Origin of the sequence: Pseudomonas sp. 8BK (genome assembly GCF_902506475.1) — a bacterium.
Taxonomy (GTDB): Bacteria; Pseudomonadota; Gammaproteobacteria; order Pseudomonadales; family Pseudomonadaceae; genus Aquipseudomonas; species Aquipseudomonas anguilliseptica.
The window spans coordinates 3081539-3139209 of record NZ_LR733252.1 but is presented as its reverse complement, the minus strand read 5'-3'; the positions used below and the strand labels follow the sequence as shown (position 1 = coordinate 3139209).

The 57671-nt window shown below is 59.7% G+C and carries 45 protein-coding genes and 3 tRNA genes (2 of these 48 running past the window's edge); 43 read left to right on the top strand and 5 right to left on the bottom strand.

Annotated features, from left to right (window positions below; translation table 11 throughout):
* Nucleotides 1-789, bottom strand: the 5' portion of a protein-coding gene (locus ACIN8IBEIGE_RS14650; RefSeq protein WP_160015302.1) for a LysR family transcriptional regulator. The gene continues 105 nt to the left of window position 1, outside the view; the window shows 789 of its 894 coding nt (coding positions 1-789); its start codon is at nt 787-789; the stop codon falls past the left edge of the window.
* Between the two features lie 327 nt (nt 790-1116).
* On the opposite strand from ACIN8IBEIGE_RS14650, the gene leuC reads away from it, so the two are divergent.
* The 16 genes from leuC (at nt 1117) to ACIN8IBEIGE_RS14570 (ending at nt 23565) form a co-directional block, all read left to right on the top strand.
* On the top strand, nt 1117-2544 hold the full coding sequence (leuC, locus tag ACIN8IBEIGE_RS14645) for a 3-isopropylmalate dehydratase large subunit (protein ID WP_160015301.1): 1428 nt from the start codon (nt 1117-1119) through the stop codon (nt 2542-2544).
* Between the two features lie 10 nt (nt 2545-2554).
* Nucleotides 2555-3202: a 3-isopropylmalate dehydratase small subunit gene (leuD, locus tag ACIN8IBEIGE_RS14640; protein WP_160015300.1), complete on the top strand. Its 648-nt coding sequence runs from the start codon at nt 2555-2557 to the stop codon at nt 3200-3202.
* Between the two features lie 51 nt (nt 3203-3253).
* Entirely contained in the window at nt 3254-4336 is a 1083-nt protein-coding gene (leuB, locus tag ACIN8IBEIGE_RS14635; RefSeq protein WP_160015299.1) for a 3-isopropylmalate dehydrogenase, read from the top strand.
* 198 nt (nt 4337-4534) lie between these two features.
* Nucleotides 4535-5647, top strand: a complete 1113-nt coding sequence (gene asd / locus ACIN8IBEIGE_RS14630; RefSeq protein WP_160015298.1) for an aspartate-semialdehyde dehydrogenase — start codon at nt 4535-4537, stop codon at nt 5645-5647.
* A gap of 144 nt (nt 5648-5791) precedes the next feature.
* Nucleotides 5792-6802, top strand: a complete 1011-nt coding sequence (locus ACIN8IBEIGE_RS14625) for an aspartate-semialdehyde dehydrogenase (protein WP_160015297.1) — start codon at nt 5792-5794, stop codon at nt 6800-6802.
* A gap of 153 nt (nt 6803-6955) precedes the next feature.
* On the top strand, nt 6956-9784 hold the full coding sequence (locus ACIN8IBEIGE_RS14620; protein ID WP_160015296.1) for a FimV/HubP family polar landmark protein: 2829 nt from the start codon (nt 6956-6958) through the stop codon (nt 9782-9784).
* 3 nt (nt 9785-9787) lie between these two features.
* Nucleotides 9788-10654 (top strand): tRNA pseudouridine(38-40) synthase TruA, encoded by an 867-nt coding sequence (truA, locus tag ACIN8IBEIGE_RS14615; RefSeq protein WP_160015295.1) that lies wholly within the window; start codon nt 9788-9790, stop codon nt 10652-10654.
* Between the two features lie 51 nt (nt 10655-10705).
* Nucleotides 10706-11326 (top strand): phosphoribosylanthranilate isomerase, encoded by a 621-nt coding sequence (locus ACIN8IBEIGE_RS14610; protein ID WP_160015294.1) that lies wholly within the window; start codon nt 10706-10708, stop codon nt 11324-11326.
* Between the two features lie 213 nt (nt 11327-11539).
* Nucleotides 11540-12424, top strand: a complete 885-nt coding sequence (gene accD, locus ACIN8IBEIGE_RS14605; RefSeq protein ID WP_090384408.1) for an acetyl-CoA carboxylase, carboxyltransferase subunit beta — start codon at nt 11540-11542, stop codon at nt 12422-12424.
* Entirely contained in the window at nt 12421-13728 is a 1308-nt protein-coding gene (folC, locus tag ACIN8IBEIGE_RS14600) for a bifunctional tetrahydrofolate synthase/dihydrofolate synthase (protein ID WP_160015293.1), read from the top strand. The genes accD and folC overlap by 4 nt, the downstream gene beginning before the upstream one ends.
* The gene (locus ACIN8IBEIGE_RS14595; RefSeq protein WP_160015292.1) at nt 13712-14311 is read left to right on the top strand and encodes an SPOR domain-containing protein; all 600 of its coding nucleotides are present in this window, start codon (nt 13712-13714) and stop codon (nt 14309-14311) included. Before folC ends, ACIN8IBEIGE_RS14595 begins: the two co-directional genes overlap by 17 nt.
* Before the next feature lie 148 nt (nt 14312-14459).
* On the top strand, nt 14460-15014 hold the full coding sequence (locus tag ACIN8IBEIGE_RS14590; RefSeq protein WP_090384421.1) for a CvpA family protein: 555 nt from the start codon (nt 14460-14462) through the stop codon (nt 15012-15014).
* Between the two features lie 45 nt (nt 15015-15059).
* Complete coding sequence (gene purF, locus ACIN8IBEIGE_RS14585) at nt 15060-16568, top strand: amidophosphoribosyltransferase (RefSeq protein ID WP_090384428.1); 1509 nt, start codon at nt 15060-15062, stop codon at nt 16566-16568.
* A gap of 45 nt (nt 16569-16613) precedes the next feature.
* Complete coding sequence (locus ACIN8IBEIGE_RS14580) at nt 16614-17825, top strand: O-succinylhomoserine sulfhydrylase (RefSeq protein WP_160015291.1); 1212 nt, start codon at nt 16614-16616, stop codon at nt 17823-17825.
* Between the two features lie 231 nt (nt 17826-18056).
* Nucleotides 18057-20684 (top strand): LuxR C-terminal-related transcriptional regulator, encoded by a 2628-nt coding sequence (locus ACIN8IBEIGE_RS14575; protein ID WP_160015290.1) that lies wholly within the window; start codon nt 18057-18059, stop codon nt 20682-20684.
* Nucleotides 20685-20820: 136 nt separating this feature from the next.
* Nucleotides 20821-23565 (top strand): peroxidase family protein, encoded by a 2745-nt coding sequence (locus tag ACIN8IBEIGE_RS14570; RefSeq protein WP_160015289.1) that lies wholly within the window; start codon nt 20821-20823, stop codon nt 23563-23565.
* A gap of 81 nt (nt 23566-23646) precedes the next feature.
* Here ACIN8IBEIGE_RS14570 and gspD read toward each other — a convergent pair whose 3' ends face one another.
* Together gspD and ACIN8IBEIGE_RS14560 are read right to left on the bottom strand one after the other, a co-directional pair.
* Nucleotides 23647-25602, bottom strand: coding sequence for a type II secretion system secretin GspD (gene gspD / locus ACIN8IBEIGE_RS14565; RefSeq protein WP_090384448.1), 1956 nt, complete (start codon nt 25600-25602; stop codon nt 23647-23649).
* 4 nt (nt 25603-25606) lie between these two features.
* Complete coding sequence (locus ACIN8IBEIGE_RS14560) at nt 25607-26251, bottom strand: type II secretion system protein N (protein ID WP_256665177.1); 645 nt, start codon at nt 26249-26251, stop codon at nt 25607-25609.
* Nucleotides 26252-26501: 250 nt separating this feature from the next.
* Here ACIN8IBEIGE_RS14560 and gspE point away from each other — a divergent pair, with 250 nt between their 5' ends.
* The 12 genes from gspE (at nt 26502) to ACIN8IBEIGE_RS14500 (ending at nt 34362) form a co-directional block, all read left to right on the top strand.
* Nucleotides 26502-27989, top strand: a complete 1488-nt coding sequence (gene gspE, locus ACIN8IBEIGE_RS14555; protein WP_160015288.1) for a type II secretion system ATPase GspE — start codon at nt 26502-26504, stop codon at nt 27987-27989.
* Nucleotides 27989-29206 carry a GspF family T2SS innner membrane protein variant XcpS gene (xcpS, locus tag ACIN8IBEIGE_RS14550; RefSeq protein WP_160015287.1) on the top strand — a complete coding sequence of 406 codons (1218 nt, stop codon included), beginning with the start codon at nt 27989-27991 and terminating at the stop codon, nt 29204-29206. Before gspE ends, xcpS begins: the two co-directional genes overlap by 1 nt.
* A gap of 4 nt (nt 29207-29210) precedes the next feature.
* Nucleotides 29211-29636, top strand: coding sequence for a type II secretion system major pseudopilin GspG (gene gspG / locus ACIN8IBEIGE_RS14545; protein ID WP_090384467.1), 426 nt, complete (start codon nt 29211-29213; stop codon nt 29634-29636).
* 5 nt (nt 29637-29641) lie between these two features.
* The gene (gene gspH / locus ACIN8IBEIGE_RS14540) at nt 29642-30184 is read left to right on the top strand and encodes a type II secretion system minor pseudopilin GspH (protein WP_160015286.1); all 543 of its coding nucleotides are present in this window, start codon (nt 29642-29644) and stop codon (nt 30182-30184) included.
* Entirely contained in the window at nt 30181-30570 is a 390-nt protein-coding gene (gspI, locus tag ACIN8IBEIGE_RS14535) for a type II secretion system minor pseudopilin GspI (protein WP_160015285.1), read from the top strand. Before gspH ends, gspI begins: the two co-directional genes overlap by 4 nt.
* A complete protein-coding gene (gspJ, locus tag ACIN8IBEIGE_RS14530) occupies nt 30567-31262 on the top strand; it encodes a type II secretion system minor pseudopilin GspJ (protein WP_160015284.1) in 696 nt (231 codons plus the stop codon). The genes gspI and gspJ overlap by 4 nt, the downstream gene beginning before the upstream one ends.
* On the top strand, nt 31259-32224 hold the full coding sequence (gene gspK, locus ACIN8IBEIGE_RS14525; RefSeq protein ID WP_160015283.1) for a type II secretion system minor pseudopilin GspK: 966 nt from the start codon (nt 31259-31261) through the stop codon (nt 32222-32224). Before gspJ ends, gspK begins: the two co-directional genes overlap by 4 nt.
* Nucleotides 32221-33357 (top strand): type II secretion system protein GspL, encoded by a 1137-nt coding sequence (gene gspL / locus ACIN8IBEIGE_RS14520; RefSeq protein ID WP_160015282.1) that lies wholly within the window; start codon nt 32221-32223, stop codon nt 33355-33357. The genes gspK and gspL overlap by 4 nt, the downstream gene beginning before the upstream one ends.
* On the top strand, nt 33354-33875 hold the full coding sequence (locus tag ACIN8IBEIGE_RS14515; RefSeq protein WP_160015281.1) for a type II secretion system protein M: 522 nt from the start codon (nt 33354-33356) through the stop codon (nt 33873-33875). The genes gspL and ACIN8IBEIGE_RS14515 overlap by 4 nt, the downstream gene beginning before the upstream one ends.
* 125 nt (nt 33876-34000) lie before the next feature.
* Nucleotides 34001-34076, top strand: a tRNA-Val gene (locus ACIN8IBEIGE_RS14510).
* 33 nt (nt 34077-34109) lie between these two features.
* Nucleotides 34110-34186, top strand: a tRNA-Asp gene (locus ACIN8IBEIGE_RS14505).
* A gap of 99 nt (nt 34187-34285) precedes the next feature.
* Nucleotides 34286-34362, top strand: a tRNA-Asp gene (locus ACIN8IBEIGE_RS14500).
* Nucleotides 34363-34649: 287 nt separating this feature from the next.
* Here the strand turns inward: ACIN8IBEIGE_RS14500 and ACIN8IBEIGE_RS14495 are convergent.
* Nucleotides 34650-35690, bottom strand: a complete 1041-nt coding sequence (locus tag ACIN8IBEIGE_RS14495) for an AraC family transcriptional regulator (protein ID WP_372239989.1) — start codon at nt 35688-35690, stop codon at nt 34650-34652.
* A gap of 231 nt (nt 35691-35921) precedes the next feature.
* On the opposite strand from ACIN8IBEIGE_RS14495, the gene ACIN8IBEIGE_RS14490 reads away from it, so the two are divergent.
* From ACIN8IBEIGE_RS14490 to ACIN8IBEIGE_RS14470, 5 genes are all read left to right on the top strand, one after another.
* Nucleotides 35922-37955 carry an NADPH-dependent 2,4-dienoyl-CoA reductase gene (locus ACIN8IBEIGE_RS14490; RefSeq protein WP_160015280.1) on the top strand — a complete coding sequence of 678 codons (2034 nt, stop codon included), beginning with the start codon at nt 35922-35924 and terminating at the stop codon, nt 37953-37955.
* A gap of 65 nt (nt 37956-38020) precedes the next feature.
* Nucleotides 38021-38452: a nuclear transport factor 2 family protein gene (locus tag ACIN8IBEIGE_RS14485; RefSeq protein ID WP_372239988.1), complete on the top strand. Its 432-nt coding sequence runs from the start codon at nt 38021-38023 to the stop codon at nt 38450-38452.
* A gap of 262 nt (nt 38453-38714) precedes the next feature.
* Nucleotides 38715-40085 (top strand): chromosome partitioning protein ParA, encoded by a 1371-nt coding sequence (locus tag ACIN8IBEIGE_RS14480; protein ID WP_160015279.1) that lies wholly within the window; start codon nt 38715-38717, stop codon nt 40083-40085.
* A gap of 2 nt (nt 40086-40087) precedes the next feature.
* Nucleotides 40088-41023: a 1-aminocyclopropane-1-carboxylate deaminase/D-cysteine desulfhydrase gene (locus tag ACIN8IBEIGE_RS14475; protein WP_160015278.1), complete on the top strand. Its 936-nt coding sequence runs from the start codon at nt 40088-40090 to the stop codon at nt 41021-41023.
* Nucleotides 41024-41064: 41 nt separating this feature from the next.
* A complete protein-coding gene (locus ACIN8IBEIGE_RS14470; protein WP_160015277.1) occupies nt 41065-42174 on the top strand; it encodes a cyclic nucleotide-binding domain-containing protein in 1110 nt (369 codons plus the stop codon).
* Between the two features lies 1 nt (nt 42175).
* Here ACIN8IBEIGE_RS14470 and ACIN8IBEIGE_RS14465 read toward each other — a convergent pair whose 3' ends face one another.
* Entirely contained in the window at nt 42176-43123 is a 948-nt protein-coding gene (locus ACIN8IBEIGE_RS14465; RefSeq protein ID WP_160015276.1) for a DUF1853 family protein, read from the bottom strand.
* A 184-nt stretch (nt 43124-43307) separates the two neighbouring features.
* Between ACIN8IBEIGE_RS14465 and ACIN8IBEIGE_RS14460 the strand changes: the two genes are divergently transcribed.
* The 10 genes from ACIN8IBEIGE_RS14460 to ACIN8IBEIGE_RS14415 form a co-directional block, all read left to right on the top strand.
* On the top strand, nt 43308-44195 hold the full coding sequence (locus tag ACIN8IBEIGE_RS14460) for an NAD(+) kinase (protein ID WP_090252309.1): 888 nt from the start codon (nt 43308-43310) through the stop codon (nt 44193-44195).
* Complete coding sequence (locus ACIN8IBEIGE_RS14455) at nt 44195-45169, top strand: metallophosphoesterase (RefSeq protein ID WP_160015275.1); 975 nt, start codon at nt 44195-44197, stop codon at nt 45167-45169. Before ACIN8IBEIGE_RS14460 ends, ACIN8IBEIGE_RS14455 begins: the two co-directional genes overlap by 1 nt.
* Entirely contained in the window at nt 45166-46035 is an 870-nt protein-coding gene (locus tag ACIN8IBEIGE_RS14450) for a rhomboid family intramembrane serine protease (protein WP_160015274.1), read from the top strand. The genes ACIN8IBEIGE_RS14455 and ACIN8IBEIGE_RS14450 overlap by 4 nt, the downstream gene beginning before the upstream one ends.
* A gap of 45 nt (nt 46036-46080) precedes the next feature.
* Nucleotides 46081-46344, top strand: a complete 264-nt coding sequence (locus ACIN8IBEIGE_RS14445) for a YeaC family protein (protein WP_090384516.1) — start codon at nt 46081-46083, stop codon at nt 46342-46344.
* Entirely contained in the window at nt 46344-47180 is an 837-nt protein-coding gene (locus ACIN8IBEIGE_RS14440) for a DUF2797 domain-containing protein (RefSeq protein ID WP_160015273.1), read from the top strand. The genes ACIN8IBEIGE_RS14445 and ACIN8IBEIGE_RS14440 overlap by 1 nt, the downstream gene beginning before the upstream one ends.
* A 54-nt stretch (nt 47181-47234) precedes the next feature.
* Entirely contained in the window at nt 47235-49895 is a 2661-nt protein-coding gene (gene pepN, locus ACIN8IBEIGE_RS14435; RefSeq protein ID WP_160015272.1) for an aminopeptidase N, read from the top strand.
* Between the two features lie 638 nt (nt 49896-50533).
* On the top strand, nt 50534-52615 hold the full coding sequence (locus ACIN8IBEIGE_RS14430; protein WP_160015271.1) for a DUF1302 domain-containing protein: 2082 nt from the start codon (nt 50534-50536) through the stop codon (nt 52613-52615).
* Between the two features lie 66 nt (nt 52616-52681).
* Nucleotides 52682-54052, top strand: coding sequence for a DUF1329 domain-containing protein (locus ACIN8IBEIGE_RS14425; protein ID WP_090384529.1), 1371 nt, complete (start codon nt 52682-52684; stop codon nt 54050-54052).
* A 195-nt stretch (nt 54053-54247) separates the two neighbouring features.
* Nucleotides 54248-55336 (top strand): YCF48-related protein, encoded by a 1089-nt coding sequence (locus ACIN8IBEIGE_RS14420; RefSeq protein ID WP_178124360.1) that lies wholly within the window; start codon nt 54248-54250, stop codon nt 55334-55336.
* A 15-nt stretch (nt 55337-55351) separates the two neighbouring features.
* Nucleotides 55352-57671, top strand: the 5' portion of a protein-coding gene (locus ACIN8IBEIGE_RS14415; RefSeq protein ID WP_160015270.1) for an RND family transporter. The gene runs 35 nt beyond the window's last position; only the first 2320 of its 2355 coding nucleotides appear in the window; its start codon is at nt 55352-55354; its stop codon lies off the right edge, out of view.

The following is a 57671-nucleotide window of genomic DNA, read 5'->3' as shown; positions in this document are numbered from 1 at the left end:
CTGACGGGTCAGCTGGATGCCCGGCAATGGCAGGCGCGCGACCTGCTCGTCGAGCATGGTGCGCGGCAGCACACTCCAGGCTAGGCCGATGGAGACCATCATCTTGATGGTCTCCAGATAGTTGGTGCTCATGGCGATATTCGGTGTCAGCCCCTGGGCTTCGAACAGGCGCCGCACAATATGGTGGGTGAAGGTGTTGCCGCCTGGAAAGACCGCCGGGTGATGTGCCACATCGGCAAGGCTGATGACCTGGCTGCGTGCCAGCGGATGCTCGGGAGCGGCGACGAAATCCAGCGGGTCGTCCCACACGGCCACGGCATGCACTGGCTCGCGGGTTTCCGGGGCCAGGGTGATCACCGCCAGTTCAGCGCGGCCATGCAGCACTTCTTCATAGGCCACTTCGGAGTCGAGAAACTGGATATCCAGCGCCACTTGCGGGTGCGCCCGGGTAAAGGCGCGCAGCAGCGGTGGCAGGCGGTGCAGGCCAATGTGGTGACTGGTGGCCAGGGTCAGGCGACCGCTGATCTCGCCATTCAGGTTGGTCAGTGCGCGGCGCGTATCATCGAGCACATTGAGTATCTGGTAGGCCCGCGGCAGCAGGGCGCGGCCGGCCTCGGTCAGGCTGACCTCGCGGCCCAGGCGGTCGAACAGGCGCACATTGAGCTGCTGCTCCAGGCTGGCGATGCGTTTGCTCACTGCTGGTTGGGTCAGGTGCAGGCGTTCAGCCGCCTCGGAGAAGCTGCCCAACTCGGCGATAGCAATAAAGGCATTGAGGGTGGCGAGATCCATAGGCTGCTCCTGGCGATGGGCGACGTTCAGTGTGCGCAACTTAAACGCACATGTATTCCGAATAGGAATGCTTTGAATGAAAAATATGAATTTGAGTAATTTAATGCAAGCCCATAGGATTGCCCCATAAGCCAAAGGGCTATTTGCCCAGGCATAGAAAAGGGCACCTCTAAAAACGTAGGCGAGGTAGCCAGCGCAAGGCAAAAACAGGCGAAGAAGCGGAGTTTACGTGTTGTAAATGAGCATTCTGGGCCTGTTTTTAACGCCGCGATGGCAACGCAGGTAGTTTTTAGAGGTGCCCGAAAGACGTTGATGAGGAAACAGCTGATGGCCGGCAAAACGCTGTACGACAAGCTCTGGGACATGCACGAAGTGAAGCGCCGCGACGATGGTTCGTCGCTGATCTACATCGACCGGCATATCCTCCACGAAGTGACCTCGCCGCAGGCCTTTGAGGGCTTGCGTCTAGCCAGCCGCAAACCGTGGCGCATCGACGCCAACATCGCCACTCCGGATCACAACGTGCCGACCACCAAAGCCGAGCGTCAGGGCGGCCTGGAAGCCATCGCCGATGAAGTGTCACGGATTCAGGTGCAAACCCTGGATGAGAACTGCGATGACTTCGGCATCCTCGAATTCAAGATGAACGACATCCGTCAGGGAATTGTTCACGTGGTTGGACCAGAGCAGGGCGCGACCTTGCCGGGTATGACCGTGGTCTGCGGCGACTCGCACACTTCGACCCACGGCGCATTCGGCGCGCTGGCCCATGGCATCGGCACTTCTGAGGTCGAGCATGTGCTCGCCACCCAGTGCCTGGTGGCCAAGAAGATGAAGAATATGCAGGTGCTGGTCGAAGGCAAGCTGCCGTTCGGCGTGACTGCTAAAGACATCGTACTGGCCGTGATCGGCAAGATCGGCACCGCTGGCGGCAACGGCCATGCACTGGAATTCGCTGGCAGCGCGATTCGCGATCTGTCCCTGGAAGGGCGCATGACGATCTGCAACATGTCCATCGAAGCCGGTGCCCGCGTAGGTCTGGTGGCGGTGGATGAGAAAACCATCGCCTACGTCGAAGGTCGCCCGTTCGCGCCCAAGGGCAGTGATTGGGATAAGGCTGTGGAGCAGTGGCAGGACCTGGTGTCCGATGCCGATGCAGTGTTCGACACAGTGGTCGAACTGAAAGCTGAAGACATCAAGCCGCAAGTCAGCTGGGGTACTTCCCCTGAAATGGTTCTGGCCGTGGATCAGAACGTACCGGACCCGGCCGCCGAAAACGACCCGGTGAAGAAGGATTCGATCATCCGTGCCCTGAAATACATGGGTTTGCAGGCCAATCAGGCAATCACCGATATCCAACTGGACCGCGTGTTTATTGGCTCCTGCACCAACTCGCGCATTGAAGACCTGCGCGCTGCTGCTGAGGTCGCCAAGGGCCGCAAGGTTGCCAGCACCATTAAGCAGGCAATGGTGGTGCCTGGTTCCGGTCTGGTCAAAGCCCAGGCGGAACAGGAAGGTTTGCACCACATCTTTATCGAGGCCGGCTTTGAGTGGCGCGAGCCAGGCTGCTCCATGTGCCTGGCGATGAACCCGGACAAGCTGGGCAGTGGCGAGCATTGCGCCTCCACCTCCAACCGCAATTTCGAAGGCCGTCAGGGCGCGGGTGGCCGTACCCACCTGGTCAGCCCGGCGATGGCTGCTGCTGCTGCGGTAACCGGTCGCTTTGTTGATGTGCGCGAATTGATCCAGGCCTAAGGAGCTGACGATGAAAGCCTTTACCCAACACACCGGCCTGGTTGCACCGCTCGATCGCGCCAACGTCGACACCGACCAGATCATTCCCAAGCAGTTCCTGAAGTCGATCAAACGCACCGGCTTCGGCCCGAACCTGTTCGATGAGTGGCGCTATCACGATGTCGGTCAGCCGAATCAGGACAACTCCAAACGCCCGGTTAACCAGGAATTCGTGCTGAACCTCCCGCGTTACCAAGGTGCCAGCGTGCTGCTGGCGCGGGAGAACTTCGGTTGTGGCTCTAGCCGCGAACACGCGCCTTGGGCGCTGGAAGAGTACGGCTTCCGTACCATCATCGCGCCGAGCTTTGCCGATATCTTCTTCAACAACAGCTTCAAGAACGGCCTGCTGCCGATCATCCTCAAGGAAGACGAGGTCGATGCGCTGTTCCAGCAGGCGGAAGCCACTGTCGGTTATCAGCTGACCGTCGACTTGGCCGCGCAAACCGTGACCCGTCCTGACGGCGTGCAGTACAGCTTCGAGGTTGATGCCTTCCGTAAGCATTGCCTGCTCAACGGTCTGGACGATATCGGCCTGACCCTGCAGGACAGTGAGGCGATCAAGGCCTTTGAAGCCACTTATCAGCAGCGCAGCCCCTGGCTGTTCGGCGCCATCAAGTAATCAGTGGGCGAGCGCATCCGCCGCTCGCCGATTTAATGAGTTGAGAAAAGTATGTCCAAACAGATTCTGATTCTCCCCGGTGACGGTATCGGCCCGGAAATCATGGCCGAGGCGGTCAAGGTGCTTGCCCTTGCCAACGACAAGTACAACCTGGGTTTCGAACTGAGTTTCGATGACCTCGGTGGTGCGGCCATCGACCGTTACGGCGTGCCGCTGGCTGATGAAACCCTGGCGCGCGCTAAAGCCGCTGACGCCATTCTGCTTGGCGCAGTGGGCGGCCCGAAATGGGACACCATCGACCCGGCGATCCGCCCGGAGCGTGGCCTGCTGAAAATCCGCTCGCAGCTGGGTCTGTTCGGCAACCTGCGTCCGGCGATTCTCTACCCGCAACTGGCTGATGCCTCCAGCCTCAAGCGCGAAATCGTTGCCGGCCTGGACATCCTTATCGTGCGTGAGCTGACCGGTGGCATCTATTTCGGCCAACCGCGCGAGAGCAAGGTGCTGGAAAACGGCGAGCGCATGGCCTACGACACCCTGCCGTACAGCGAGAGCGAAATCCGCCGTATCGCCCGCGTCGGCTTCGACATGGCGCGCGTGCGTGGCAAGAAGCTCTGCTCGGTGGACAAGGCTAACGTGCTGGCCTCCAGCCAGCTGTGGCGCGCGGTGGTCGAGGAAGTAGCCAAGGATTATCCGGACGTCGAACTCAGCCACATGTACGTCGACAACGCCGCCATGCAACTGGTACGTGCGCCGAAGCAGTTCGACGTGATGGTGACCGACAACATGTTTGGCGACATCCTCTCGGATGAAGCCTCGATGCTCACTGGTTCCATCGGCATGCTGCCGTCTGCATCCCTGGATGCCAACAACAAGGGCATGTACGAGCCGTGTCACGGCAGCGCGCCGGATATTGCCGGGCAGGGCATTGCCAACCCGTTGGCGACCATCCTCTCGGTATCGATGATGCTGCGTTACAGCTTCAATCAGACGGCAGCAGCCGATGCCATTGAACTGGCGGTCAGCAAGGTGCTGGATCAGGGCCTGCGTACCGGTGACATCTACAGCGCGGGTACGATCAAGGTCGGCACTGCGGCAATGGGTGATGCGGTAGTCGAAGCGCTGCGTAGTCTGTAACAGGCCGTTGAAAAACGTTGGCGAGGCAGCCAGCGCAAGGCAAAAACAGGCGAGAAAGCGGAGTTTACGAGCTGTAAATGAGCATTTTGAGCCTGTTTTTAACGCAGCGATGGCAACGTAGGTAGTTTTTCAACAGCCTGGTAATCTTCCTGGCCCGCCGGATGTCTCCGGCGGTCAGCTTATATAGGTGTAGTGGTTATGAAACGTGTAGGTCTGATCGGTTGGCGCGGCATGGTCGGTTCCGTGCTGATGCAACGCATGCTGGAAGAGCAGGATTTCGACTTGATCGAGCCGGTGTTCTTCACTACCTCCAATGTCGGCGGCCAAGGCCCGGCGATTGGGAAGGAAACGGCGCCTTTGAAGGACGCCTACAGCATTGACGAGCTGAAAAGCCTGGACGTGATTTTGACCTGCCAAGGTGGCGACTACACCAACGAAGTCTTCCCCAAGCTGCGCGAAGCCGGTTGGCAGGGCTACTGGATCGATGCCGCTTCGTCGCTGCGCATGGATGACAGCTCGGTCATCGTGCTCGACCCGGTCAACCGTAAGGTGATCGACCAGCAGCTGGATGCCGGCACCAAGAACTATATCGGCGGCAACTGCACTGTCAGCCTGATGCTGATGGCTCTGGGCGGTCTGTACGAGGCTGGCCTGGTCGAGTGGATGAGCGCCATGACTTACCAGGCGGCGTCCGGTGCTGGCGCGCAGAACATGCGCGAGCTGATCAAGCAGATGGGCGCGATCAATGCGTCTGTCGCTGACGAACTGGCCGACCCGGCCAGCGCCATCCTCGACATCGATCGCAAGGTCGCCGAGGCCATGCGCGGCGAGTCCTTCCCGGTCGACAACTTCGGTGTGCCGCTGGCCGGCAGCCTGATCCCCTACATCGACAAGGAACTGCCGAACGGCCAGAGCCGTGAAGAATGGAAAGGCCAGGCGGAAACCAACAAGATTCTCGGCCGTTTCAAGAACCCGATCCCGGTCGACGGTCTTTGCGTGCGCATCGGCGCCATGCGTTGCCACAGCCAGGCGCTGACCATCAAGCTGAACAAGGATGTGCCGCTGTCGGACATCGAGGGGCTGATCAGCCAGCACAACCCTTGGGTGAAACTGGTGCCAAACCAGCGTGAAGCGAGCATCCGCGAACTCGGCCCGACCGCTGTGACCGGCACGTTGAGTGTACCGGTCGGTCGTCTGCGCAAGCTCAACATGGGTTCGCAGTACCTTGGCGCGTTCACTGTCGGTGACCAGCTGCTGTGGGGCGCGGCAGAGCCGCTGCGCCGCATGCTGCGCATCCTGCTGGAGCGTTGATCGCGCTGCGCTGATACGCAAGCAAGCTGTCTAAAAGGGGCGGGTTGCTGGGTGTTCGAGTCAAATCGAGCGCCGAGCAGTCCGCTCCTTTGCATTTGGCGGGTGCGGCTATACAGTGCTGGGCTTATTTATCCGAGCCTTGCCATGAACCGTACTTTTGATATTGCCGTAATCGGCGCCACCGGCAGTGTTGGCGAAGCCCTGGTGCAGCTGTTGGAGGAGCGCGAGTTCCCGGTGGCCAATCTGCACCTGGTCGCCAGTGGTGAGTCGGCCGGGCGTTCCTTGTCCTACAAGGGCAAGAACCTGCGCGTACGTGACCTGGAAACCTTCGACTTTGCCAGTGTGCGGCTGGTGTTCTTCGCTGCTGGCAGCAAGGTAACACGCAAATATGCCGCGCAAGCTGCTGCGGCTGGCTGCGCAGTGATTGATCTGGCCAGCGGTTTGTCGGCCGCGCAGGCGCCACGGGTGATTCCTGAGGTCAATCCTGAAGCATTGGCGAGTCTGGCTGCCCCCTATGTGTTGACCAGCCCAAGTGCTCCGGGTATTGCGTTGGCCGCGGTGCTGGCGGCTTTGCCTGAGCAAGTCCGTATTCAGCGGGTGACTGTGACGGCTTGTCTGGCAGTTTCCAGTCGCGGGCGTGAAGGGGTTGCAGAGTTGGCGCGACAGACTGCCGAACTGCTCAATGGTCGGGCGTTCGAGCCGCAGTTGTTTGATCGGCAAATGGCGTTCAATCTGCTAGCGCAGGTCGAGCAGACCGATAGCGCTGGGCATGCTGGGCTGGAGCGCCAGGTTGCTGACGAGCTCAAGGCGTTGCTGGGTTTGCCGGAGTTGCAGGTTGCAGTGACCTGCATCCAGGTACCGGTGTTTTTTGGTGACAGCCTAAGCGTTTCACTGCAAGCCGAGTCGGCCGTCGACCTAAAGCAGGTATACGCCGCTCTGGACGCCGCAGTAGCTCTGGAATTGGTGGAGTTGGATGATTACCCGACTGCGGTCGGCGATGCAGTCGGCCAGGATGTAGTCTATGTTGGCCGAGTCCGCGCCGGTTTGGCTGATCCAGCTGAACTCAATTTGTGGATTACGTCTGATAACGTGAGAAAAGGCGCGGCGCTAAATGCTGTGCAATTAGCCGAGTTGTTGATAAAACACTATCTGTAAAAGATACTTACCTAGAAATTTGAAGAATCTTTCGAGCTTGGCAATACTGGCTGAGTTGATTGCTGAATGGGGTTGCGTCTTCGGGCGGGGCAGGCGGCAATTTTCAAGATCCTCTCGCTGGTCGAGAAAAAAGATAAAACAAGGGATAACGCTATGGTTCGGGTTCGCAAACTGGTGCTGGCAATCGCAGCTGCTTCGGCGCTGTCATCCGGTATGGCGCACGCGCTGGGGCTGGGTGAGGTGACCCTGCAATCGGCGCTCAATCAGCCGCTGGTGGCTGAGATTGAGTTGCTGGAAGTGCGTGACCTGGCTTCCAACGAAGTAATACCGACCCTGGCATCCCCGGAAGCGTTCAATAAAGCCGGCGTTGATCGTCAGTTCTTCCTGACTGACCTGAAGTTCACCCCGGTACTTAAACCCAATGGCAAGAGCGTCATTCGGGTTACCTCCAACAAGCCAATGCGTGAGCCGTACCTGAACTTCCTGGTTGAGGTGCTCTGGCCGAATGGCCGTTTGCTGCGTGAATACACCCTGCTGCTTGATCCGCCGCTGTACACCCCGCAGAGCGTTATTCCTGCCACCGCGCAGATGCCTGTAGCAACACCGGCACCAGCGCCCCGCACACAGACTCCAGCACCTGCGCCGCGCTCAGCAACTGCTGCGGTTCAACCGGTCGCTCCAGCGGCTCCGGCAGCACCTGCCGCCCCAGCAGCCAAGCCGCTGGAAGGCAACGAATACAAAACCACTGCCAACGACACCCTCTGGGAAATTGCCCAGCGTGCGCGTGCCGGTGGTAGCGTGCATCAGGCCATGTTGGCGATCCAGGACTTGAACCCGGATGCCTTTATCGGCGGTAACATCAACCGCCTGAAAAGTGGCCAGGTACTGCGCCTGCCTGATGAGCAGCAGGTCAAGAGCCGTGCTCAGGGTGAAGCCCTTGCTCAGGTTGCCGAGCAGAACGCCGCTTGGCGTGAAGGGCGCAGTGTTGCTGCCAGCGCCCGTCAGCTGGATGCCACTAAACGCACTAGCGCCGCCGCGACTCCAGCCAAAGTTGAAACTGGCGATAGCCTGAAACTGGTTGCTGCTGACAGCGGTAAAGCCACTGCCGGCAGCGACAAGGGCGCCGCCGACAGCAAAGCGTTGACTGACAAATTGGCCGTGACCCAGGAAAGCCTGGACTCCAGCCGTCGTGAAAACGATGAATTGAAAGGTCGTATGACGGACCTGCAAAGCCAGCTCGATAAGCTGCAGCGTCTGATCCAGTTGAAAGATGACCAGATGGCCAAGCTGCAGGCTGATCTCGCTGCGCAAGGTCAGGTGCCTGCTGTGGTACCTGTGGCCCCAGAAACTCCTGTAGCTGAAACCCCTGTTGCACCAGTTGAACCCGCTCCTGAAGCTGCGCCACAAGATCCAGCGGCTGCAACGCCCGTAGTGCCCGCTGCAACCGGCGAGACAGATTTTAATTACAGCGAAGAACCCGCTGCTCAGCCAGAGACCGCAGCGCCTGTTGCGGTAGAGCCAGCTCCGATTGCTGCTCCCGAGCCAGCTCCGGTCACGCCCGCTGCCCCTGTTGCCGAAGCGCCTGTAGTTGCCGAGCCGCAGGCTGAAAGCAGTGCTATTGATGATCTGTTGGCCAATCCGATGTTGCTGGGTGCTGCAGGCGGCGGTGCACTGCTGATATTGCTGGTTGCGCTGATGATGCTGTCGCGCCGCAATGCGCTGAAAGAAGCCGAACTGCAGGAAAGCCTGGCCGCTGATGAGGGGGCGTCCGATCTGGGGGCTGGTCTGGACCTGCCGGATGACAGCTTTGCTGGCATGGCTGATGATCTGGATAGTCAGCAAGCTGATCTGCCTGGCGAAGAGCGCGTGACTGCGCAAACCGGCGATGCACTGGGTGAGGCGGATATCTACATCGCCTATGGCCGCTTCCCTCAGGCTGCTGAATTGCTGCAAGGCGCCATCAATGATGAGCCGCAGCGTAGTGATCTGCGTCTGAAATTGATGGAGGTCTACGCGGAGATGGGTGACCGTAATGGTTTCGCCCGTCAGGACAGCGAGCTGCGTGAGATTGGTGGCAGTGCTGCCGAGCTTGATCAGATCAAGGCCCGCTACCCGGCCATGGCCGTTGCTGCCGGCGCTGGCTTTGCCGCCGCAGCGGCTGCTGAGGAAAATCTAGACGGCTTCAGTCTGGATGATCTGGCCCTGGACGAGCCTAGCCCGAAAGCCGCCACTGGCGATCAGGACGATGCATTCGATCTAAGTCTGGATGATCTTGAGTCTGAACTGGATCGTGACCTGCAGACTGCCGGTAATACTGCCTCGCTGGATGATCTGGATAGCTTGTCACTGGATGACGATATGGACTTCAGTTCGCCAGTTGAGCAAGCCGACAGCAAGGATGACGACCTGGGTTTTGATCTGAGCCTGCCTGAAAGCAGCGACAGCGGTCTTGATCTGAGCGGCGATCTGGCTGACTTTAGTCTGGATCTGGATACTCCGGCCAAGCCTGCAGCAGCTGCCGAAGATGACTTCCTGCTGAGTCTGGATGATGAGCCAAGTGCAGCGCCGGTTGTGGCAGAGCCAGGTTTTGATCTGCCGGATGAGCAGGTGAGCGGTGATTTCGATCTGTCGGCTGATTTCGATCTGTCACTAAATGATGAAGCGCCTGTGCAGCCATCAAGCGACAGCTTTGCTGCTCAACTGGATGACGTCAGCGCTGAGCTGGATTTGCTGTCTGATGACCTGGATCAACCAGCTGGTCTGGATGAGCCGGCCGGTGCCGCCCCGTCCAGCCTGGATAATGACGATGACTTCGACTTCCTCTCGGGTACCGACGAGACGGCAACCAAGCTCGATCTGGCGCGTGCCTACATCGACATGGGTGATACCGAAGGTGCTCGCGATATCCTCGATGAAGTCATCACCGAAGGTAACGAAGGTCAGCAAAATGAAGCGCGTGAGCTGATCGCTAAATTGGTCTGATACATGTCTGATGGTCTTACTACAACGGCAGCCGATTCGGCTGCCGTTGGCGTTTTCAAGATAGCCCTGGGTGTCGAGTACAAAGGTTCGCGCTATCGCGGCTTTCAGCGCCAGCGCGCCGGTGTGCCTTCAATTCAGGAGTCGCTGGAAAAGGCCCTGGCGAAAGTCGCCGGCGGTGTTCCCGTAACGCTAAGCTGTGCTGGGCGTACCGATGCGCTGGTGCATGCCAGTGCCCAGGTGGTGCATTTCAATACGCCGGTCGAGCGCTCCATGCATGCCTGGGTCATGGGCGCGAATATGAATTTGCCCGGTGATATCAGCGTGACCTGGGCCAAGTCGATGCCGGCGCACTTTGATGCGCGTTTTTGCGCCCAGGCGCGGCGTTACCGTTATGTGATCTATAACGACCAGATTCGTCCGGCGCATATGGCCGAAGAAGTCACCTGGAACCATCGGCCGCTGGATATCGAGCGCATGCGCCAAGCCGCGCAGTGTTTTATCGGTACCCATGATTTCAGCGCTTTCCGTGCGCGCCAGTGCCAGGCCAAGTCGCCGATCAAGACGGTGCATCACCTGGAGTTACTGCAACACGGGCGTTTTATCGTGCTGGATATTCGCGCCAATGCCTTTCTGCATCATATGGTGCGCAATATCGCCGGGGTGCTGATGACTATTGGTGCGGGCGAGCGGTCGGTTGAGTGGGCGCAGGAAGTGCTGGAGACCCGCGTGCGGCGTACCGGTGGAGTGACTGCGCACCCCTATGGTTTGTATTTGGTGCAGGTTGATTACCCTGAGGAGTTCGATTTGCCCAAACGCTATTTAGGGCCGCACTTTCTTTCCGGCTTGCCGGATGTGGCGGCTGACGCCTAAAAGGCTATTTGCTAGCATCCGGCTTTCATTGAATTTATCGAGGTCATCCTGTTGTCAGCCGTTCGCAGCAAGATTTGTGGCATTACCCGCATAGAGGACGCATTGTCGGCTGTTGAGGCGGGGGCTGATGCAATTGGCCTGGTGTTCTATGCCAAGAGCCCGCGCGCGGTCACGCTGCAGCAAGCGCGCTCGATCATTGCTGCTTTGCCGCCTTTTGTGACCACGGTGGGCCTGTTTGTTGATGCCAGTCGTTGTGAGTTGGGTGAGATTCTCGATGCAGTGCCGCTGGATTTACTGCAGTTCCATGGCGACGAGAGTCCGGAAGATTGTGATGGCTACCATCGCCCCTATATCAAGGCGTTGCGGGTCAAATCGGGCGATGACATTGCTGCGCAGGTGGCGCTGTTCAAGAATGCCAGCGGCGTGTTGCTGGATACCTATGTGCCAGGCATTCCGGGTGGTACGGGCGAAGCATTCGATTGGTCGTTGGTGCCTCAAGGCTTGAGCAAGCCGATTATTCTGGCGGGCGGCCTGACGGCTGAGAATGTTGCGCAGGCCATCGCTCAGGTGCGTCCCTATGCCGTGGATGTCAGTGGCGGCGTGGAAAAGGCCAAAGGCATCAAGGATGCCGAGAAGATTCGCGCTTTTATGCAGGCGGTAAAGACTGCTTGAGGTGTGCAGGGTTGATGTGACGACGCTGCCGGCTTGGCCGTCCATACCCCTGTTGCAGGTTAGATAAACGCTGCAGGCGGGCGTTTGAGGCGGCGGGTGCGTACTGCGTAGCTGTACCGGCCCCTGAAACGGCTGTACCCATGAATTTTCCCGGTTAGGCCTGGTCGCATTTGGCGCAGCCCGTCCGGTTAACAGCTTTGGAGAGTCAAGAGCATGAGCAACTGGTTGGTAGACAAACTGATCCCATCGATCATGCGTTCCGAGGTCAAGAAGAGTTCGGTGCCCGAAGGGCTGTGGCATAAGTGCCCGTCCTGCGATTCGGTGCTGTACAAGCCCGAGCTGGAAAAGACCTTGGATGTTTGCCCCAAGTGCAATCACCACATGCGTATCGATGCCCGCGCGCGCCTGGATATCTTCTTAGATGCTGAAGGACGTGAAGAGCTGGGCGCCGACCTTGAACCGGTTGATCGCCTGAAGTTTCGCGACAGCAAGAAGTACAAGGATCGCCTTGCCGGCGCGCAAAAGCAGACCGGCGAGAAAGACGCCCTGGTGTCGATTCGCGGCACCCTGGAAGGCATGCCGATTGTGACCTGCGCGTTCGAGTTCTCCTTTATGGGTGGTTCGATGGGCGCCATCGTTGGTGAGCGCTTTGTCCGTGCCGCGAATGCCGCTCTGGAGCAGCGTTGCCCGCTGGTGTGCTTCTCCGCGTCCGGTGGTGCACGCATGCAGGAAGCGCTGATCTCGCTGATGCAGATGGCCAAGACGTCGGCCGTGTTGGCGCGCCTGCGTGAGGAAGGTATTCCATTTATTTCCGTGCTGACTGACCCGGTGTACGGCGGCGTGTCGGCCAGTCTGGCCATGCTCGGTGATGTGATTGTTGCTGAGCCCCGCGCTCTGATTGGCTTTGCCGGCCCGCGCGTGATCGAGCAGACCGTGCGCGAGAAACTGCCGGAAGGCTTCCAGCGCAGCGAATTCCTGCTGGAACACGGCGCCATCGATATGATCATTCACCGCGCTGAACTGCGTCCGCGCCTGGCGCGTCTGCTCGCTCAGCTGATGGGGCTGCCGTCGCCTGTAGCCTTGCCGGCGACTGCATGACCGAGCGCTCCCTTGCCGATTGGCTGAGCTATCTGGAGCAGCTGCATCCCAGCGCCATTGATATGGGGTTGGAGCGTTCGCGGATCGTGCTGCAGCGCCTTGGCCTGGCCAAGCTGGCGCCGCGGGTGATTACCGTCACCGGAACCAATGGCAAGGGTTCGACCTGTGCATTTATTGCCTCGCTGCTGCAGGCGCAGGGTCTCAAGGTCGGGGTCTACAGCTCACCGCACCTGTTGCGTTACAACGAGCGCGTGCAGATCGCTGGCGTTGAAGCCACTGATGCCATGCTCTGTGAGGCTTTCGCCGTGGTCGAGGCCGCGCGTGGAGACACCTCACTGACCTATTTTGAGATGGGCACTCTGGCCGCTTTCTGGTTATTCCAGCAAGCTGGGCTGGATGCTCTGGTGCTCGAAGTTGGCCTCGGTGGTCGGCTGGATGCAGTGAATCTGCTGGATGCCGATATCGCGCTGGTCACCAGTATTGGCATTGATCACGCCGACTGGCTGGGGGATACCCGTGAGTCGGTCGCTTTCGAGAAAGCTGGTATCTTCCGTGCCGGCAAACCCGCTCTGTGTGGCGATCTTGAGCCGCCACAGCCTCTGCTCGATCAAGTGGCGCTGCTTGACGCTCCATTCTTCCTGCGTGGCCGTGACTATGACCTGAGCATTAAGGCGCAGGATTGGTCCTGGTATGGGCTTAATCATCAAGGCGAAGTACTGACGCTGGCGCATTTGCCGCTGCTCGATCTGCCCATGGAAAACGCTGCCCTGGCTCTGCAGGCATACGCAGTGATGCAGCTGCCCTGGCAGCCCGAGCTGATCAGCCAGGCTTTGCAGCAGACCCGGGTGACCGGGAGGCTGGATCGCAGAATGCTCAATTGGCAGGGTAAGTCACTCACGCTGCTGCTCGATGTTGGGCATAATCCCCATGCTGCCGAGTATCTCGCTCAGCGTTTGGCCAACCGTTCGCGATCAGGTAAGCGTCTGGCTGTATTTGGTTTGCTGGCTGATAAGGACCTGCCCGGTGTGGTGGCGCCTTTGCTTAGCGAAGTGGACAGTTGGGCGGTGGCGGCTTTGCCGACCAGCCGCACGCGGGCAGCCAGCGAGCTGCAGGCGCATCTGCAAAACGCTGGGGCGCAAGTCGTCGCTTATGCCAGCGTGCAGGCCGCGCTTGAGGCTCAGTGTGAGCAGGCTTCGGATGGGGATGAAGTGCTGCTGTTTGGATCTTTCTACTGCGTGGCCGAGGCCCTGGATTGGCTGGCCCGCCAAGCCAATGGGGGCGTGCAGGATGGCTTTGCTGGATAAGGGATTGAAGCAGCGCATGGTCGGTGCGTTGGTATTGCTGGCGCTGGCGGTAATTTTCCTGCCGATGCTGCTGTCGCGTGAAGATGAATCGCAGCGGGTTCAGGTTGATGCGCCGGCAATGCCGGTGGCTCCCGAGATCCCAGACGTCGAATTGCAGCCGGTAGCAGTGCCTGAGCCGCAGCTTTTGCCTGATGAGCCGATTGGTAGCGAGGTCGCGCAAGGCCTGGAGCCAAAAGAACCTGCTGTAAATGAGCAGCCGGCCGCACCAACAACACCGGCTGCAGCACCTGAGCCTGTGGCAAAACCACCTCAGCCTGCGCCGAGTAAGCTGGATGCCAATAGCCTGCCGATTAGCTGGTCAGTGCAGCTGGCGAGCCTGTCGAGTAGCGATGGCGCGCAGAAATTGCAGAAAACCCTGCGCAGCCAGGGCTATAACGCCTATATCCGTACTGTTGACGGCATGAACCGGGTGTTTGTCGGGCCGCTGATCGAGCGTGCCGAGGCGGATCGCCTGCGTGATCAGCTCAATCGTCAGCACAAACTCAATGGTTTTGTGGTGCGGTTTCAGCCCGAAGCTGGCTGAGCAAGCGGCTTGGCGTGCTTCGCCAAGCCGAATTGTTTGGCCCGCCACTAGGCTGGCCGGGCATTTCAGCGGTTGGCGAATCCTTTGCTTACGCCCCACGCAGGTGCTCTGCTAAAATGCAGCGCCTTTCTCGTCGGTAACCTGCATCGTGGCATTCACCTGGGTCGATTGGGCGATTATCGCCGTTGTCGCCGTTTCAAGTCTGATCAGTCTGAGCCGAGGCTTCGTCAAGGAAGCCCTGTCATTGCTTACCTGGATCATTGCCGGCGTGGTCGCCTGGATGTTCGGCGGCGCACTGTCGCAGCACCTGGTGGATTTTATCGAGACGCCTTCGGCGCGCGTGATTGCAGGTTGCGCGATTCTATTTGTGGTCACCCTGTTGGTCGGTGCCCTGGTCAACTACCTGATTGGTGAACTGATCCGGGTGACTGGGCTGTCAGGGACTGATCGTTTTCTCGGCATGGTCTTCGGCGCGGCGCGCGGAGGCCTGCTGGTTGTGGTGCTGGTCGGTCTGATCAGCCTGGCTCCGGTGCAACAAGACAGCTGGTGGCAGGAGTCAGCACTTCTGCCGCATTTTCTGATGGTTGCTGATTGGTCAAAAAACCTGATTCTGGGGTTGTCCAGTGAGTGGCTGGCCAGCGGCGTTACTGCGCCGGTGGAGTTACCGTTCAAAGAGGCACTGCAGCAGCCTAAACTGCCGTAAGTGCATTGCGAATCATCGTGTTTCATTGAGTAGGGGTTGCGTCACATGTGCGGCATTGTCGGTATCGTCGGTAAATCGAACGTCAATCAGGCGCTGTATGACGGGCTGACCGTCCTCCAGCACCGCGGCCAGGATGCTGCCGGTATTGTCACCAGCCATGATGGCCGCCTGTTCCTGCGCAAGGACAACGGCCTGGTGCGTGATGTGTTCCAACAGCGGCACATGCAGCGCCTGGTCGGCCATATGGGCATCGGCCACGTGCGCTACCCGACTGCGGGCAGCTCCAGCTCGGCCGAAGCGCAGCCGTTCTACGTCAACTCGCCGTATGGCATCACCCTGGCGCACAACGGCAACTTGACCAACGTCGAGCAGCTGGCCAAGGAGATCTACGAGTCCGACCTTCGCCACGTCAACACCAACTCCGATTCGGAAGTGCTGCTCAACGTATTCGCTCACGAGCTGGCCCAGCGCGGCAAGCTGCAGCCCACCGAAGAAGATGTGTTCGCTGCCGTCACTGACGTGCACGAGCGCTGCCTGGGTGGTTACGCGGTAGTCGCGATGATCACCGGTTACGGCATCGTCGGTTTCCGCGACCCTAACGGTATCCGCCCGATCGTCTTCGGTCAGCGTCATACCGACGAAGGCGTGGAATACATGATCGCCTCGGAAAGCGTGTCGCTCGACGTGCTCGGCTTTACCCTGATCCGTGACCTCGCGCCGGGCGAAGCGGTGTACATCACCGAGGAAGGCAAGCTGTTTACCCGTCAGTGTGCGGCCAACCCGAAATACGCACCCTGCATCTTCGAACACGTCTATCTGGCGCGTCCTGACTCGATCATGGACGGCATTTCGGTGTACAAGGCGCGTCTGCGCATGGGTGAGAAACTCGCCGACAAGATCCTCCGCGAGCGTCCGCAGCATGACATCGATGTGGTTATCCCGATTCCCGATACCAGCCGCACCGCGGCACTGGAACTGGCCAACCATCTGGGCGTGAAGTTCCGTGAAGGCTTCGTCAAGAACCGTTATATCGGCCGTACCTTCATCATGCCGGGCCAGGCGGCGCGCAAGAAATCCGTGCGGCAGAAGCTCAACGCCATCGAACTGGAGTTCCGTGGCAAGAACGTGATGCTGGTGGACGACTCCATCGTGCGTGGTACCACCTGCAAGCAGATTATCCAGATGGCCCGCGAAGCCGGGGCGAAGAACGTGTACTTCTGCTCGGCAGCGCCAGCGGTGCGTTACCCGAACGTCTACGGCATCGATATGCCCAGCGCCCATGAGCTGATCGCCCACGGCCGCACCACCGAGGAAGTCTGCGAGCTGATCGGCGCCGACTGGCTGATCTATCAGGATCTGCCGGATCTGATCGAAGCGGTCAGTGGCAGCAAGAAGATCAAGATCGACAACTTCGACTGCGCGGTTTTTGACGGTAAGTACGTGACCGGCGATGTCGACGAGGCTTACCTGGATAAGATCGAGCAGGCGCGCAACGATGCCTCCAAGGTCAAGTCCCAGGCGGTCAGCGCGATTATCGACCTGTACAACAACTAGGTTGCAGTTCGGCCTGCTGCGGCGGGCTGGTTGAGGGGATTGGCAATGACGATTGAATGGCAAGCCGGGCGTCTGGACAGTGATCTCGACGGCGTCGGCTTCGACACCCTGGCGGTGCGCGCCGGTCAGCACCGCTCGCCGGAAGCTGAGCACAGCGAGGCGATCTACCCTACCTCCAGTTATGTGTTCCGCACTGCGGCCGATGCGGCTGCGCGCTTTGCCGGCGAAGTGCCGGGCAATGTCTATTCGCGCTACACCAATCCGACCGTGCGGGCCTTCGAGGAGCGCATCGCCGCTCTTGAAAGTGCCGAGCAGGCGGTCGCGACGTCCTCTGGCATGTCGGCGATTCTGGCCATTGTCATGAGCTTGTGCAGCGCCGGCGATCATGTGCTGGTGTCGCGCAGCGTATTCGGTTCGACCATCAGCCTGTTCGAGAAGTACCTCAAACGCTTTGGCGTGCAGGTCGACTATGTGCCGCTGGCAGATCTCGACGGCTGGGCTGCGGCATTCAAGCCCAACACCAAACTGCTGTTTGTCGAATCGCCGTCCAATCCGTTGGCCGAGCTGGTGGATATTGCCGCCTTAGCGGACATCGCCCACAGCAAAGGCGCGCTACTGGCGGTGGATAACTGCTTCTGCACCCCGGCGTTGCAACAGCCGCTCAGGCTCGGTGCAGATGTGGTGATGCATTCGGCAACCAAATACATCGACGGCCAGGGCCGCAGCATGGGCGGTGTAGTTGCAGGCTCGGCCAAGCTGATGACCGAAGTGGTGGGCTTTCTACGTACCGCCGGGCCAACACTCAGCCCATTCAACGCCTGGATCTTCCTCAAAGGCCTGGAAACTCTGCGCATCCGCATGCAGGCGCATTGCGCCAGCGCGCTGCAATTGGCGCAGTGGCTGCAGCAACAGCCCGGTATCGAGCATGTGTACTACGCCGGTTTGCCCAGCCACCCGCAGCATGAGTTGGCCAAACGTCAGCAGAGTGCTTTCGGTGCCGTGGTCAGTTTTGAGGTCAAGGGCGGCAAAGAGGCGGCCTGGCGTTTTATCGATGCCACGCGGGTGATCTCGATCACCACCAATCTCGGCGACACCAAGACCACCATCGCCCATCCGGCAACCACCTCCCACGGTCGTCTGAGCCCCGCCGAGCGTGCTAACGCCGGTATTCGTGACAACCTGATTCGCGTTGCGGTGGGCCTGGAAGATCTGGCTGATCTGCAAGCCGATCTGGCTCGAGGTCTGGCGGCGCTCTAAGTCGCTCTGCATACCTGGCGGGCTTTCCCGGCCCGCCAGGGTGCTTTATTTCTCCCCAGGCGCATTCCCTGCCTCGCCAAATTTTCTGGCGCGTATAGCTGTGGGCAAACCTTTGGCTAGCGACGGGTAAAACATGACGCACTTCAAAGTCTGAAGGTGTGCAGGCGCTAGCATCCACCGCCAAGCGCGGCGTCTGACCGTGCGCCGAATAATAAGAACAGGGTCTGCCTGATGGACCGACTTCAGCCGTGTGTATTGCCTGCCAATGGAGTGCTGCGCCAGAGCCTGCTGGAGCTGCTGGCGCGCAGTGAGCGCTTTGCCCTGACTTTGCTGCTGGCTCCGGCTGGCTCGGGAAAGTCGACGCTGTTGCAACACTGGCGCGGCTGTTGCCCAGCGAGGATGGTGCATTACCCACTGCAAGCGCGGGACAACGACCCGCTGTGTTTTTTCCGCCGCCTGGCTGACAGCATCCGCGCTCAGGTCGGAGATTTCGATACGTCCTGGTTCAACCCCCTGGCGGTGGCTTCGAGCCTGTCGCCGCAGCTATTGGGCGAGCTGCTCGCTGATGCCTTGGCGCGGGTCAACGGGCCACTGTTTATCGTGCTGGATGATTTTCAGTGGATCGAGTCGCGCAGCATTCTTGAGGTGATGGCGGCGCTACTTGATAAGCTGCCTGCCCATGTCCACCTGATCATCGCCAGCCGTAATCACCCAGGCTTTGCCCTGAGTCAGCTGAAGCTGGAAAACCGCCTGCAGTGCATTGATCAGCACGACCTGCGTCTGTCGGTCGAGCAGGTGCAGCAGCTCAATAGCCACCTGGGCGGTCAGGCGCTGAGTCAGGAGTATGTCGACAGCCTGCTGGGCATGACCGAAGGCTGGGTGGCGGGGGTGAAGATTGCCCTGCTGGCCTATGCGCGCTTCGGCACTCAGGCGCTGCAGCGCTTTAACGGCAGCCAGCCAGAAATCGTCGACTACTTTGGCCATGTGGTGCTGCGCCAGTTACCGCCGAACCTGCGTGAATTTCTGCTGTGCAGCGGTCTGTTCGAGCGCTTTGACGGTGCACTTTGCGATCATGTGATGCAGCGCAGTGGCTCGGCGTTGCTGCTGGAGGAATTGGCTGAGCGTCAGCTGTTCCTGCTGCCGGTGGAAAATCAACCAGGCTGGTTCCGTTTTCATGCCCTGTTGCAGGACTTTCTCTGTCGCCGCCTGCAAGTCGAAGAATATGCGCGCCTGGATCAGCTGCACAGTCGCGCCGCCGACTATTACCTGAGCCTGGGCGAGTATGAGCAGGCGTTGCAGCATGCCCGGTACTGTAGTGATCAGCACATCTTCCTTGGCCTGCTGGAGCATTGCTGCGCGTCATGGGTACGCAGTGGGCAGTTTGGCGACATTCTGCGTTGGTTGGAGCCGCTTCCAGAGACGCAGCTGCTGGCGCAACCCAAGTTGCTCGGCTGGCTGATCGCCGCGCTGTCGCTGTCGCGGCGTTTTCATCAGGCGCATTACCATCTGGAATTACTCGATGGTCTGCAGGAGCACGCGCCGGGTGCGAATCTGGAGCCGGCCACGCGGCAGTTCCTCGCCCTGTTGCTGGGCTTGTTCGAGCAGGACAAGGACTTTGAGCCGCCGCCGGCCTGGCGTGACCTGCTGGGTGCGGGGCAGGACCTGGAAATTCGCGCCTGCACCCTGGCGGTGATTGCCTATCAGCACTTGTTGGCGGCGCGTCTGCAGGATGCGATTCGCTTCGCCAGCGAGTCCAAGCAGTTGCTCGCGCAATGTGGGCACAGCTTTCTGGAAAGTTACACCGATCTGATTATCGCGCTGTGCCACCGCAATGCCGGACGCGCCACCCATGCGCGCAAGCAGGTGTGTCTGGACTACCAGAGCGCCGATTCTGTGTCTCCGGCCTGGGTCAATCGCGCCACGGCCATGGTGGTGGTGCTGTATGAGCAGAATCAGCTGGTTGAGGCGCAGCAGCTGTGTGACGAGCTGATGGCGATGGTCAATTCATCTTCGGCCACCGAGGCGATTGCCACGGTCTACATCACCTTGTCGCGGTTGCTGCATCGCCAGCAGCAGACGGCGCGTGCCAGCCGCTTGCTCGATCAGCTGTCGTGCATTCTGCAGTTGGGCAACTACGCGCGGTTTGTCAGCCAGGTGGCCCAGGAAAGCATGCGCCAGGCGTACCTGAGCGGTAAGAGTGCCTGCATGGATGCCGTAGCTCAGCGCTACGATTTGCTTGGACGGTTGCAGGCCGGGGAGTGGGAGCGCGTGCGCGCCTATGACGAAAGTTGGGAGCGCCAGGGTTTGGCGTGCGTGTACTGGTTGCAGGCACGCGGTGCACAGGCGCAGGCCGAGCGGATTCTCAAGGTGCTGGCGGCCTCGTTGCGGCAAAGCGAGATGCGTGCGCGGCTGTTGATCGTCGAAGCCAACCGCCTGGTGCTGGCGGCGTTCAGTCAGAGCAAAAACCAGCAGCTGGCGGCACTGGGCGGTCTGGTCGAGACCTATGGCATCGTCAATATCAACCGCTCGGTATTCGATGAAGCGCCAGGTTTTGCTGCAGGTGTGCTGGACCTGGCACAGTCCGGCTTGTTGGTGGTGCCGGAAAAATACCGTGAGCACTACGCAGAGTTTCTCCAGGGTACTCAGGTTGCGCCGCCGCTTGATGCGCTGGCCGGCGGCCTGCTGACCGGGCGTGAGGTGGAAGTATTCGAGTACCTGCTTAGCGGCCTGTCGAACACCCAGATCAGCGACAAGACCGGTATTGCCTTGTCCACCACCAAGTGGCACCTGAAAAACATCTACTCCAAGCTCAACGTCTCCAGCCGCACCGAGGCGATTCTCGCCGTCCGGCCGCGCTAGGCCTCTCTACCAACTGATTAGCCTTAGCCCCTCCGCAGGAAGGGGGCGCGACGCCATACCCGTCGATAGGCTTGATCCTGCGCTGCTATGTCAGTAGCCGCCTTGTCCCTACAACAATAAAACGGGAGCAATAGCCATGTCGGTATGGGTCACTTGGCCAGCTTTGACCAAGCTGGGAACGTTGGGCGTAGTCTCCGGACTACTGGTGCTGGCGGTCGAGCGCCAGGCATTGTTCGAGAACAACCTCTTCGATGTCGAAAACTACACGGGCTATAACGCCGATATCACCTGCGATGCGCGCAGCCTGGCGGCCCGTACCGAGGACGGCACCTGCAACATTCTCAGCAACCCGGCCGAGGGTTCGGTGTATCGGCGCTTTGGCCGTAACGTCAATCCGGCGCTGACCCAGGGTGAAACCACCACCTTGCTCAGCCCCAACCCGCGTGAAGTGAGTAACAGCCTGATGGCGCGTGAGGAGTTCAAACCGGCGCCGAGCCTGAACTTTATCGCCGCGGCCTGGATTCAATTTATGGTGCACGATTGGTTCGACCACGGCCCGAATGCCGACGCTGACCCGATCCAGTTTCCCTTGCCGCCGGGCGATGTGCTGGGCAGTGGCAGCATGTCGGTCAAACGCACTCAGCCCGACCCAAGTCGCAGCGGTGCCGATGCCGGCAAGCCGCAAACCTATCGCAACCACAACACCCACTGGTGGGACGGCTCGCAGCTATATGGCAGCAGCAAGGAAACCAACGACAAGGTGCGCGCGTTTGTTGACGGTAAGCTCAAGGTCAATGCCGACGGCACCCTGCCTACCGAATTGCTCAGCGGTAAACCGGTAACCGGGTTCAACGAAAACTGGTGGCTTGGCCTGAGCATGCTGCATCAGTTGTTCACCCTCGAACACAACGCCATCGCCAGCAAACTCAAGCAGAAGTACCCGGCGCAGAGCGACCAGTGGCTGTATGACCGCGCGCGGCTGATCAACTCGGCGTTGATGGCCAAGATCCACACCGTAGAATGGACCCCGGCGGTGATTGCCAACCCAATCACCGAACGCGCCATGTACTCCAACTGGTGGGGGCTGCTCGGTCAGGGCGGCCCGCGTGACGACTTCCAGGCCGAAGTGCGTATGCTGCAGGCGGACCTGGCGCGCTCCGACTCCTTCGTCAAACGCATCCTCGGTTTCGACCCGAATGTGGCGCCAGGTGTCGGCAACAGCGCCATCGACCACGCCCTGACCGGCATCGTCGGTTCCACCGCGCCGAACAACTACGGCGTGCCGTTCACTCTCACCGAAGAGTTTGTCGCGGTGTACCGCATGCACCCGTTGATGCGCGACAACGTGCAGGTGTATGACATTGGCTCGAATCAGGTCTCACGCACCATCGCGCTGCAGAACACCCGTGATCGCGATGCCGAGAACCTGCTCAACGACGAGCGCCCGGAACGCCTGTGGTACTCCTTCGGCATCACCAACCCAGGTTCGCTGACGCTGAATAACTACCCCAACTTCCTGCGTAACTTGTCGATGCCGCTGGTGGGCGATATCGACCTGGCCGCCATCGATGTGTTGCGCGACCGCGAACGTGGCGTGCCGCGCTACAACGAGTTCCGCCGGCAGATCGGCCTCAACCCGATCAGCAAGTTCGAGGACCTGACCAAGGACGCTGCGACCCTCGCGGAGCTCAAGCGCCTGTACAACAACGACATTGAGAAGATCGACACCCTGGTCGGCCAGTTGGCGGAAACCGTGCGTCCCGAGGGCTTTGCCTTCGGTGAAACGGCGTTCCAGATCTTTATCATGAACGCTTCACGGCGCCTGATGGCCGACCGCTTCTACACCAAGGACTACCGTCCAGAGGTGTACACCCCGGAAGGGATCGACTGGGTCGAGCACACCACCATGGTCGATGTGCTGCGTCGGCATAATCCGCAGCTGCAAACCAGTCTGGCTGGCGTGGAAAACGCCTTCAAACCCTGGGGTCTGAATATTCCGGCGGACTACGAAAGCTGGCCTGGCGCCAACAAGCAGGAAAACCTCTGGGTCAACGGCGCGCTGCGTACCCAGTACGCGGTAGACCAGCTGCCGGCGTTGCAGCGCGTCAACATCGGCGGGTTGATTGGCTCGATTCTGTGGAACAAGGTGAAGGTTCGCAGCGACGTGGCGCCAGCCGGTTATGAGAAGCCGATCCACCCCCATGGTGCAATGGCCAAGGTCAAGTTCGTCGCAGTGCCCAATAACCCCTACAGCGGGCTGTTCCAGGGTTCTGACAACGGTCTGCTGCGGCTGTCGGTCACCGGTGATCCAGCGGATCGCGGCTTTGCGCCGGGGCTGGCGTGGAAGGCCTTTGTCGATGGTAAACCGTCGGAAAACGTTTCCGCGCTGTATACCCTGAGCGGGCAGGGCGGTAACCATAACTTCTTCGCCAATGAGCTGTCGCAGTACGTGGTGCCGGAAGCCAATGACACCCTGGGCACCACCATTCTGTTTTCGGCGGTGAGCCTGAAGCCGACGCTGCTGCTGCTCAATGATATGGCAGAAGTCACCCAGGCCGGCGCTACTGTGGCCAAACCCAAGGCGCCGACGCAGATCTACTTTGTGCCGCGCCCTGAACTGCGCAACCGCTTCGCCAGCACTGCGCATGATTTCCGTGCGGACCTGCTGACCCTGAATGCCGGCACCAAGGTCTATGACGTGTACGCCACCTCGATGGAGATCAAAACCTCGATAATTCCGTCGATCAGTCGCAACTACGCCGCGCAACGGCGTAACAGTGCGGTGAAGATTGGTGAGATGGAACTGACCTCGGCCTTTATCGCCTCGGCGTTCGGCGATAACGGGGTGTTCTTCAAGCACCAGCGTAACGAAGACAAATAAGCGTTAGTCGCGCTAAACCAAAAGGCCTCGGTAGATACCGAGGCCTTTTTATTTCTGTGCTGCCCTGTGTGCGGCGAGAGGTTACTCGCGCAGATCGATAGCCTCAGGCTCGCCCAGGTCGAACAGCTGTACCGGGTCGCGCGGCAGGATGCCGGGACGGTAGTTCTCGCGGATATCGCCAAGCACACGGATATCGCTGTATTTCTTCCCGGACAACGCCGCCATACCGGCCGCGTCGCGGATTACGGTCGGGCGCAGGAACACCATCAGGTTGCGTTTGACTCTGGTTTCCTTGGTCGAGCGGAACAGGCCACCGATCAGGGGGATGTCACCCAGCAGCGGCACCTTGGAGTCGGCCTGGGTCACATCATCCTGAATCAGCCCGCCGAGCACGATGACCTGGCCGTTTTCGGCGAGGATGGTGCTCTTGATCGAGCGCTTGTTGGTGATCAGGTCGACGGCATTCACGCCCTGGCTGGTGGGGGCGATGGAGGAAATTTCCTGCTCGATTTCCAGGCGTAGGCTGGCGCCATCGTTGATGTGCGGAGTGACTTTCAGGGTCACGCCGATGTCCTGGCGCTCGATGGTGGTGAAGGGGTTATCGGCCCCCGAGGAGCTGGTGGTGAAGGAGCCGGTTTGGAAGGGCACGTTCTGCCCGACCAGGATTTCAGCCTTCTGGTGATCCAGGGTCAGCAGGCTCGGTGTGGACAGCAGATTGCTCTTGCTGTTGGCCGACAGTGCGGTAATCAGCACACCAAAACTGTCAGTGCCCAGGCCGATGATTGCGCCGTCCGGCAGGTTGGCCAGGGTGTTGTTGTCGCTGCCGCTGTCGTTGCCGCTGTCCTGAATGGCTTGCAAGACCCGTCCTACTGACAGCCCGGTGCCGCTGAAGTTGGTACCGCCCAGGCCGCCGGTGCTGCCACGGCCATCCACGGCCCACTGCACGCCGAGAGCGTCGGTGATGTCGCCGGACACTTCAACAATCGCCGCCTCGACCATCACCTGAGCGCGCGGTACATCCAGCTGGCGCACGATGTCTTCCAGAGTCGCCACCACGTCAGGTTCGGCCAGCAGCACCAGGGCGTTGAGGCTTTCATCCGCGCGGATCAGGACGGTCTGTGGCTTGCCAGTGGTTTCGCCGCCGGCTTCCGGTTTGAGCTTTTCGGAAATTTCCCCGAGGGTTTCCGCCAGGCTCTTGGCATCGCCATGGCGCAGGCGGATCACTCGGGTATTGGCCGAGCGGCTGGTGGGGGTGTCCAGCGATTTTGCCAGGGCCACCAGTTTGGCCCGTGCTGCCGATGGGCCGAGCAGGATCAGGCGGTTGGTGCGGCCGTCGGCAATCACCTGCGTGCCAGACGCGCCTTTGGCTTGGCCGCGATCTACGGCATTGCGCAGTACTTCGGCGGTGTCCATGACCCAGGCATGCTGCAGGTTGAGCACGCTGTAGTCGTTTTGGCCTTTCTGGTCGAGCTGACGTAGCAGGTCTTCGATACGTTCAATATTGGCCGTACGGTCGCTGATGATGATTGCGTTGGCGCTGCTGATCGCCGCCAGGTGGCCGTACTGCGGCACCAGCGGGCGGATCAGCGGAATCAGCTCGGTGGCTGAGCCGTGCTGCACCTGGATCAGGCGGGTTTCCAGACGGTCTGGCGCGTTGCGCCCGGCATCCGCATCGGCCTTGGCCTCGGCGTTAGGCACGATGCGCGCCTGGTCACCCTGGGTAATGACGCTGAAACCGTGGGTGGCCATTACCGAGAGAAACAGCTGATACACCTCGGTCAGCGTCAGCGGGCTGTTGGACACTACGCTGACCTGGCCCTTGACCCGTGGATCGACGACAAACGTCTGCCCGCTGATCTGCGCCACCTGGTCGATAAACTCGCGAATATCGGCGCCCTTGAGGTTGATGGTCCAGCTTTCTTCCTGCTGGCTGGCACTCGGTGCGACGGCGGTAACGGCGGCGCTCAGTGGCAGCGGACTACAGGCGAGGCCAGCGGCCAGCAGGGCGAAGGTAAGGCGCGAGAGAGTCGGAGTCATCGTGTCAGTTTTCTTCCATGGGCTGTTCGGTGGGTTCTGCAGTCTCCGGCAGGCTGCCGGAGTCCTGCATCTGCTGGCGCAGGGCGTCCATACGCTCACGCAGTTGGCTCAGATCATCGGATTCCATTTCGCTGAGCTGCTCAAGCGGATCGGCCATAACCTCCTGGGTGTTGCTCTGCAGGCTGCCGGCGGTCGAACTGTTGAGTGGGAAACTGAGGCTTTCGCGGCGGCCATTGCGCAGCAGCTCGACGCGGTCGGCGGCCACCGAATGCAGGCGCACGCCGCTGCTGATTTCGCTGTTGACGCTGTAGCGCTGGGCCGTGCTGCCTTCGCTGAGGATGATTGCAGTGGAGCGTTGTGGATCGGCATGGACAAAGCTGCCGAGCAGGGTCAGGCGCAGGTTGGTGCTGGGCGCAGGGCCATCACTGGTGGCGCTGCTGGTGCCGAACAGTTGGCCAATCTCGGGATTGACTACCGCCGCCGGCGCTTCGCTTGTGCTGTTGCTGCTGGCAGCTACGGGCGCGCGCAGCAAGCGTAGCCAGTCGGCGCTTTGCCAGGCCAGGCTGATGCTCATGGCAAGAATCAGCGCGATGCCAACAAAGGAAGTGGCCTGGCGCTGTAGCCAGCGTTGGGGAACCTGAAGTTGCAAAGGGGGCGTCACTCCGTAACTTATTATTATGTGGTGTGGTTCGCGCGCTGATCATAGACATTTGCCAAGCATTTGGCAGCCCCCGCTTAGGGTAGTGTGTAGACCAGTTCAATGTGCTAAAGATAGCGCGCTGTTTTTCGCTTTATTGCGGCTAACTTACAACAACTATGTTGCAAAACCCCAGCTTTTGAGCCCTCGCTTGATATTCTTGGGTTCATCATCAGCTTTCTGTGCTTAAGGCATATTACGGATGAATGCGTTGCTTACAGAAGTGCCATCACGGCGTTTACCCTTCAGCTTTGCCAGGCGTCACGGTGTGGTTCTCATAGTGGAGGGCGGTGTCCTTTGCCTGGCTTATCGTGTGGGTGCCGAACTGGTGGCGCTGAGCGAGGCGCAGCGCTTTGTCGGTGCGCAGCTGCCACTGCAGGCGCTGTCGCTGGAGGCCTTCGAACAGGCCCTGGCCAAGGCTTATCAGCATGATTCGGCGTCCATGCAACTGGCGGAGGACATCGGCGGCAGTCTGGATCTGGCGGCGCTGGCCGAACAGGTGCCGGAAACCGAAGACCTGCTGGAGCAGGAAGACGACGCGCCGATCATTCGCCTGATCAACGCCATTCTCGGCGAGGCGATCAAGGAAAACGCCTCGGATATTCACCTGGAAACCTTCGAGAAACGCCTGGTCGTGCGCTTTCGCGTCGATGGCGTATTGCGTGAGGTGCTGGAGCCCAAACGCGAGCTGGCGGCTTTGCTGGTGTCGCGGATCAAGGTCATGGCGCGGCTGGATATCGCCGAGAAGCGCATCCCGCAGGACGGACGGATTTCCCTCAAAGTCGGTGGTCGCGAGGTGGATGTGCGGGTATCGACCCTGCCTTCGGCCAATGGCGAACGGGTGGTGCTGCGCTTGTTGGATAAGCAAGCTGGCCGTCTCAACTTGCAACACCTGGGCATGAGTGCACGTGACCGCGACCTGATGGAAGCCACCGTGCGCAAACCTCACGGCATTCTGCTGGTTACCGGGCCCACCGGTTCGGGTAAAACCACTACCCTATACGCCAGCCTGGTCAGCTTGAATGACCGCACGCGCAATATCCTCACCGTCGAAGATCCGATCGAATATCACCTCGAAGGCATCGGCCAGACTCAGGTCAACTCCAAGGTCGACATGACCTTCGCGCGTGGCCTGCGCGCCATTCTGCGTCAGGACCCGGATGTGGTGATGGTCGGTGAGATCCGCGACAAGGAAACCGCCGAGATCGCCGTGCAAGCGTCCCTGACCGGTCACCTGGTGCTCTCGACCTTGCACACCAACAGTGCCATCGGCGCGATTACCCGTCTGGTGGATATGGGCGTTGAGCCGTTCCTGCTGTCGTCATCCTTGCTGGGCGTGCTGGCTCAGCGTCTGGTGCGGGTGCTTTGTCCGCATTGCAAGGTGCCTTACCAGGCCGACGAAGCCGAATGCGCCTTGCTCGGCGTATCGTTCGCGCAACCCCCGACGCTGCATCACGCCCATGGTTGCGCCGAGTGCCATCAGCAGGGTTACCGCGGCCGTACCGGGATCTATGAGTTGGTGGTGTTTGACGACCATCTGCGCACGCTGATTCACAACGCCGCCTCCGAACAGGACATGACCCGTCACGCCCGCACTCTCGGCCCGAGCATCCGTGAGGATGGCCGGCGCAAGGTGCTGGAAGGGGCGACCACGGTTGAGGAAGTGCTGCGCGTGACGCGAGAAGAATAATGGCCGCGTTCGAATACCTCGCCCTCGACGGTAAAGGCCGTCAGCAAAAAGGCGTGCTGGAAGCCGATAGCGCGCGCCAGGTGCGGCAGATTCTGCGTGAGCGGCAACTGGCGCCGCTGGATGTCAAAGCCACGCGCACCCGTGAAAGTGCTGGAGCAGGCTCGCACTTCAGTTTTGCTCGGGGCATTTCCGCCCGTGATCTGGCGCTGATCACCCGTCAATTGGCGACCCTGGTGCAGGCCGCGCTGCCGATTGAGGAAGCCCTGCGCGCGGCGGCTGCCCAGGCCAGCTCGCCGCGCATTCAAAGCATGCTGCTGGCCGTACGCGCACGGGTGCTGGAAGGTCATGACCTGGCCAGCAGCCTAAAAGAGTTTCCCTCGGCTTTCCCTGAGCTGTACCGCGCCACCGTGGCGGCGGGTGAGCATGCCGGCCATCTTGGCCCGGTGCTGGAACAGTTGGCCGACTACACCGAGCAACGCCAGCAGTCGCGGCAGAAAATTCAGTTGGCGCTGCTTTATCCGCTGATTCTGATGTGCGCATCCCTGCTGATCGTCGGTTTCCTGCTCGGTTATGTGGTGCCAGATGTGGTGCGGGTGTTTGTTGACTCCGGGCAAACCCTGCCGGCGCTCACGCGCGGTCTGATTGCCCTGAGTGACTGGGTCAAAGGCTGGGGCTGGCTGGCGGTGGTTGTCGCCATTCTGGGCGTGTTCGCCCTGCGCTGGGCACTGCGTGATGATGCAGTCAAAGCGCGTTGGCATGGTTTTCTACTGCGTATCCCGCTGGTAGGACGCTTGATTCGCGCCACCGACTGCGCACGCTTTGCCTCTACCCTGGCGATTCTGACCCGCAGCGGTGTGCCGTTGGTGGAGGCGCTGGGAATCGGTGCGCAGGTGATTGCCAATCGGGTGATTCGCGCTGACGTGGTGATTGCCGCGCAGAAGGTGCGCGAGGGCGGTAGCCTGACCCGTGCGCTGGAGGCCAGCGGTCAGTTTCCGCCGATGATGTTGCACATGATCGCCAGCGGCGAACGCTCCGGTGAGCTGGACCAGATGCTGGCCCGCACCGCACGCAATCAGGAAAACGATTTGGGTGCCCAGGTGGCGCTGCTGGTGGGGCTGTTCGAGCCCTTTATGCTGGTCTTTATGGGGGCGGTGGTGCTGGTGATCGTACTGGCCATTCTGCTGCCGATTCTGTCTCTCAATCAGTTGGTGGGGTAAACAAGTGAATAAGCGTCAAGCAGGTTTCACGCTGATCGAAATCATGGTGGTGGTGGTGATCCTCGGCATCCTCGCTGCATTGGTGGTGCCGCAGGTGATGAGCCGGCCCGATCAGGCCAAGGTCACCGTGGCCAAGGGCGATATCAAGGCTGTAGCGGCCGCGCTGGATATGTACAAGCTGGATAACCATGCCTACCCGAGTACCCAGCAGGGCTTGGAAGCGCTGGTGAAAAAGCCTTCCGGCAATCCGCAGCCGAAGAACTGGAACCGTGACGGTTACCTCAAGCGCCTACCGGTCGATCCGTGGGGCAACGTTTATCAATACCTGGCGCCGGGCACCAAGGGTGCCTTCGACCTGTACTCCCTGGGTGCCGACGGTAAGGAAGGTGGCAGCGATCAGGATACCGATATCGGTAACTGGGACCTCTGATCTCCATGCGCCAGCAACCGAGACAGGCTGGGGGCTTTACCCTGATCGAACTGCTGGTGGTGCTGGTGATTCTCGGCAGCCTGATCGGTATTGCAGTGCTCGGTGTGGGGATCGCCGGGCCTGGGCGCGAGTTGCATAACGAAGCCGAACGGCTGGCCGGATTGATTGGCGTGCTGGCCGAGGAAGCGGTGCTGGATAACCAGGAGTACGGCCTGTTGCTCAGTCGCGAGGCCTATCAGGTACTGCGCTACGATTCGGCGAAACAGAGCTGGCAGGCCTTGTCGGCCAAACCGCATAAGCTGCCGGGCTGGGCCGAGCTGAGTGTCGAGCTGGAAGGTGCGGCGCTGGAGCTACCGCTGCCAGAGGGCGAAGAACCCAGCAAAGGTGCATTGACGCCGCAATTGTTGCTGCTGTCGAGCGGGGAAATCAGTCCGTTTCGTTTGCGTCTGGCCGAGCGCCGCGCCGATGGTTTACGCCTGCAATTGGCTAGCGATGGTTTCCAATTGCCCAAGGTTGAGAGCGAGTTGTCGGCAGGGCGCAAGCGATGAGGCGTGCAGGCGGTTTTACCCTGCTTGAAGTGTTGGTTGCCCTGGCAATCTTCGCGCTGGTCGCCGCCAGCGTACTGACCGCCACCGCGCGCAGCCTGCAAACAGCCTCGCGGTTGGAGGAAAAGACCCTGGCCATGTGGATCGCCGACAATCAGCTGGCGGAGTTGCAGTTGTCGAAGATCCCGGTCGCCGATGGCCGTGACCAGGGCGAGTTGGCTTTCGCCGGTCGGCGCTGGCAGTGGCAAAGCGAGGTGCTGGCTACCAGCGAGGCGGATATGCGCCGCGTCACCCTGTGGGTCGCGCCCGCAGAGCAGGGGCGTTTGGGCGGTGATGTACGTGAGCGCGCAGTGGTCAGCCTGAATGGTTTTCTTGGGGTGATGCCATGAGGGCGGCGCGCGGCTTTACCCTGCTCGAATTGCTGATTGCTATCGCGATCTTTGCCCTGCTGGGGCTGGGTACCTACCGCATGCTCGACAGCGTGCTGCAAACCGACAAGGTCACCCGCGCCCATGAACTGCAGCTGCGCGAGCTGGTGCGCGCCATGGCTGCATTCGAACGCGATGTGTTGCAGGTGCAGGGCAGGCCCATGCGTGATCCCTTCGGCGATCCACGCGCTGCTTTGGTTGGTGAGGATCTCGATAGCCCTGCTCTTGAACTGACTCGCGGCGGCTGGCGCAATCCGCTGGGGCAGTCGCGTTCCGGCTTGCAGCGGGTGCGTTGGCAACTCAGTGGCGAGCAGTGGCAGCGCCACTACTGGACGGTGCTGGATCAGGCGCAGGACAGTCAGCCGCAGGTGCAGCAGGCGCTGGATGGGGTGACCCGACTGCAATTGCGCTATCTGGATCAGGAGGGCAGCTGGCAGACCAGTTGGCCGCCGCAGAGTAACAACCCGGACGATGCACTCAAGCTGTTGCCGCAGGCCGTTGAGCTGGTGCTGGAGCATCGCCGTTATGGCGAGTTGCGCCGTGTGCTGCGCCTGCCCGAAGGCTTGCCGGAGCGTCTTAAACAAGCACCCGAACCGAGCCCTGACGACCCCGCCGAGCCAGGTGGTGATATTCCCGAGGAGCCGCGCAGATGAGTCGGCAGCGCGGCATGGCGCTGATCACCGTCTTACTGGTGGTGGCAGTGGTGACGGTGGTCAGCGCCGGGATTATTGCCCGCCAGCAACTGTCGATCCGCAGCAGCGCCAATCAGCTGCATGTACGCCAAGCCTGGCATTACGCCCTGGGTGGCGAGACCCTGGCCAAGGCCATTCTGCAGCGCGACCTGCGTGAAGGTGATCCGCGTGCCCCGGTGGATCATCCGGGTGAGGCCTGGGCCAAAGCCCGTGCGCCCTTTGCCCTGGATGAGGGTGGCGCCTTGCGTGTGCAGATCAGCGATCTGACTGGGCGTTTCAACCTCAACAGCCTACTGCGTCAGGGTCAGCCCAATGAGGCCGCCGTGGCGCAATTCCGGCGTCTGTTGCTGGGACTACAGATCGAAGCGCCTTACGCCGAGCGCCTGCTCGACTGGTTAGATGCCGATGATCAGCCCAGCGGCGGTTACGGCGCGGAAGACAATCAATACCTGCTGGCGCAGCCGCCTTATCGCGCGGGCAACCGGGAGTTGAAGGATGTCTCCGAGCTGCGCCTGTTGCTGGAAATGACCGAGGCGGATTACCAGCGCCTGTCGCCCTATGTCAGCGCCTTGCCGGCGGATGCCACGCTTAACGTCAATACTGCCAGCGCGCGGGTGTTGGCCAGTGTGGCTGAAGGGCTGCCCCTGAGTACCGCCCAGGGTCTGGTCGCCGCGCGGGGCAGTGAGGGCTATCGTGACTTACCGAGCTTTACCGCTCAGCTCAGCGGCTTGCAGGTGCAAAGCCAGGGCCTGGCGGTCGGCAGTCAGTATTTTCAGGTGCTCAGCGAAGTCACAGTGGGTGAGCGCCGTCAGGTTTTACGCAGCACCTTGCAGCGCGCCAGTGATGGTCAGCTGTATGTTCTAGCCCGTGATTTGGGGCAGGGCGGTATGCCGCCGACGCCCGTTGAGGAAGTCGAACCATGAGTCAGACCTATGTATTTCTGCCACCCGCCGCCTGTACCGGCGCGCAGGCGGATCTACCCGTACAGTGGGTGGCCGACGGGGTAAGCGAAACCCTGGCGTTCGGCGAGGTGCAGACGCAGCTTGGCGCCAGCTGGACCCTGGTCCTGCCCGTTGAGGCGGTAACCTCCTGTGCGGTCAATCTGCCGACGCGCAAGGCCCGCTGGTTGCGCCAAGCGCTGCCGTTTGCGGTGGAAGAGCTGCTCGCCGAAGAGGTCGAGCTGATGCACCTGGCGCTGGGCGAGCAATTGGCCGATGGTCGTCATCGCGTGTTTGCCGTGCGCCGTAGCTGGCTGGCCGGCTGGCTGGCGCTGTGCGCTACAGCGCCGCAGGCGATTGTGGTGGATGCCGATCTGCTGCCAGGGCAGGGCACTGCGCTCTTGCCGCTGCACGGCCGCTGGTTGCTGGGTGGCGAGAATGTCACACGGATGGCGCTGCAAGCGCAGGACTGGCCGCAGCTGAGCCCCTTGTGTGTGCAGCCGCAGGTTGCCTGGCGTGACCCGCAGCACCCGGCGCCGCAACCGGTGGATGAAAGCATGGAGGTGGCCGATCCCAATGTCTGGCTGGCCCAGCAACCGCTGCGCAACAACCTGGCCCAGGGCGAGTTCGCCGTGCAAAGCAGTAGCGGCCGGTGGCAGCGCTGGCGGCCATTGTTGGGGCTGGTCGGCATGTGGCTGGTGCTGCAGTGGGGCTTCAATCTGGCGCAGGGCTGGCACCTGCAGCGTCAGGCCGATGAGTACGCCGCCGCCAGCGCCGCGTTGTACAAGGAGCTGTTTCCCCAGGACAGCAAGCTGGTCAACCTGCGTGCGCAGTTTGATCAGCATCTGCAAGCAGGCGCGGGCAGCGGGCAAGCCCGTCTGCTCGGCTTGCTTGCCCAGGTTAGCGGCGCGCTGGCTGCCGAGGGCGGCCAGGTGCAGATCAGCCAGGTGGATTTCAGTGAGGTGCGCGGCGATCTGGCTATGCAGGTGCAGGCCGCCGGTTTTGCCGAGTTGGAACGTCTACGTGAGCGCTTGCAGGAAAGTGGCCTGGCGGTGCAGCTGGGCTCGGCCAGTCGGGAAGGGGCAGGTGTCAGCGCGCGCGTGGTGATCGGAGGATGAGTATGGTTTCGCAAGGCAAGGGCTTTACCGCGCAGCTGGATAATTCGCTATTGCTGCAACGCTGGCGTGCTCTGGCGCCGCGTGAGCAGTTTTCGCTCGGCAGCCTCGGAGCGTTTCTACTGCTGGTGTTGCTCTATCTGACACTCTGGCAACCGGCGCAGGAGCGCCTGGCCGCAGCGCGCAGTGCGTTTGAAACACAGCGCGAACTGAATGCCTATCTGCATAGTCAGGCACCGACGGCGCGCAATCTGGCCAGCACCCCGCAGCAGGCGATTGATCCGGAGCGCCTGCAAGGTATGGTCACGGCCACGGCCGCGACCCAGGGCCTGACCATTGAACGCTTGGACAACTCTGGCGATGGCGCCGTGCAGCTCAATCTGCAACCAGCGCCTTTTGCTCAGTTGCTGCGTTGGTTCACTGTGCTGCAGGAGCAGGGTGTGCAAATCGCCGAAGCCGGGCTGGATCGCGCCGAAGACAATAAGGTGGCTGCTCGTCTCAGTCTGCGGGTGGCGCAATAATGGTGCGGTGTGCCCTGTGATAGCACCTGGCAAGGGCAGCGTTTTTTGCACTTTTTTAGAAAAACTTGAAGCGGGGTGTTGACTTAGGTGCGGCCCTTGCGTAAATTTCGCGCCTCGCAAGCAGCGGGTGATTAGCTCAGCTGGGAGAGCATCTGCCTTACAAGCAGAGGGTCGGCGGTTCGATCCCGTCATCACCCACCACTCTTGTGAAACCGGACGAAAGTCCACCGACGCGCAGCGGTAGTTCAGTCGGTTAGAATACCGGCCTGTCACGCCGGGGGTCGCGGGTTCGAGTCCCGTCCGCTGCGCCATATTTTCCAGTCTGGGTTAGCTCAGGTTGAGATGAAAAAGCCCTCAGGGTTGATTCATCAGATGAAGCAAGAGTTCTACAGACGTAAGTCCACCGACATGCAGCGGTAGTTCAGTCGGTTAGAATACCGGCCTGTCACGCCGGGGGTCGCGGGTTCGAGTCCCGTCCGCTGCGCCATATAGGAAGCCCGCTGATAGCGATATCAGCGGGTTTTTTATTGCCTGCCATCTAGGTCTTCACTCCGAAGATGCGCTACGCGACAAACTGTCATCTTGCGTTCATCTGCCTGCTCTAGCTTGATTGGCATGCTCTTTGTTTATGCAATGAGCGGTTGCTGACTTATCGAGTGGGAGGAACAGGCAATGGATGATTATCAGGAAGAGCTGCTGGAAGCGCGCGCCACTGAGCAGGATGTACCGGAGCGTGACGAAGACGCCACCGAGCTCTGATCCGCTTTAGAACTGTTAGAGCGTCCGGCGCTGTTCGCGGCGATATTCCCCTGGGGTTTGCTGGTTCCAGCGTTTGAACGCACGCTGGAAAGCTTCGGCCGAGGCAAAGCCGAGCAAGTAGGCGATTTCGCCAAAAGCCAGCTCGGTGTCGCGAATATAGGCCATCGCCAGGTCGCGGCGGGTGTCGTTGAGGATGCTGCGAAACTGCGTGCCTTCCTCGGCCAGCTTGCGCCGCAGGGTCCAGGTCGGTAGCTGCAGGCGTGCGGCCACTTCGGCGAGATCCGGTTCACGGCCGTGCAGGAGCGGGCCGAGCAGCTGAGTAATGCGCTCGCGCAGGTTGCGGGTGTGGGTCAGCTGCGTCAGTTCTCGCTCACAGATTTCCAGCAGGTGCCGCCAGGTGCTTGGGCAGTGCTCCGGGTTGCGCAGGTTCAGGCTCTGCTGGCTCAGGCGCAGCTGGTTATGCTCGCTGGCAAACTCCACTGGGCATGCAAACAATTCGCCGTACTGCGCCGCATAGCTGGGCGCGGGAAATTCGATCTGCACTTTCTCCACGGGCAGGTCCTGTTGCGCCAGCTTGCTAAGTTGTTGTGTCCAGCTGGCCAGTACCGAGTCGACCACGAAGCGGTTGTAAGCGTTGTACGGGCTGATCGAATAGAAGCGCAGCCAGGCGCCCCGATTGTCTTCGTGCAGGCTCGACTGGCCGCGGTAATTGCTGGCATACAGCGGTTCGAAGCGAATCAGCGCGCGCGCCGCCTCGCGTACTGTTGGTGCTTGTGCCGCAGTAACGCCGGCCAGGCCAACCTGGCTCAGGCGGCTGGTTTGCCCCATCAGCAGGCCCAGGCCAGGCTCACCGCATTGCTGAATGGCGCTATGACCCAAGCGCATATAGCGCGGGATCGACAGCCGCGCGCGTGGTTCGGCCAGGCGCGCGGCATCCAGGCCGTAACTGTCGAGCAGTGGTTGCGGGTCCTGGGCGCAATGGCGCATGGCATCTGCCAGGCTGTCGACAAAACCCACCGACAGATCACCCAGTTTCACCCGTGTGCTTTTCAGCATTGCGTCGTTATCCCCTCTGCGCCCATTCAATGTCTGGCATTTAGATAGGGTCGCCAGGGTAGGTAGGTGTGTGGGTTTTGCCAAGCGTCACTGCTCTTTTTGATCATTAGGTTGTTACTTTGGGTCATTGAGCTGTTTGGCGCGGCTGATTATCGTCTAGACCATATTCGACCGCGACCCGCTAAGAGGTTGCGGCATCCGTGAAAGCCAACACCCGATGTGGAGATGTCCATGACTGCTCAGTACCCCCACCTGCTGGCCCCGCTTGATCTGGGCTTCACCACCCTGAAGAACCGCACCCTGATGGGTTCGATGCACACCGGGCTGGAAGAAAAACCCAATGGCTTTGAGCGCATGGCAGCCTACTTTGCCGAGCGTGCCCGTGGTGGCGTTGGCCTGATGGTGACGGGCGGTATCGGCCCGAACGATGAGGGTGGCGTGTATTCCGGCGCAGCCAAGCTGACCACACCGGAAGAGGCGGAAAAGCACAAGATCGTCACCCGTGCGGTGCATGAAGCGGACGGCAAGATCTGCATGCAGATCCTGCACGCTGGCCGCTATGCCTACAGCCCGAAATCGGTAGCGCCGAGCGCTATCCAGGCGCCGATCAACCCGTTCAAGCCGAAAGAGTTGGACGAGGAAGGCATCGAGAAGCAGATCCAGGACTTTATCAACTGCTCGCTGCTGGCTCAGCAGGCCGAATATGATGGCGTCGAGATTATGGGCTCGGAAGGTTATTTCATTAACCAGTTCCTCGCCGCCCACACCAACCATCGCACCGACCGTTGGGGTGGCAGCTACGAGAACCGCATGCGTCTGGCGGTGGAGATCGTGCGCCGCGTGCGTGAGGCCGTCGGCCCGAACTTTATCATCATCTACCGCCTATCGATGCTCGATCTGGTCGAAGGCGGCAGCACTTGGGACGAGATCGTCCTGCTGGCCAAGGCCATTGAGAAGGCTGGCGCCACGCTGATCAACACCGGTATCGGCTGGCACGAGGCGCGTATCCCGACCATCGCCACCAAGGTGCCGCGTGCGGCTTTCACCAAGGTCACCGCCAAGCTGCGTGGCGAGGTGAGCATTCCGCTGATCACCACCAACCGCATCAATACCCCGGAAGTCGCCGAGCAGGTGCTGGCCGAGGGCGACGCTGACATGGTCTCCATGGCCCGTCCGTTCCTCGCCGATCCGGACTTCGTCAACAAGGCAGCAGAAGGCCGTGCCGACGAAATCAACACCTGCATCGGTTGCAACCAGGCCTGCCTGGATCACACCTTCGGCGGCAAGCTGACCAGCTGCCTGGTCAACCCGCGTGCCTGCCACGAGACCGAGCTGAACTACATTCCGACCACCGCCGTGAAGAAGATCGCCGTGGTCGGCGCCGGCCCTGCTGGCCTGTCCGCTGCTACGGTCGCTGCGGAACGCGGTCACAGCGTGACCCTGTTCGATTCGGCCAGCGAGATCGGCGGCCAGTTCAACGTGGCCAAGCGCGTGCCGGGCAAGGAAGAGTTCTTTGAAACCCTGCGCTACTTCAAGCGCAAGCTGGAAACCACCGGTGTCGACCTGCGCCTGAACACTCGTGTGTCGGCTGACGATCTGGCCAAGGGCGGTTATGACGAGATCATCCTGGCCACCGGTATCGCCCCACGTACCCCGGCCATCGAAGGCATCGAACACGCCAAGGTGATCAGCTACCTGGACGCCATCCTGCAGCGCAAGCCGGTCGGCCAGAAGGTTGCGGTGATTGGTGCCGGCGGCATCGGTTTCGACGTCTCCGAGTTCATCACCCACCAGGGCGAAGCGACCAGCCTCAACCGCGAGGAGTTCTGGAAGGAGTGGGGCATCGACACCGCTCTGGAGGCTCGCGGTGGTGTGGCGGGCGTGCAGGCCCATCCGCACCCGGCGGCGCGCGAGGTGTTCCTGCTGCAGCGCAAGAAATCCAAGGTCGGCGACGGCTTGGGTAAGACCACTGGCTGGATTCACCGCACCGGCCTGAAGAACAAGAATGTGCAGATGCTCAACTCGGTCGAGTACCTCAAGGTCGACGACGCCGGCCTGCACATCCGCATCGCCGAGGGCGAGCCGCAGGTGCTGCCGGTGGATACCGTGATCGTCTGCGCCGGCCAGGATCCTCTGCGCGAGCTGCAGGACGGCCTGGAAAGCGCTGGGCAGAATGTACATCTGATCGGTGGTGCAGACGTGGCCGCCGAGCTGGACGCCAAGCGTGCGATCAACCAGGGCTCGCGCCTCGCTGCCGAACTCTAAAGCAACCAGCGCCCCGCCTAGTGCGGGGCGTTTTGTATGTGGCTGACAACAATAAGGAAAAGCCCGTGTCCGAGAACCCTCAACTACAGGCGGCCGCCGCCGCCACGCTCGCGCAGTGGCATGCCTTGATGCAAAACAACGACCTGCGCAGCCTGCCGGAATTGCTGCACCCGCAGGCGGTGTTCCGTTCGCCCATGGCGTACAAACCTTACACAGGGGCGCCCATGGTGTCGCTGATTCTCAATGCCGTGAGCAAGGTGTTTGTCGACTTTGCCTATCACCGTGAGTTGGTCAGCGCCGATGGTCTCAATGTGGTGCTGGAATTCAGCGCCAAAGTGGGCGAGCGCGAGCTCAAGGGCATCGACATGATCCGCTTCGATGAAGCCGGCAAGATTGTCGATTTTGAAGTGATGGTTCGTCCCATGAGCGGCCTGCAGGCCTTGGGCGAGGAAATGGGTCGACGTCTGGCTCCATTTCTGGCGGCTGCAAAGGCCTGAAGCGTTGCACCAAATCCATCACAGTTTCGCCCTGTGGGCCGGTTTTTAGCGGCTGGCTGGCAGGGCGACTGCCAACCCAGTCACATTGCTGGGCTTGGTTTTTCCCCTAGACTTGCCTGAACAAGGGTATAGCGCCTGCAGCATGGGTCTTGCTTAACCCGTCAGAATGTTGGCAGTCTTGCTATGTGCGCCATTTTTTGCGCAGCGTAAACAAGATGAGTCACCGCTGAGCGGAGTCCCGTTTCGGCCTAGAGGAAAAGCGATGAGCATGCAGAACAAGCCGCAGATGGTCGAGGCCGTACTGTTCTTCAGTGAGCGCGGCGGCATATGCAAGCAAATGTTTTTCCCCGAATTCGAAGCCTTGCTCGACGGCGTGGTGAATATGCCTGAGTTCGCCGACGAGCAGATGCGTGTGGCGTACGCACTGATCAACCCGCGTTTGCTGATCAAGGCGCTGGTATTTTTCTACCTGGATTTCGACGAAAAGGGCGCGCCGGATTCCGGCTGGAATATTCCTTTGCAGGCCTTGGCCGAGCGGGCTGGGCGCGGGCCTGATCTGGGTGCAGGGCCAATTCGACTGGCGTGCCGCAGTCAATGCCCGGTGTCCTGGCACCAGATGCATCTCTGGGATCCTAGTCTGACCCCTGGCAATAACGATCTGGCGCTGCTGCGCGATGTGGTCAAGCGCAACAGCCTGGGTTTGCTGGCCGAAGACGAGAAGGCCCAGGCGGTTGCGCCCGAGCGGCTGCAGATGGCCTCGGAGGATAAGTGGTACGCCCCGGATCCTGCTCAGGAAGAGGCTGCCAAAGCCACCGAGAAGCTTGATCAGGAACAGCGCCTGAAGGCCGCGCAACTGATCAAGCAGCAGCGCTTGCGCATCAGCAGCCTGACCCAGCAACACGAAGAAGAGCTGGCCAAGTTCAAGTTGACCAGCGATGAGCAGAGCAAGAACCTGCAGGCGCAAATTCATGGTCTGCATCAGGCCTTGCGTCAGCAAGAAGAACACAACGCTGCGTTGAAGGCGCAGCTGGCGGCTCAGGCTGCGAGTTTCCAGGCCTCCCGTGAGGAGATGACCGAGCAGCTGCGCGCGCTTGAGCGTGATGGTCGCAGTGAGAGTGACAGCCTGCGTGCGCAGTTTGAAGGCGAGATGCAGGCCAAGATCGCCTCGGCAGTGGCTGAATACAAAGAGCAGATTGCTATTCGCGATGTCGAGCTGGCTTATCGCGGCGAGCAGGACACGCAAGCGCTGCAGGAAATCAATCGCCTCAAACGCGCTTATGCCGATCTGGCCAGCCAGGGGGGGGATCAGATTCTCGAGCGCCTGGCCAAGCTCGGTGTGGTTTTTGTGGTCTATCACCCCGGAGCGGGTCACCTGACCATCCCGCTGCAGGATATCGCCGCGTATCAGGACAATCCGCTGGCCTATGCCGCGGCCAAGTGCTTTGTCAGCGAAGAGCAGTACCGTCATTGGCTGGCGCATTATCAGCAGCCAAGCTGTGAAGCCTCGCTGCCCAGCGGTGAGCGCTGCGCCATCCCAATCGACCGTATTGACACGCCCAGTCGTTTTACCCTGGGCGAGTCCAATTGCTGTGCACGGCACAAGGCCAGTAGCCGTTTGCGTACTGTCAGTTAGCCTTGTCTGTTGCCCTGCCTGACTGGGCGCCCTGTGCCCCTTTGCAGCATCTTTCGCTGGACTGGTCTGCCGTCGCCGGGGTTGAACTGGCGGTATTGCGCCTGGATCTGCTTGACCCGCTGATCAGCGGCAATAAATGGTTCAAACTCTCCGAGCACCTACGCGCCGCAGAAGCCTGTGCTGCCACTGGCGTGATCAGCCTGGGCGGCGCGCATTCCAATCATCTGCATGCCCTGGCCGCTGCCGGCAAGCGCTTCAATTTCCAGACCGTTGGGCTTCTGCGTGGCCATCCGCAGCAGACTCAGACGGTGGATGACTTGCAGGCTTTTGGCATGCACCTGCACTGGCTGGGTTATGCGGGCTACCGGGCTCGGCATGCGGCCGACTTCTGGTTGCCCTGGCAGGCGCACTATCCGGGTTTTTATTCGCTGCCCGAGGGTGGTGGCGGCCTACCGGGCGCGCTGGGCTGTATGAGCCTGGTGCAACAGGTTCGCCAGCAGCTGCCAAACCTCGGTTGGACCGATTACGACGCCTGGTGGCTGGCGGCAGGGACGGGCACCACTCTGGCAGGTCTGTTGCTCGGTGAGGCTGCCGCGCATCCTGTGTATGCAGCGTTGGCGGTACCGACTGACCATGGTGTCGAGCAGCAGGTGCAGGCGATTGTTCAAACTGCTGGTATGCCAGTGGGGCGTTATCAGTTGTATGAGGCCAGTCGTGGTGGATTTGCCAAGGTGGATGCCGAGTTGCTCAGTTTTATGCTGGCGGCGGAAGCGCAAAGTGGCGTGCCACTGGAGCCGCTGTATACCGCCAAAGCATTAATGGCGTTGCGCCAGCAGGTCGAGGCCGGTTACTTTGCTCGCGGCAGCCGCCTGGTGTTTGTCCATACGGGTGGTTTGCAAGGCCGTGCTGCGGCGCTTAAAGCATGCTCAGCCGATTAACCCGGCTACACTGAATTTCACCAGCGGAGCCTGGATATTCCATGAGCGAACCCCTTAACCCCGAACAGTTACGCAGCCTGACGCCACTTAACGTGCTGTCCGAGCAGCAGTGGCGCGAACTGCGTACGCAGTTGGTGCCGCAACCATTGCTTGCGGGGCAGTTGTTGTTTCGTCCTGGGGATCAGGCGCGCTTGACCTACTACCTGTTGGCGGGCGAGTTGCTGCTGCAATCGGTCGACGGCCAGGAGCAGCGCTTGCAGGCCGGCAGCGAGGCCAGTTGTCACCCTTTGTCGCCGAGTCTGCCGCGCCTGCATGAAGCGCGAGCGCTGACCGATGCCAGCGTGCTGGCGCTGGACACTGCGACCCTCAATCGGCTGCTGACCTGGCGTCTGGCCTACCAGGATCTGCTACTGGAACTGGGGCAGAACCATGCCGAAGTCGAGTGGCTGGAACGACTGCTGGAAAACCCGCTATTTGCCAAGGTGCCACCGTCCAACGTACGCGCCATGCTGGAGCGTTTGCAGCGTGTCGAATTGGCCGCAGGCAGTACCGTGTTACGGGAAGGTGATGTGGGTGACAGCTGCTACTTCCTGAAAAATGGTCGGGCCGAAGTGATTCGCGGCGCGGACAGTGCGCAGCAGGTGTTGGCTGAGCTGGAAATTGGCGCTTGCTTTGGTGAGGAAGCCTTGCTGGCCGACCGCCCGCGTAACGCTACGGTGACCATGCTGGACGATGGTGTGGTGTTACGTTTGGATCGCCAGGACTTCTTCGCTTTGCTCAAGGCCCCGGTGGTCGATGAGGTATCGCTCGGCGAAGCCTCGCGATTGCTCGCGGCTGGCGCGCAGTGGCTGGATGTGCGCCTGCAGGAAGAATACGAGCGTGCCCATGCGTTGCAGTCACTGAATATGCCATTGCAACTGTTGCGTCTGAAAGCGCGCCTGCTGGATAAGACACGCACCTATCTGTGTTACTGCGACAGCGGCAAGCGCAGCGCCAGTGCGGTGTTTCTCCTCTCGCAGCTCGGCTACAGCGCCTACGCCTTGCGTGATGGTGTGGATGCCTTGCCGGCGATCCAGCGTGATGCGCTGCTGTGTGAAAGTGGCTCGGGCTATCTGGCGCGCTCGGGTGGGCGCACCGAACGCAGCCTGTGAGTTAGCTGGCCGGTTGCGCCGGCCAGTGATCATTCACCAGAAATACCCGCTCGGCTTCCAGCCAGTCATTCTGTGGGCCTTCAGTCAGGCGTACGAGTAACTGCGCGTTAGCATCGTTCGGCAGTGCCCTGAGCCATTGATTGAATTGCTCGCGCGACCACAAATGCTCCTTCTCAGTCCGCGCTGACGCTAGCCAGGCGTGCCGGGCTAAGGGCTGCCAGTGACCTGGGTTGTGCGTGGCAAAGCGCGTCCAGTCAGTGCGATGCAGCCAGCGCCCACGCAGATGCGCAGAGTTGCCATGTTGCGGGGCGGCATAGGAGGGCTGCAGCCAGGGATAGAACAGATAGCCGCCCAGCCACAACGCCGCCTGAGGTTGCTGAATAGCCAGCTCGGTCAACCGCTGCTGGGCTTGAGCGCGGGTGGATAGCGGTAGCTGATGTTGGCCCAGGTGCGCCAGTTTGATATCCAGGCGATCATGGCTGCCCGGGCCGAGCCAGTGTGCCAGCTCTGCGCCACTACAATCCTGTTGGCCGAGGTACAGCTTGATCGCCAGTTCCAAGTGATGCACGCCTTCCTCATCGCGCAGCAGCATATCCAGCTCACCCAGGGTATGCCCCTGCTGCCGGATGGGCAGGTTGGCAGCCAGCACCTCGATACCAGGCGCGGCATGCAGGGCAAATTGCCAGAGGCGTTCGTAGTACAACCCCAGGCGGCGCACTGAGCTTTGGCTTAGCCACTGCTGTAGGGCATGGCTGTCGGCATCCAGACTCAGCAGCCAGTCAGCCAGTGCTTCGGGTTGCTGGCTCCAGTTGCTGGCCTTGAGAGGGTGACGCTGTGGCCAGGGCGTCTGCGTCAGCAACGGCGGTGAGAGCAGCGCCCAAGCCAGGTCGCGCACGGCGGGCTGGCGCAACTGCGAGGGCAGGTCGGTGAGTGAGGGGAAGGGCATCATGCTGCGAGCATAGCGCTTCGCGGCTATTTGCGAGCTGCTGCGCGTCGGCCCCGCTGGGTTAAAAGTGACCCCGCAGCGCTTCAATAAGCGCTTAAACGCTGTCATAGCAGGTCAGCGGTTTGCCGCTGCCATGGGCTTTCGCCCATAATCCGAGCCACTAGATCCAGAGCCTGGCGGGAGCACCATGGAGCAGTTTCGTAATATCGGCATCATCGGTCGACTGGGCAGCACGCAGGTTCTCGACACCATTCGCCGGCTGAAGAAATTTCTGCTCGCTCGTCACCTGCATGTGATCCTCGAAGACACCATCGCTGAAGTGCTGCCGGGTCATGGCTTGCAGACCTCATCGCGCAAAATTCTCGGCGAAGTATGCGACTTGGTGATCGTGGTCGGCGGTGATGGCAGCATGCTCGGCGCCGCCCGTGCATTGGCGCGGCATAAGGTGCCGGTGCTGGGCGTCAACCGTGGCAGCCTGGGCTTTCTCACTGATATTCGCCCAGATGAGTTGGAAGTGAAGGTGGCCCAGGTGCTCGAAGGGCATTACCTGACCGAAAACCGCTTTCTGCTGGAGGCCGAAGTACGCCGCAATGGCGAGGCCATTGGTCAGGGTGATGCGCTCAATGATGTGGTGCTGCATCCGGGTAAGTCCACGCGGATGATCGAGTTCGAGCTATTTATCGATGGCCAGTTCGTCTGTAGCCAGAAGGCCGACGGCCTGATCGTGGCCACGCCGACCGGCTCTACGGCCTATGCGCTGTCCGCTGGCGGGCCGATCATGCATCCCAAACTGGATGCCATCGTGATCGTGCCGATGTACCCGCACACGCTGTCCAGCCGGCCGATTGTGGTGGATGGCAACAGCGAGCTGAAAATCGTCGTGTCCAAGGATCTGCAGCTGTATCCGCAGGTTTCCTGTGACGGACAGAATCACTTCACCTGTGCCCCCGGCGACACGGTCACCGTGGCCAAGCGGCCGCAGAAACTGCGCCTGATTCACCCGCTGGACCACAACTATTACGAAGTTTGTCGCAACAAGTTGGGCTGGGGTAGCCGGCTCGGCGGGGGGGCTTGATGCGCCTCGATCCTGCTCGCGGTTACGACCTGATCGGCGACATCCATGGCTGCGCGAAAACCCTGGAGCATCTGCTCAGCACCCTGGGCTATCGCCAGCAGGGTGGTGTATGGCGTCATCCACAGCGCATGGCAATCTTCCTCGGTGATCTGGTCGATCGTGGCCCGCGCATCCGTGAAGCATTGCACCTGGTGCGCGATATGGTCGTGGCCGGTCAGGCGCTGTGCATCATGGGTAACCATGAGTTCAATGCGCTGGCCTGGAGCACGCCGGCTGCGCCAGGCAGCGGTAGGCAGTTTGTTCGTGAGCACACGCCACGGCATGCGCGGCTGATCAAGGAAACCCTGGAGCAGTTCGATGCCTATCCGGCGGAGTGGCAGGGATTTCTCGACTGGTTCTACGAGTTGCCGCTGTTTATCGATGCCGGGCATTTCCGCGTGGTGCATGCCTGCTGGGATGCAAGTCTGATTGAGCCGCTGCGTGCACAGTTTGCCGATGGCTGCATCGACGAGCATTTTCTCCAGGCCGCGGCCGTGCACGGCAGCTTTGCCAATACCGCGCTTGATCGATTGTTGCGCGGCACTGATATGCGTCTGCCGCACGGTATGACCCTGACCAGCGATGACGGTTTTACCCGCGCGCATTTCCGTACCAAATTCTGGGAAGAAGACCCGCAAACCTACGGCGACATTGTCTTTCAACCCGATGCCCTGCCGGAGCTGGCAGCGCAGATGCCGCTCAGCGAGATGCAGAAAACCGAATTGCTCAAATACGGTGCCGATCAGCCGCTGTTGTTTGTCGGCCACTACTGGCGCAGCGGCAAACCTGCACCGATTCGCAGCAACCTGGCCTGTCTGGATTACAGCGCTGTCTTGAACGGCAAACTGGTGGCCTATCGGCTTGATCAGGAGACGCGCCTGGATGCCCACAAGTTTGTCTGGGTCGATGTCGAAAGCCCGGAGGCGCGGCCATGAGTGCTGTCGCGGCAATGCGTTTGCCTGGGCATGTCGACCTGAGCGGTTTTATCAGCCTGCTGCAGCGTTTGCAGGTGCCGCACCGGGTTGCGGAAGAGGCGGGTGAGCAGGTGCTCTGGGTGCCCGGCGAGCAATTGGCCGAGCAGGTGCGTGAACTCTATGGCCGTTACCCACAAGGCGATACCGAGGTGGGGGTTGAGTCGCTACAGGCTTCAGTCGATGCGGCTCCAGGTTTTGTCCAGCAGTTGAAAAGCAGTCGCATGACCGCTGTTGTTCTGGCGCTAACCTTTATTGCCGCGACCATCACCTTGCTGGGTGACAATCTGACGGCGGTGAGCTGGCTGAGTTTTGTCGACTACCGCGTGCAGGGCGATTACATCTACTTCAGCTACCTCAGCGACACACTGGCCAGCGGCCAGTGGTGGCGGTTACTGACGCCGATGCTGATCCATTTCGGCATTCTCCATCTGGCGATGAACAGTCTGTGGTACTGGGAGCTGGGTCGGCGGATCGAGGCGCGTCAGGGTGCCGTGATGCTCTTGGGGCTGACGCTACTGTTTAGCCTCGCGGCCAATTTCGCCCAATACCTGCATGCTGGCCCATCGCTGTTTGGCGGATTGTCTGGTGTGCTGTATGGCTTGCTCGGGCATTGCTGGATCTTCCAGCGCCTGGCACCGACACCCGCCTATAGGCTGCCGCCTGGTGTATTGGTGATGATGCTGGCGTGGCTGCTGATCTGCATGACCGGCGTCTTTGAGCTGCTGCAATTCGGCGCTATTGCCAACGCGGCGCATGTCGGCGGTCTGTTGGCTGGTTGTCTGACCGGACTGCTGGGTGGCGTGCTGGCGCGTCGGCGACACAGTTAGTTGTTGTTCAGGCTGGTAAACTGCCACTTTGCATTTGGAGGCGCCATGTCGTCCTTTCTCGAAGCGATTGAAAACATCACCCCTGAGATCTACCAGAGCCTCAAGCTGGCTGTGGAAATCGGTAAATGGCCCGATGGCCGCAAGCTGACCCAGGAGCAGAAAGAGCTGACCTTGCAGGCGCTGATTGCCTGGGAGATCCACAACCTGCCGGAAGAAGAGCGTATCGGCTATATGGGCCCGCAGGAGTGCAGCTCCAAGTCAGAGCCGATCCCCAATCTGTTGTTCAAATCCTCGGATACCCTGCACTGATGAGCGAGTTGGCCCGTGGTGCCCTGAGCAAAATGACCGCGCAGCTGGATGCGCCGGTGCAGTACAGCTTTCGTCTGGGCGATGAGCTGCTGCCGGTCAATCCTCTGATCGGCAAAAGCCTGCGTCTGGAGTTTTTAGGCGCGATCCACTGCACCCATTGTGGGCGCAAAACCAAGAGCAGCTTTAGCCAGGGTTACTGCTACCCCTGCATGCAGAAGCTAGCGCAGTGCGACATCTGCATCATGAGCCCGGAGCGTTGCCACTATGAGGCCGGCACCTGTCGCGAGCCGAGCTGGGGCGAGCAGTTCTGCATGACCGATCATGTGGTCTATCTAGCCAACTCATCCGGGGTGAAAGTCGGTATCACCCGCGCCACGCAGATTCCTACCCGTTGGATCGACCAAGGTGCGACCCAGGCGTTGCCAATTCTGCGCGTCGCCACCCGTCAGCAGTCCGGCTTTGTCGAAGACCTGTTGCGTAGCCAGGTGGCGGATAAAACCAACTGGCGCGCGCTGCTCAAGGGCGATGTTGCGCCGGTTGATCTGCTTGCCGTACGCGAGCAGCTGTTTGCCACGTGCAGCAGTGGGTTGACCGACTTGCAGCAGCGCTTTGGCATCCAGGCCATTCAGCCACTCAGTGATCAGCCGGTGGTGCAGATTGCCTACCCGATTGAGGCTTATCCGGCGAAGATCACCAGCTTCAACCTGGACAAGAATCCGCTGGCCGAGGGCACGCTGCTGGGCATCAAGGGCCAGTACCTGATGTTCGATACCGGCGTGATCAATATCCGCAAGTACACCGCTTACCAGCTGGCCGTTCACGAACTGGCCGCCTGAGTTACTTATTCGCGAACCCGGCGCCCGCGCGCCGCAGACAAAGGGCCACAAGCCATGCGCACCGAACAGCCGAAGATGATCTACCTCAAGGACTACCAGGCCCCGGATTATCTGATTGATGAAACGCACCTGACCTTCGAGTTGTTCGACGACCACACCCTGGTGCATGCGCAACTGGTGATGCGCCGTAATCCGGCTGCCGGTGCCGGTCTGCCGCCGCTGGTGCTGGACGGTCAGCAGCTAGAACTGCTCAGCGTGGCGCTGGACGACCGCGAGCTGAGTGCCGGCGATTATCAGCTGAGTGACAGCCATCTGACCTTGCAGCCCACTAGCGCCAGCTTTGTGATCGACAGCAGCGTGCGCATCCACCCGGAAAGCAACACCGCGCTGGAAGGCCTGTACAAATCCAGCGGCATGTTCTGCACCCAGTGCGAGGCCGAAGGGTTTCGCAAGATCACTTATTACCTCGACCGCCCGGACGTGATGAGCAAGTTCACCACCACCCTGAGCGCGGCGCAGCATGATTACCCTGTTTTGCTGTCCAACGGGAACCCGATTGCTAGCGGCAGTGAAGAGGGTGGCCGGCACTGGGCGACCTGGGAAGACCCGTTTATGAAACCGGCTTACCTGTTCGCCTTGGTCGCAGGTGACCTCTGGTGTGTGGAAGATAGCTTCACCACTATGAGCAGCCGCGACGTGGCGCTGCGCATTTATGTCGAGCCGGAAAACATCGACAAATGCCAACACGCCATGGACAGCCTGAAGAAATCCATGAAGTGGGACGAAGAGGTGTATGGCCGTGAGTACGACCTCGACATCTTTATGATCGTCGCGGTCAACGATTTCAACATGGGGGCCATGGAAAACAAGGGCCTGAATATCTTCAACTCCAGCTGTGTGCTGGCCAAGGCCGAAACCGCCACCGACGCCGCTCATCAGCGCGTTGAAGCAGTAGTCGCCCATGAGTACTTCCACAACTGGTCGGGCAACCGCGTGACCTGCCGTGACTGGTTCCAGCTGTCGCTCAAGGAAGGCTTTACCGTATTCCGCGATGCCGAGTTCAGTGCTGATATGCACTCGCGCACGGTCAAGCGGATTGAGGATGTGGCTTATCTGCGTACCCATCAGTTCGCTGAAGATGCTGGCCCGATGGCCCATCCAGTGCGCCCGGATGCCTTTATTGAAATCTCCAACTTCTACACCCTGACGGTGTATGAGAAGGGCTCGGAAGTGGTGCGCATGATTCGCACCCTGGTCGGAGCTGACGGTTTCCGCAAAGGTAGCGACCTGTACTTCGAGCGACATGATGGTCAGGCCGTGACCTGTGATGACTTTATCCGCGCGATGGAAGAAGCCAATGGCATCGACCTGAGTCAGTTCAAGCGCTGGTACAGCCAGGCCGGCACGCCGCGCTTGGAAGTCAGTGAAAGCTACGACGCGGCGGCCAACAGTTATCGCCTGCACTTTCGCCAGAGCTGCCCGGCGACTCCTGGGCAGGCGGAGAAGCAACCCTTCGTCATTCCAGTAGAACTGGCGCTCTTGGACGCTCAGGGAGTTGAGCTGCCGCTGCAACTGGTAGGCGAAGATTCAGCGGGCGGGCTTTCGCGTGTACTGCAAGTGACCGAAGCCGAGCAGGCCTTCACCTTTGTCAATCTGGCGGAAAAGCCGCTGCCGTCCTTACTGCGTGGGTTCTCGGCACCGATCAAGCTGAGCTTCCCCTACAGTCGTGATCAGTTGATGTTCCTTATGCAGCACGACAGCGATGGCTTCAACCGCTGGGAGGCTGGGCAGCAACTCTCGGTACAGGTGCTGCAGGAGTTGATTGGCCAGCATCAGCGTGGCGAGCCCTTGGCGCTCGATCAGCGCCTGGTCGAGGCCTGTCGCACTCTGCTGGCGGATGAGTCGCTGGATCAGGCCATGGTTGCCGAAATGCTCTCGCTGCCAGGTGAGGCTTATCTGACGGAAATCAGTGAAGTGGCCGATGTCGAAGCCATCCACGCCGCCCGTGAATTTGCCCGTAAGCAACTGTCGGATGCGCTGTTTGATCTGCTGTGGCAGCGCTACCAGCGTAACCGCGAAGTTTCTCGCTCCAGTGCCTATGTGGCCGAGGCCGAGCACTTCGCCCGACGCAGCCTGCAGAACATTTCGCTGTCCTACCTGATGCTCAGCGGCAAGGCTGAAGTGCTGGCGGCTTGTTCGGAGCAGTTCGAGAATGCCGACAACATGACCGAGCGCTTGGCTGCCTTGGCGGTACTGGTTAATTCGCCGTTTGAGGCCGAGAAGGCCGTTGCTCTGGCCAGTTTCGCGGATTTCTTCAAAGACAATCCGCTGGTGATGGATCAGTGGTTCAGCGTGCAAGCCGCCTGTGCTTTGCCGGGCGCGCTGCAGCGCGTGCAACAATTGATGCAGCACCCGGCATTTACCTTGAAGAACCCCAATAAGGTCCGCGCCTTGATCGGTGCATTTGCCGGGCAAAACCTTCTGGGCTTCCATCAGGCTGATGGCAGTGGCTACCGTTTCCTGGCCGACCAGGTGATTACCCTGAATGCCCTCAACCCGCAGATCGCGTCGCGTTTGCTGGCGCCGCTGACTCGCTGGGCCAAATACGGCAGTGCTCGTCAGGCTCAGATGAAAGCGCAACTACAGCGCATTCTGGCCTCGGGTGAATTGTCCAGTGATGTCTATGAGGTGGTCAGCAAGAGCTTGGCTGGTTAATTAGTGATCGGTAACAACCGAGGGTGGCAGTGCCACCCTATATAAAAAAGCTCAATATATTTGAGTGTTTTTTGATCAGTGCATTAACTCTAAAGACCGATCCTGCCTATCTATGCGCAATGCATCGGGTTACAGGTGCTTCACACAGCCCTTTTTATCCTCACTAAAGTGTTACCTGGCTTAATCGGGTAACACTTTTTGTGTTACCCGATTAAATGTAAGCAGAGTTTGCGCAATATGAGTTGAGCTGCTTGGCTTGACCTTGGCTGATTTGTTTGAAACATCTAGGCGTACAAAAAGCAGCAGGGTGACTGATCGCGCCAGATGGTAGGACAAAATAGGAAGAATCTGTCACAGCATGAGCTTATCTGGCTTGTGGATGACCAGTCACAAAATGGCTTTTTAGTTTGATTGTGTGTTGCGCTAGATTTTTTATACGGCCGTTTGAATTGGCACTATGGTTGCAGGGAACTAAATCGATTTGACCTCGTCATGGTGCACGCCAAACAGTGAGGTGCGTGTAAGCGCGTTGGGGGCTTGCCTTCCAATCAACATTTAAGGCCGTCATCAGTACGGCCATAACGTGCCCCAGCGGTTGGGGTACAAAAAAGATGATCTGTCCACGGAGTAATGTTTCGATGGAAATTAAGTCCCGTAAGCCCGTATTGCGTTTCGCACCTGCCAAGGCAGGTTTTGCTTTTGTCGGTCTTCTTCCTTTGCTGGTAGCTGCTCATGCCCAGGCAGTGGAATTCAGCTTCGCCGACGATGAAATCAGCGGCTCCATCGATACCACCGTGTCCTATGGCCAACTCTGGCGCGTACAGGGCCAGGACAAAACCAACAACGATATCAATACCAATGATGGTAATCGTAGTTTTGATACTGGTCTGGTATCTGAAGTGTTCAAGATCACTACCGATATGGAAGTGACTTACCAGAATTACGGTGCTTTTGTGCGCGGCACGGCGTTCTATGATACCCAGATCATGGATAAACGTAATAACTACTACGACACCAGTCTGGCTTATCAACCAAGTCAGAACGTACCTAACGATGACAGTTTTACCCGCGCTACTCGACACTCTGCTGGTCGTAATGCGGAAATTCTTGACGCCTACGTGTATGGCAACTGGGATGTCATGGATATGCCGGTTACCGCTCGTGTAGGTCGTCAGGTGTTCAACTGGGGGGAAGGTCTGTTCTATCGCGGTGGGATAAACACCACCAACCCAGTAGATGCCGGTAAGTTCCGTCTGCCAGGTGCGGAAGTCAAAGAAGTGCTAGTTCCGGTGGAAGCTTTTAGCTTCAATATCGGGTTGACCGATAATCTATCCATGGAGGCCTTTTATCAGTGGAACTGGAAAGAAACTGCTGTTGATCCGGTAGGGACTTTTTTCTCTGAGACAGACCTTTTTGCTGATGGGGGAAACACGGCTTACAGTGAGCAGGCTGCTTTGGCCCCGGTTCGCGGTCTCTATCAGGGGTTGAGTGGTTTTGGCGTTGGCGGTCTGCAAGGTAATGATTATTTTACTGCTGACGGAACTATAAAGGTTGCCACTATTGGTGGTGATCTGAATGCAAAAAATGACGGCCAGTTTGGTGTCTCATTTCGTTATATCGCCGAAGAGTTAAATTCGACAGAGTTCGGTTTTTACTTTGTTAATTACCATGCGAAAGAACCAACTATTTATGCCGATATAAATAGTGCTTACGCTGGGCTTGATTTGGCAACTATCGCTGGCGCAGCAGGCGCTCAGCTTGATCCGCTTGTGCGTCAAGGTGTAGTTGCCGGCGTGCAGCAAAATGTAAATCCGGCATTTAGTGCTGCCGCGTTGAATAACATTATTGCTACTAATGCAAGTGGCGCTACCTTGGGCAATGCTGCTGTAGAAGGAGTGATTCTTCAGCAGTACCAAACGGCCTTGAGTGGGGCCACTAATACCGCAGTGGGCGGTATAGCAGCAGTGGATTTGGCTGGTCAAGTGAATGGTCGTCGTGAGTATGCCGAAGATATTAGGATGTACGGCGTTAGCTTCAATACTACGGTTGCAGATGCCTCATTGTTCGGTGAATTGTCCTACAGGCCAAATCTTCCAATTGGTCTGGCTACTACCAACGATCTTTTGGGTGACCTTCTGACTCAGGCAGTACCCCTTGTTTCGGGCGGTGTTGCCAATATTGGTGGTCAGATGGTGACCATGAACGATCAAGTTCACAACTACGAGCGCGTAGAGGCATTCAATGCTTCGCTGGGCACTATTTACAACTTTGGCCCGGCAATGACATTTGACTCTTTGTTTGGTGTCGCTGAGCTGTCATCTGAGCATGTGCGCGGCAGTGACTTGCAATACCAGTCGCGTAATGGAACTCGTTATTATGCTGGTCGTGGCAATGGTTCCTATATCTCTGGTTATGGTCGTGATGATCAAATTAACAAGAATGCGTATGGCTATACGCTTGTTGCCTCCGGTACTTGGAACGACGTATATGCGGGCGTAAACCTCTCGCCGTTCGCTGTATACAAACACGACTTTGAGGGCAATTCACACCAGACCGGTAACTTTATCGAAGGCCGTAAGGCGTATACGTTGGGTCTTCGTGCTAGCTACCTGAATAGCCTAGAAGCTGAGATCCAGTACACTGAGTTCTATGGTGCCGGCCAAAATAATGGCAGCCGCGACCGCGACAATATCGGTCTGAACGTCAAGTATTCCTTCTAAACATAACTAGAAAATATCGAGTGCCCGCGGGCACTCGGTTGCTGACTTATTTCACGGAGAATCAAGATGCTGAAAAAGCACACGCTGATCGGTGCTGCCATTGCGCTGGCACTGTCCGCTGGTAGCGCGTTTGCTGCAGTTTCGCCTGCGGAAGCGGCCAAGCTGGGCGCAAGCCTCACCCCGTTTGGTGCCGAGAAAGCCGGCAATGCGGCAGGCACCATCCCTGAGTGGACCGGTGGTATCACCCAGGCTCCGGCGGCTTACAAGACACCAGGCCAGCACCACGTAGATCCGTTTGCTGATGACAAACCGCTGTTCACCATCACCAAAGCCAACTTGGATCAGTACAAAGACAACCTGACCCCAGGTCAGATTGCGATGTTCAACACCTACCCGAACAGTTACCAGATGCCGGTCTATCAGACCCGTCGTTCCGGTTCTGCGCCGCAGTGGGTGTATGACAACACCATCAAGAACGCCAGTACGGCCAAGTTGCTTGATGGCGGTAATGGTTTCTCCGACGCTTACGGCGGCATCCCGTTCCCGATCCCGCAGAATGGTGTAGAGGCGCTGTGGAACCACATCGCACGTTACCGTGGTACCTATATTGTGCGTCGTGCTTCGGAAGTAGCCGTGCAGCGTAACGGCAGCTACTCCCTGGTGACCTCGCAGCAGGAAGCCATGTTCAAGTTCTACAACCCGAAAGGGACTGCAGCTGACCTGAACAACATCATGTTCTACTACCTGTCTTTCACCAAGAGCCCGGCGCGTCTGGCCGGTGGTGCGGTACTGGTACACGAAACTCTGGATCAGGTAAAAGAGCCACGTCAGGCTTGGGGCTATAACGCCGGTCAGCGCCGCGTACGTCGTGCGCCGAACCTGGCCTACGACACCCCGATCGCTGCCGCTGACGGCCTGCGCACTGCAGACGACACCGACATGATTAACGGTTCGCCAGATCGTTATGACTGGAAGCTGGTAGGCAAAAAGGAAATCTACATTCCTTACAACAGCTACAAAGTCACCAGCCCGGACGTCAAGTACAAGGATCTGCTGCAAGTCGGTCACTTGAACCCGGCCTTTACTCGCAACGAGCTGCACCGAGTGTGGGTAGTCGAGGGCACGCTGAAGTCGGGCTCGCGTCACATCTACTCCAAACGCACCCTGTTCCTCGACGAGGACAGCTGGCAAGCGGCAGTGGTTGATCAGTACGACGGTCGTGGCGAGCTGTGGCGCGTCTCGATTGCTTACCTGAAAAACTACTACGACCTGCCGACCACTTGGTCTGCTCTGGATACCTTCCACGATCTTCAAGCACGCCGTTACCACGTGCAGAACCTGGATAACGAAGAGCCAAGTACCATCGACTTCAGCCAGGCTGTACCGGATGACGGTTACTTCAAGCCAGCTGCGCTGCGTCGCCGCGGTACGCGTTAATCCGCGTGTAGGTTGAGCAAAAGGCCGCTACTGTTGTAGCGGCCTTTTGCTATTTGTCAGTCCAGCAGGGCAGGGTAGACGGGCGGGTTTAACAAAACATAACGTCGCGCTGATTGTCAGGCCTTTTGAAAGCTCAGTAGGATAGGTGCACTGCTATAAGGGTAGTGCTACCTATAAGAATAAGGGGGAAGGTATATGAGTGAGCCCGTCATGCGGCGCACCCAGGCCGGTCGTATTGTGGGGTTGTCCCGCGCACCGGCGCTCCGCGTCCACTCACCGATAGCCAAAGCGCTGTCGCTGTGTAGTGTGCTATCCGTGCTGATGTTTACCAGTGCACCATTGCAGGCTGCCAGCGATGACGCCAGTCATTACTCGGTCTCTTCTGCCAAAGCTCATCACAGCCTGTTATTGGATGTCGCCAGCCTGGGCAAGCGCCTGGTCACCGTGGGGGATCGTGGGCATATCCTCTATTCCGACGACAACGGCGCAAACTGGGTTCAGGCCAAGGTGCCTACCAAGCAGATGCTCACTGCCGTGTTCTTTATCGACGACAGCCATGGCTGGGCTGTTGGCCACGATGCACAGATTCTCGCCAGCACCGATGGCGGCGCTACCTGGGCCAAACAGTTTGAAGACCTTGAGCGTGAAGCGCCGCTGCTGGATGTCTGGTTCAAGGACCGCAACAACGGTTATGCCGTAGGCGCTTACGGTGCCTTGTTGGAGACCACCGATGGTGGCGCCAACTGGGAAGATGTCAGCGACCGAATGGACAACGAAGACGCCTACCACCTCAACGCGATTGTCGAAGTCAAAGACTCCGGCCTGTTTATTGTGGGTGAGCAGGGCGCGATGTTCCGTTCTCCGGATTGGGGGCAGACCTGGGAAACCCTGGAAGGCCCTTACGAGGGTTCGCTATTCGGTGCTTTAGGCACTGATGAGGCCGGTGCACTGTTGGTTTATGGCCTGCGTGGGCATCTGTTCCGTTCGGCAGACTTCGGTACGACCTGGCAGGCGATCAGCCTGAACACGGCCAACAATGGTCCTCTGGAGTTTGGTCTGGCTGACGGTAATCGTCTGGCTGATGGCTCCATCGTGGTGGTTGGGCATGGCGGTACCGTACTCAAGAGCACCGACAACGGCCGCAATTTCAGTGTGACCAATCGTGCCGACCGGCTTTCGCTGGCAGGCGTTGCAGCAATGGAAAACGGCAATCTGATTCTGGTAGGGCAGGGTGGCGTTCATGCTGCTGCGCCTACTGGCGCCGATCTGGGCCAACAACAATAAGCCGGGAGCCTTTGCATGAGTAAGCATCAACAACAACCTGCCTCCTTCCTGGAGCGGTTGATCTTCAACAATCGCCCGGCCGTGATTCTGCTGTGCCTGTTGATCAGTCTGTTTCTGTTCTTCCAGGCGGCGCAGGTGCGTCCGCAGACCAGCTTCGAGAAGATGATTCCGCTGGGGCACCCCTATATTCAGAAGATGCTCGAGCACCGCAATGACCTGGCGAACCTGGGCAACACCGTGCGCATCTCGGTGGAAGCGGTAGATGGCGATATCTTCAGCAAGGAATACATGGAGACGCTGCGTCAGATCAACGACGAAGCCTTCTATATTCCGGGTGTCGATCGTTCCGGCCTGAAGTCGCTGTGGAGCCCAAGCGTACGCTGGACCGAAGTGACTGAAGAAGGTTTTGCCGGCGGTGAAGTGATTCCGCAAACCTACGACGGTTCTGCGGAAAGCCTCGAAGAGTTGCGCAGCAACATCCTCAAGTCCGGACAGATTGGCCGTCTGGTGGCCAACAACTTCAAGTCGAGCATCGTCGACTTGCCGTTGCTGGAGACCTATGCCGACCCGAACGATCAGAGCAAGCAGATCCCGCTGGATTACCAGAAGTTCTCCCACGAGCTGGAAGAGAAGATCCGCGAGAAGTACCAGGCACAGAACCCCAACGTCAAAATCCACATCATTGGTTTCGCCAAGAAAGTCGGCGATCTGATTGATGGCCTGATTGGCGTGGCGTTGTTCTTTGCCGTGGCAATTGGCATCACCTTTGTTCTGCTGCTGTGGTTCACCCATTGCTTCAAGAGCACCTTGGCGGTGGTTCTGACCACACTGATTGCGGTGGTCTGGCAGCTGGGTTTGCTGCATACCCTGGGCTTCGGGCTTGATCCGTATTCGATGCTGGTGCCGTTCCTAGTCTTTGCCATCGGTATTTCCCATGGCGTGCAGAAGATCAACGGTATTGCCATGGCCTCGGGCGAGGCGACTGACTCGCTGTCCGCTGCACGTATGGCTTTCCGTCAGCTGTTTATCCCGGGGCTGGTGGCGCTGCTGTCGGATGCGGTGGGTTTTATCACCCTGCTGCTGATCGATATTGGCGTGATCCGTGAGCTGGCCATCGGTGCATCCATGGGTGTGGCGGTGATCATTCTGACCAACCTGATTCTGCTGCCGGTGATGATTTCCTATGTCGGCATCAGCAAGAAGGCGGTGACCATCAGCCGTGAAGAGGCCTGCAAGGAACACCCTTTCTGGCGCTTTCTGTCCAAGTGTGCGCACCCGATGGTGGCGCCGATTTCCGTGGTTGTGGCAATCGTGGCACTGGCAGGCGGTGTGTGGTACGGGCAGAACCTGAAGATCGGTGACCTCGATCAGGGCGCGCCTGAGCTGCACCCGGATTCGCGCTACAACCTGGACAACGATTTCGTTATCCGCAACTACTCCACCAGCTCCGATGTTCTGGTGATCATGGTCAAGACGGCAGCTGAAGGCTGTTCGACTTATCCGACGCTGTCGGCCATGGATGAGTTGATGTGGAAGATGGAGAACACCGAAGGCGTGCAGTCGGCCATTTCCATGGTCACCGTGTCGCGTCAGGTGATCAAGGGCATGAACGAGGGCAACCTGAAATGGGAAACCCTGTCGCGTAACCAGGACGTGCTGAACAACTCCATTGCCCGGGCTGACGGTCTGTACAACGGTGATTGCTCGGTGGCACCGGTGTTGGTATTCCTCACCGACCACAAGGCGGAAACCTTGAGCCGCGTGGTTGATGTCGCCGAAGACTTTGCCAAGCAGAACAACAAAGACGGCCTGGAGTTCATCCTGGCAGCGGGTAACGCCGGGATCGAAGCGGCCACCAATGAGGTGATCGCAGCGTCCGAAACTACGATGCTGATTGCGGTGTATGCGGCCGTGAGCATCATGTGTCTGCTGACCTTCCGTTCGCTGGCGGCGACTCTTTGCGTGATCCTGCCGCTGGTGCTGACCTCGGTACTGGGTAACGCGCTGATGGCCTATATGGGCATCGGTGTGAAGGTTGCCACTCTGCCGGTAATTGCCCTGGGTGTGGGTATTGGTGTCGACTACGGCATCTATATCTACAGTCGTCTGGAGACCTACCTGCGTCAGGGGCTGTCGCTGCAGGATGCCTACTACGAGACCCTCAAGTCGACCGGTAAGGCCGTGTTGTTCACCGGTGTCTGCCTGGCGATCGGTGTAGCGACCTGGATCTTCTCGGCGATCAAGTTCCAGGCCGACATGGGTCTGATGCTGACCTTTATGTTCCTCTGGAACATGATCGGCGCGATCTGGCTGCTGCCTGCTCTGGCCCGCTTCC

Bases quoted from the DNA above. Each gene is read 5' to 3' on its own strand.
- ACIN8IBEIGE_RS14595 (WP_160015292.1), top strand. From the start codon at position 13,712: ATGGCTTTGCTGGATAAGGGATTGAAGCAGCGCATGGTCGGTGCGTTG.
- ACIN8IBEIGE_RS14450 (WP_160015274.1), top strand. From the start codon at position 45,166: ATGAGTGCTGTCGCGGCAATGCGTTTGCCTGGGCATGTCGACCTGAGC.
- gspK (WP_160015283.1), top strand. From the start codon at position 31,259: ATGAGTCGGCAGCGCGGCATGGCGCTGATCACCGTCTTACTGGTGGTG.
- truA (WP_160015295.1), top strand. From the start codon at position 9,788: ATGTCTGATGGTCTTACTACAACGGCAGCCGATTCGGCTGCCGTTGGC.
- ACIN8IBEIGE_RS14460 (WP_090252309.1), top strand. From the start codon at position 43,308: ATGGAGCAGTTTCGTAATATCGGCATCATCGGTCGACTGGGCAGCACG.
- ACIN8IBEIGE_RS14465 (WP_160015276.1), bottom strand. From the start codon at position 43,123: ATGATGCCCTTCCCCTCACTCACCGACCTGCCCTCGCAGTTGCGCCAG.
- folC (WP_160015293.1), top strand. From the start codon at position 12,421: ATGACCGAGCGCTCCCTTGCCGATTGGCTGAGCTATCTGGAGCAGCTG.
- ACIN8IBEIGE_RS14425 (WP_090384529.1), top strand. From the start codon at position 52,682: ATGCTGAAAAAGCACACGCTGATCGGTGCTGCCATTGCGCTGGCACTG.
- leuC (WP_160015301.1), top strand. From the start codon at position 1,117: ATGGCCGGCAAAACGCTGTACGACAAGCTCTGGGACATGCACGAAGTG.
- leuB (WP_160015299.1), top strand. From the start codon at position 3,254: ATGTCCAAACAGATTCTGATTCTCCCCGGTGACGGTATCGGCCCGGAA.
- ACIN8IBEIGE_RS14480 (WP_160015279.1), top strand. From the start codon at position 38,715: ATGAGCATGCAGAACAAGCCGCAGATGGTCGAGGCCGTACTGTTCTTC.
- ACIN8IBEIGE_RS14430 (WP_160015271.1), top strand. From the start codon at position 50,534: ATGGAAATTAAGTCCCGTAAGCCCGTATTGCGTTTCGCACCTGCCAAG.
- ACIN8IBEIGE_RS14580 (WP_160015291.1), top strand. From the start codon at position 16,614: ATGACGATTGAATGGCAAGCCGGGCGTCTGGACAGTGATCTCGACGGC.
- pepN (WP_160015272.1), top strand. From the start codon at position 47,235: ATGCGCACCGAACAGCCGAAGATGATCTACCTCAAGGACTACCAGGCC.
- purF (WP_090384428.1), top strand. From the start codon at position 15,060: ATGTGCGGCATTGTCGGTATCGTCGGTAAATCGAACGTCAATCAGGCG.
- ACIN8IBEIGE_RS14570 (WP_160015289.1), top strand. From the start codon at position 20,821: ATGTCGGTATGGGTCACTTGGCCAGCTTTGACCAAGCTGGGAACGTTG.
- leuD (WP_160015300.1), top strand. From the start codon at position 2,555: ATGAAAGCCTTTACCCAACACACCGGCCTGGTTGCACCGCTCGATCGC.
- gspI (WP_160015285.1), top strand. From the start codon at position 30,181: ATGAGGCGTGCAGGCGGTTTTACCCTGCTTGAAGTGTTGGTTGCCCTG.
- gspE (WP_160015288.1), top strand. From the start codon at position 26,502: ATGAATGCGTTGCTTACAGAAGTGCCATCACGGCGTTTACCCTTCAGC.
- accD (WP_090384408.1), top strand. From the start codon at position 11,540: ATGAGCAACTGGTTGGTAGACAAACTGATCCCATCGATCATGCGTTCC.
- ACIN8IBEIGE_RS14470 (WP_160015277.1), top strand. From the start codon at position 41,065: ATGAGCGAACCCCTTAACCCCGAACAGTTACGCAGCCTGACGCCACTT.
- asd (WP_160015298.1), top strand. From the start codon at position 4,535: ATGAAACGTGTAGGTCTGATCGGTTGGCGCGGCATGGTCGGTTCCGTG.
- gspL (WP_160015282.1), top strand. From the start codon at position 32,221: ATGAGTCAGACCTATGTATTTCTGCCACCCGCCGCCTGTACCGGCGCG.
- ACIN8IBEIGE_RS14515 (WP_160015281.1), top strand. From the start codon at position 33,354: ATGAGTATGGTTTCGCAAGGCAAGGGCTTTACCGCGCAGCTGGATAAT.
- gspD (WP_090384448.1), bottom strand. From the start codon at position 25,602: ATGACTCCGACTCTCTCGCGCCTTACCTTCGCCCTGCTGGCCGCTGGC.
- ACIN8IBEIGE_RS14490 (WP_160015280.1), top strand. From the start codon at position 35,922: ATGACTGCTCAGTACCCCCACCTGCTGGCCCCGCTTGATCTGGGCTTC.
- ACIN8IBEIGE_RS14625 (WP_160015297.1), top strand. From the start codon at position 5,792: ATGAACCGTACTTTTGATATTGCCGTAATCGGCGCCACCGGCAGTGTT.
- gspJ (WP_160015284.1), top strand. From the start codon at position 30,567: ATGAGGGCGGCGCGCGGCTTTACCCTGCTCGAATTGCTGATTGCTATC.
- ACIN8IBEIGE_RS14575 (WP_160015290.1), top strand. From the start codon at position 18,057: ATGGACCGACTTCAGCCGTGTGTATTGCCTGCCAATGGAGTGCTGCGC.
- ACIN8IBEIGE_RS14620 (WP_160015296.1), top strand. From the start codon at position 6,956: ATGGTTCGGGTTCGCAAACTGGTGCTGGCAATCGCAGCTGCTTCGGCG.
- ACIN8IBEIGE_RS14495 (WP_372239989.1), bottom strand. From the start codon at position 35,690: ATGCTGAAAAGCACACGGGTGAAACTGGGTGATCTGTCGGTGGGTTTT.
- ACIN8IBEIGE_RS14420 (WP_178124360.1), top strand. From the start codon at position 54,248: ATGAGTGAGCCCGTCATGCGGCGCACCCAGGCCGGTCGTATTGTGGGG.
- xcpS (WP_160015287.1), top strand. From the start codon at position 27,989: ATGGCCGCGTTCGAATACCTCGCCCTCGACGGTAAAGGCCGTCAGCAA.
- ACIN8IBEIGE_RS14455 (WP_160015275.1), top strand. From the start codon at position 44,195: ATGCGCCTCGATCCTGCTCGCGGTTACGACCTGATCGGCGACATCCAT.
- ACIN8IBEIGE_RS14445 (WP_090384516.1), top strand. From the start codon at position 46,081: ATGTCGTCCTTTCTCGAAGCGATTGAAAACATCACCCCTGAGATCTAC.
- ACIN8IBEIGE_RS14440 (WP_160015273.1), top strand. From the start codon at position 46,344: ATGAGCGAGTTGGCCCGTGGTGCCCTGAGCAAAATGACCGCGCAGCTG.
- gspH (WP_160015286.1), top strand. From the start codon at position 29,642: ATGCGCCAGCAACCGAGACAGGCTGGGGGCTTTACCCTGATCGAACTG.